Source organism: Arthrobacter gengyunqii, assembly GCF_023022985.1.
GTDB lineage: Bacteria > Actinomycetota > Actinomycetes > Actinomycetales > Micrococcaceae > Arthrobacter_B > Arthrobacter_B gengyunqii.
In genome coordinates, this window is the sequence record NZ_CP095461.1 from 1824232 (window position 1) to 1881550 (window position 57319).

At 64.4% G+C, this 57319-nt stretch carries 49 protein-coding genes (1 of these 49 cut by a window edge); 24 read left to right on the top strand and 25 right to left on the bottom strand.

Going from position 1 to position 57319, the window contains the following annotated elements; all coding sequences use genetic code 11:
- Positions 1 to 349 precede the first annotated feature (349 nt).
- From MUG94_RS08350 to MUG94_RS08365, 4 genes are all read left to right on the top strand, one after another.
- Entirely contained in the window at positions 350 to 1138 is a 789-nt protein-coding gene (locus MUG94_RS08350) for an electron transfer flavoprotein subunit beta/FixA family protein (protein WP_227907867.1), read from the top strand.
- A complete protein-coding gene (locus tag MUG94_RS08355) occupies positions 1135 to 2130 on the top strand; it encodes an electron transfer flavoprotein subunit alpha/FixB family protein (RefSeq protein ID WP_227907866.1) in 996 nt (331 codons plus the stop codon). The genes MUG94_RS08350 and MUG94_RS08355 overlap by 4 nt, the downstream gene beginning before the upstream one ends.
- Positions 2131 to 2501: 371 nt before the next feature.
- Positions 2502 to 3560, top strand: coding sequence for a cytochrome b/b6 domain-containing protein (locus tag MUG94_RS08360; RefSeq protein WP_227907865.1), 1059 nt, complete (start codon positions 2502 to 2504; stop codon positions 3558 to 3560).
- A gap of 502 nt (positions 3561 to 4062) precedes the next feature.
- Positions 4063 to 5697: a ribonuclease J gene (locus MUG94_RS08365; protein WP_227889780.1), complete on the top strand. Its 1635-nt coding sequence runs from the start codon at positions 4063 to 4065 to the stop codon at positions 5695 to 5697.
- Between the two features lie 151 nt (positions 5698 to 5848).
- On the opposite strand, the gene MUG94_RS08370 is transcribed toward MUG94_RS08365, so the two are convergent.
- Positions 5849 to 7063 (bottom strand): lantibiotic dehydratase C-terminal domain-containing protein, encoded by a 1215-nt coding sequence (locus tag MUG94_RS08370; protein WP_349292300.1) that lies wholly within the window; start codon positions 7061 to 7063, stop codon positions 5849 to 5851.
- 194 nt (positions 7064 to 7257) lie between these two features.
- Between MUG94_RS08370 and MUG94_RS08375 the strand changes: the two genes are divergently transcribed.
- The 7 genes from MUG94_RS08375 (at position 7258) to MUG94_RS08405 (ending at position 15879) form a co-directional block, all read left to right on the top strand.
- Positions 7258 to 7764, top strand: coding sequence for a hypothetical protein (locus tag MUG94_RS08375; protein ID WP_227907863.1), 507 nt, complete (start codon positions 7258 to 7260; stop codon positions 7762 to 7764).
- Positions 7765 to 7994: 230 nt separating this feature from the next.
- Positions 7995 to 8084 carry a potassium-transporting ATPase subunit F gene (locus tag MUG94_RS08380; protein ID WP_227907862.1) on the top strand — a complete coding sequence of 30 codons (90 nt, stop codon included), beginning with the start codon at positions 7995 to 7997 and terminating at the stop codon, positions 8082 to 8084.
- A complete protein-coding gene (gene kdpA, locus MUG94_RS08385) occupies positions 8084 to 9745 on the top strand; it encodes a potassium-transporting ATPase subunit KdpA (protein WP_227907861.1) in 1662 nt (553 codons plus the stop codon). The genes MUG94_RS08380 and kdpA overlap by 1 nt, the downstream gene beginning before the upstream one ends.
- A 2-nt stretch (positions 9746 to 9747) precedes the next feature.
- Positions 9748 to 11949 carry a potassium-transporting ATPase subunit KdpB gene (kdpB, locus tag MUG94_RS08390; RefSeq protein WP_227907860.1) on the top strand — a complete coding sequence of 734 codons (2202 nt, stop codon included), beginning with the start codon at positions 9748 to 9750 and terminating at the stop codon, positions 11947 to 11949.
- Between the two features lie 55 nt (positions 11950 to 12004).
- Positions 12005 to 12613 carry a potassium-transporting ATPase subunit KdpC gene (gene kdpC, locus MUG94_RS08395; protein ID WP_227907859.1) on the top strand — a complete coding sequence of 203 codons (609 nt, stop codon included), beginning with the start codon at positions 12005 to 12007 and terminating at the stop codon, positions 12611 to 12613.
- A 3-nt stretch (positions 12614 to 12616) separates the two neighbouring features.
- Positions 12617 to 15202, top strand: a complete 2586-nt coding sequence (locus MUG94_RS08400) for a DUF4118 domain-containing protein (RefSeq protein ID WP_227907858.1) — start codon at positions 12617 to 12619, stop codon at positions 15200 to 15202.
- Positions 15199 to 15879, top strand: a complete 681-nt coding sequence (locus tag MUG94_RS08405; protein WP_227907857.1) for a response regulator transcription factor — start codon at positions 15199 to 15201, stop codon at positions 15877 to 15879. Before MUG94_RS08400 ends, MUG94_RS08405 begins: the two co-directional genes overlap by 4 nt.
- 9 nt (positions 15880 to 15888) lie before the next feature.
- Here MUG94_RS08405 and MUG94_RS08410 read toward each other — a convergent pair whose 3' ends face one another.
- Together MUG94_RS08410 and MUG94_RS08415 are read right to left on the bottom strand one after the other, a co-directional pair.
- Positions 15889 to 17520, bottom strand: coding sequence for a bifunctional aspartate transaminase/aspartate 4-decarboxylase (locus MUG94_RS08410; RefSeq protein ID WP_227907856.1), 1632 nt, complete (start codon positions 17518 to 17520; stop codon positions 15889 to 15891).
- Between the two features lie 32 nt (positions 17521 to 17552).
- Positions 17553 to 19883 carry an alkaline phosphatase gene (locus tag MUG94_RS08415; RefSeq protein WP_227907855.1) on the bottom strand — a complete coding sequence of 777 codons (2331 nt, stop codon included), beginning with the start codon at positions 19881 to 19883 and terminating at the stop codon, positions 17553 to 17555.
- 125 nt (positions 19884 to 20008) lie between these two features.
- On the opposite strand from MUG94_RS08415, the gene MUG94_RS08420 reads away from it, so the two are divergent.
- Positions 20009 to 20173, top strand: a complete 165-nt coding sequence (locus tag MUG94_RS08420) for a hypothetical protein (RefSeq protein WP_227907854.1) — start codon at positions 20009 to 20011, stop codon at positions 20171 to 20173.
- 61 nt (positions 20174 to 20234) lie between these two features.
- Here MUG94_RS08420 and MUG94_RS08425 read toward each other — a convergent pair whose 3' ends face one another.
- The 6 genes from MUG94_RS08425 to MUG94_RS08450 all read right to left on the bottom strand — a co-directional run bounded on the left by MUG94_RS08425 (position 20235) and on the right by MUG94_RS08450 (position 25546).
- Positions 20235 to 20510 carry a hypothetical protein gene (locus MUG94_RS08425; protein ID WP_227907853.1) on the bottom strand — a complete coding sequence of 92 codons (276 nt, stop codon included), beginning with the start codon at positions 20508 to 20510 and terminating at the stop codon, positions 20235 to 20237.
- 273 nt (positions 20511 to 20783) lie between these two features.
- Positions 20784 to 21518, bottom strand: a complete 735-nt coding sequence (locus MUG94_RS08430; protein WP_227907852.1) for a DUF72 domain-containing protein — start codon at positions 21516 to 21518, stop codon at positions 20784 to 20786.
- Positions 21519 to 21553: 35 nt separating this feature from the next.
- Positions 21554 to 22174, bottom strand: a complete 621-nt coding sequence (locus MUG94_RS08435; protein WP_227907851.1) for an L-threonylcarbamoyladenylate synthase — start codon at positions 22172 to 22174, stop codon at positions 21554 to 21556.
- A 44-nt stretch (positions 22175 to 22218) separates the two neighbouring features.
- On the bottom strand, positions 22219 to 23850 hold the full coding sequence (locus MUG94_RS08440; RefSeq protein WP_227907850.1) for an HNH endonuclease signature motif containing protein: 1632 nt from the start codon (positions 23848 to 23850) through the stop codon (positions 22219 to 22221).
- A gap of 230 nt (positions 23851 to 24080) precedes the next feature.
- Entirely contained in the window at positions 24081 to 24830 is a 750-nt protein-coding gene (locus MUG94_RS08445; RefSeq protein WP_227907849.1) for an SDR family NAD(P)-dependent oxidoreductase, read from the bottom strand.
- Positions 24827 to 25546, bottom strand: coding sequence for a TetR/AcrR family transcriptional regulator (locus MUG94_RS08450; protein WP_227907848.1), 720 nt, complete (start codon positions 25544 to 25546; stop codon positions 24827 to 24829). Before MUG94_RS08450 ends, MUG94_RS08445 begins: the two co-directional genes overlap by 4 nt.
- A gap of 201 nt (positions 25547 to 25747) precedes the next feature.
- On the opposite strand from MUG94_RS08450, the gene MUG94_RS08455 reads away from it, so the two are divergent.
- The 3 genes from MUG94_RS08455 (at position 25748) to MUG94_RS08465 (ending at position 28913) form a co-directional block, all read left to right on the top strand.
- Positions 25748 to 28093 (top strand): transglycosylase domain-containing protein, encoded by a 2346-nt coding sequence (locus tag MUG94_RS08455; RefSeq protein ID WP_227889731.1) that lies wholly within the window; start codon positions 25748 to 25750, stop codon positions 28091 to 28093.
- Positions 28094 to 28319: 226 nt separating this feature from the next.
- On the top strand, positions 28320 to 28511 hold the full coding sequence (locus tag MUG94_RS08460; protein WP_227907847.1) for a hypothetical protein: 192 nt from the start codon (positions 28320 to 28322) through the stop codon (positions 28509 to 28511).
- A 135-nt stretch (positions 28512 to 28646) separates the two neighbouring features.
- Positions 28647 to 28913: a GlsB/YeaQ/YmgE family stress response membrane protein gene (locus MUG94_RS08465; protein WP_227907846.1), complete on the top strand. Its 267-nt coding sequence runs from the start codon at positions 28647 to 28649 to the stop codon at positions 28911 to 28913.
- 3 nt (positions 28914 to 28916) lie between these two features.
- Here the strand turns inward: MUG94_RS08465 and MUG94_RS08470 are convergent, their stop codons facing one another.
- The 8 genes from MUG94_RS08470 to MUG94_RS08505 all read right to left on the bottom strand — a co-directional run bounded on the left by MUG94_RS08470 (position 28917) and on the right by MUG94_RS08505 (position 38254).
- A complete protein-coding gene (locus MUG94_RS08470) occupies positions 28917 to 30197 on the bottom strand; it encodes an FAD-binding protein (RefSeq protein ID WP_227907845.1) in 1281 nt (426 codons plus the stop codon).
- Positions 30198 to 30251: 54 nt separating this feature from the next.
- Positions 30252 to 31763 carry an L-arabinose isomerase gene (gene araA / locus MUG94_RS08475; protein ID WP_231704989.1) on the bottom strand — a complete coding sequence of 504 codons (1512 nt, stop codon included), beginning with the start codon at positions 31761 to 31763 and terminating at the stop codon, positions 30252 to 30254.
- Positions 31764 to 31799: 36 nt separating this feature from the next.
- Complete coding sequence (locus MUG94_RS08480; protein WP_227889735.1) at positions 31800 to 32477, bottom strand: L-ribulose-5-phosphate 4-epimerase; 678 nt, start codon at positions 32475 to 32477, stop codon at positions 31800 to 31802.
- Positions 32474 to 34186, bottom strand: coding sequence for a ribulokinase (gene araB / locus MUG94_RS08485; RefSeq protein ID WP_227907844.1), 1713 nt, complete (start codon positions 34184 to 34186; stop codon positions 32474 to 32476). Before araB ends, MUG94_RS08480 begins: the two co-directional genes overlap by 4 nt.
- Before the next feature lie 118 nt (positions 34187 to 34304).
- On the bottom strand, positions 34305 to 35288 hold the full coding sequence (locus MUG94_RS08490) for a LacI family DNA-binding transcriptional regulator (protein WP_247098853.1): 984 nt from the start codon (positions 35286 to 35288) through the stop codon (positions 34305 to 34307).
- A gap of 120 nt (positions 35289 to 35408) precedes the next feature.
- A complete protein-coding gene (locus MUG94_RS08495) occupies positions 35409 to 36320 on the bottom strand; it encodes an aldose-1-epimerase (RefSeq protein WP_227907843.1) in 912 nt (303 codons plus the stop codon).
- Positions 36321 to 36413: 93 nt separating this feature from the next.
- Positions 36414 to 37124 (bottom strand): ABC transporter ATP-binding protein, encoded by a 711-nt coding sequence (locus tag MUG94_RS08500; RefSeq protein WP_227889739.1) that lies wholly within the window; start codon positions 37122 to 37124, stop codon positions 36414 to 36416.
- 41 nt (positions 37125 to 37165) lie between these two features.
- Positions 37166 to 38254: an FtsX-like permease family protein gene (locus tag MUG94_RS08505; RefSeq protein ID WP_227907842.1), complete on the bottom strand. Its 1089-nt coding sequence runs from the start codon at positions 38252 to 38254 to the stop codon at positions 37166 to 37168.
- Positions 38255 to 38434: 180 nt separating this feature from the next.
- On the opposite strand from MUG94_RS08505, the gene MUG94_RS08510 reads away from it, so the two are divergent.
- Both MUG94_RS08510 and MUG94_RS08515 read left to right on the top strand, forming a co-directional pair.
- Positions 38435 to 39727 (top strand): sensor histidine kinase, encoded by a 1293-nt coding sequence (locus tag MUG94_RS08510; RefSeq protein ID WP_227907841.1) that lies wholly within the window; start codon positions 38435 to 38437, stop codon positions 39725 to 39727.
- Positions 39724 to 40365 (top strand): response regulator, encoded by a 642-nt coding sequence (locus MUG94_RS08515; protein WP_227907840.1) that lies wholly within the window; start codon positions 39724 to 39726, stop codon positions 40363 to 40365. Before MUG94_RS08510 ends, MUG94_RS08515 begins: the two co-directional genes overlap by 4 nt.
- A gap of 12 nt (positions 40366 to 40377) precedes the next feature.
- Here the strand turns inward: MUG94_RS08515 and MUG94_RS08520 are convergent, their stop codons facing one another.
- Positions 40378 to 42093: an alpha-glucosidase gene (locus MUG94_RS08520; RefSeq protein ID WP_227907839.1), complete on the bottom strand. Its 1716-nt coding sequence runs from the start codon at positions 42091 to 42093 to the stop codon at positions 40378 to 40380.
- Positions 42094 to 42389: 296 nt separating this feature from the next.
- Between MUG94_RS08520 and MUG94_RS08525 the strand changes: the two genes are divergently transcribed.
- From MUG94_RS08525 to MUG94_RS08540, 4 genes are all read left to right on the top strand, one after another.
- Positions 42390 to 43613 (top strand): MFS transporter, encoded by a 1224-nt coding sequence (locus MUG94_RS08525; RefSeq protein ID WP_227907838.1) that lies wholly within the window; start codon positions 42390 to 42392, stop codon positions 43611 to 43613.
- Positions 43614 to 43658: 45 nt separating this feature from the next.
- On the top strand, positions 43659 to 44681 hold the full coding sequence (gene ligD / locus MUG94_RS08530) for a non-homologous end-joining DNA ligase (protein WP_227907837.1): 1023 nt from the start codon (positions 43659 to 43661) through the stop codon (positions 44679 to 44681).
- A 124-nt stretch (positions 44682 to 44805) separates the two neighbouring features.
- Positions 44806 to 46179 carry a Na+/H+ antiporter NhaA gene (gene nhaA / locus MUG94_RS08535; RefSeq protein WP_227907836.1) on the top strand — a complete coding sequence of 458 codons (1374 nt, stop codon included), beginning with the start codon at positions 44806 to 44808 and terminating at the stop codon, positions 46177 to 46179.
- A 92-nt stretch (positions 46180 to 46271) separates the two neighbouring features.
- Positions 46272 to 47033 carry a glycosyltransferase family 2 protein gene (locus tag MUG94_RS08540; RefSeq protein WP_227907835.1) on the top strand — a complete coding sequence of 254 codons (762 nt, stop codon included), beginning with the start codon at positions 46272 to 46274 and terminating at the stop codon, positions 47031 to 47033.
- Here MUG94_RS08540 and MUG94_RS08545 read toward each other — a convergent pair.
- Positions 47015 to 47959, bottom strand: a complete 945-nt coding sequence (locus MUG94_RS08545; protein ID WP_227907834.1) for an alpha/beta fold hydrolase — start codon at positions 47957 to 47959, stop codon at positions 47015 to 47017. The genes MUG94_RS08540 and MUG94_RS08545 overlap by 19 nt on opposite strands.
- Positions 47960 to 48097: 138 nt before the next feature.
- Here MUG94_RS08545 and MUG94_RS08550 point away from each other — a divergent pair, with 138 nt between their 5' ends.
- On the top strand, positions 48098 to 48913 hold the full coding sequence (locus MUG94_RS08550) for a lysophospholipid acyltransferase family protein (protein ID WP_423724344.1): 816 nt from the start codon (positions 48098 to 48100) through the stop codon (positions 48911 to 48913).
- 24 nt (positions 48914 to 48937) lie between these two features.
- Here MUG94_RS08550 and MUG94_RS08555 read toward each other — a convergent pair whose 3' ends face one another.
- On the bottom strand, positions 48938 to 49780 hold the full coding sequence (locus tag MUG94_RS08555) for an alpha/beta fold hydrolase (protein WP_227907832.1): 843 nt from the start codon (positions 49778 to 49780) through the stop codon (positions 48938 to 48940).
- Positions 49781 to 49828: 48 nt separating this feature from the next.
- Complete coding sequence (locus tag MUG94_RS08560; protein ID WP_227907831.1) at positions 49829 to 51457, bottom strand: SLC13 family permease; 1629 nt, start codon at positions 51455 to 51457, stop codon at positions 49829 to 49831.
- Positions 51458 to 51610: 153 nt separating this feature from the next.
- Between MUG94_RS08560 and MUG94_RS08565 the strand changes: the two genes are divergently transcribed.
- Positions 51611 to 52561, top strand: coding sequence for a LysR family transcriptional regulator (locus MUG94_RS08565; RefSeq protein WP_227907830.1), 951 nt, complete (start codon positions 51611 to 51613; stop codon positions 52559 to 52561).
- A gap of 126 nt (positions 52562 to 52687) precedes the next feature.
- Entirely contained in the window at positions 52688 to 53821 is a 1134-nt protein-coding gene (locus MUG94_RS08570; RefSeq protein ID WP_227907829.1) for a tartrate dehydrogenase, read from the top strand.
- On the opposite strand, the gene MUG94_RS08575 is transcribed toward MUG94_RS08570, so the two are convergent.
- The 4 genes from MUG94_RS08575 to MUG94_RS08590 form a co-directional block, all read right to left on the bottom strand.
- Positions 53818 to 54882 (bottom strand): tartrate dehydrogenase, encoded by a 1065-nt coding sequence (locus tag MUG94_RS08575; protein ID WP_227907828.1) that lies wholly within the window; start codon positions 54880 to 54882, stop codon positions 53818 to 53820. The two genes, MUG94_RS08570 and MUG94_RS08575, sit on opposite strands and share 4 nt — an antisense overlap.
- 76 nt (positions 54883 to 54958) lie before the next feature.
- Positions 54959 to 55693, bottom strand: a complete 735-nt coding sequence (locus tag MUG94_RS08580; RefSeq protein WP_227907827.1) for an AAA family ATPase — start codon at positions 55691 to 55693, stop codon at positions 54959 to 54961.
- Between the two features lie 33 nt (positions 55694 to 55726).
- On the bottom strand, positions 55727 to 56314 hold the full coding sequence (locus MUG94_RS08585; protein WP_227907826.1) for a hypothetical protein: 588 nt from the start codon (positions 56312 to 56314) through the stop codon (positions 55727 to 55729).
- Between the two features lie 13 nt (positions 56315 to 56327).
- Positions 56328 to 57319, bottom strand: the 3' portion of a protein-coding gene (locus tag MUG94_RS08590) for a zinc-dependent alcohol dehydrogenase (protein WP_227907825.1). 157 nt of this gene lie beyond the right edge of the window; only the last 992 of its 1149 coding nucleotides appear in the window; its start codon lies beyond the right edge, outside the window — the gene reads right to left on this strand; its stop codon occupies positions 56328 to 56330.

The window sequence follows — 57319 nt, forward strand, 5'->3', positions numbered from 1 at the left end:
GCCCGACACCCCTCACCCCTCAGCCCTGCCGGCCCCGTCGCCGGCAGGGCTTTTGTCATGCCCTCAGACTGACCTGACGCCGCCGTACCTTACGCCGGCGAGCGCCCGGTGACAGTTATTACGCGGATTTCCGGGCCGGGCACCACACGCCTTCCGCCGAAACATCACGGCTCCCGGTATCGCGGCGGCCGCCACCTGGAGTGTTCGCTGCGCCGGAGGGGAGCATATGGCGTGGATCACAACGAATCCGCTCGTCTGCGATACGATCGCGGCAACGTCTGCCGAACGGTGACTGAGGTCTCAAAGGCCTTCAACACGGAGTCGTTGACGACGATGCGAGAGGGAAAAGATGAGAATTATCGTGCTGATGAAAGAGGTTCCGGATACTTGGGGGAACCGCACCCTCAATCTGGAGACCGGTCTCCTGGACCGGGCAGGCAGTGAACTGGTGCTCGACGAAATAAACGAGCGTGCGCTCGAGGTTGCGCTGACGCACAGCGACAGCAGCAAGGATGCCGAGGTGGTCCTGCTCGCGGTGGGGCCGGCAACGGTGCCGGCCAGCCTGCGCAAGGGATTGGCGATGGGCGCCGACCGTGCCGTGCACGTGCACGATGATGCACTGCTGGGCGCGGACATGACGCTGACGGCCGAGGTGCTCGCTGCGGCCATCAGGCACATCGGATTCGATCTGGTCATCGCCGGCAACATTTCCACCGACGGCGGCGGCGGTGCCCTTCCGTCAATGATCGCGGAACTGCTGGGCGTTGCCGGAGTGACCTCCCTCAGTTCGGTCGAGATCACCGATGCCGGTGTGGCCGGGCGCAGGAACATCGAATCAGGGACCTTCGAGGTGCAGGCCGCCCTTCCCGCGCTGATCTCGATTACCGAAGCACTGCCCGACGCCCGCTTCTCGAACTTCAAGGGGATCATGGCGGCGAAGAAGAAGCCGTTCGACACCCTTTCCCTGGCGGACCTCGGCCTCACTGCGGACGAGTCGGCCAACCGGTCCATCGTTGTTGCCGTGACGGAGCGTCCGGCGCGCGCGGCCGGCATCAAGATTGAAGACGACGGCGACGCCGGCCAGCAGATCGCCGATTTCCTCACCCAGAACCAGCTCATCAAAGGACGCGCAGAATGACCGGCTACCCCACTGACTCCGTTCTCGTGCTCGTCGATGTTACGCCGTCGGGGAAGCTCCGTTCCAGCGCAGCCGAAGTAATCGGCGCCGCCTCAACGATCGGCACCCCCGTTGTGCTCGCCGTCGCAGCCCCCGGCAGCGCTGACCTGCTGGGCACGGAGTTGGCTGCCCTTGGCGCGGCGCATGTTCTGATCGCTGAATCCGACGAACTTGCCACCGCCATGGTTTCTCCGCAGGTAGACGCGTTGAGCGCGGCTGCCGCGGCGGTCAGCCCGGAGGCAGTACTGGTCTCCAATTCCATCCAGTCCCGGGACGTTGCCGCACGCTTTGCTGCGCGTTCCGGTTCCGCGCTGGCAGCGGATGCCGTAGGGGTGTCCCGTGACGAGGAGGGCATCGTTGCCCATCACTCGGTCTACGGGGGAGCCTATTCGGTCGATTCCGCAGCAACGGCCGGAACCCTCGTCATCACTCTCCGCCAGGGCTCCTCCAGCGTCCGTGCCGAGGCGAAAGACGCCGGCATTGAGCTGCTCGCCGTGCGGTCATCCGGTGTGCCCGACGGCGTCATAACCAGTTACGAGGAGACATCCGTCGTTTCGGCGCGGCCGGAGCTCCGCGGCGCAGAGGTTGTTGTTTCCGGCGGCCGCGGCCTGGGATCAATCGAGAACTTCGCCCTCGTCGAGGATCTGGCCGACGCCCTCGGCGGAGCCATCGGAGCCTCCCGTGCGGCCGTGGACGCCGGCTACGTGCCGCAGACATCCCAGGTGGGACAGACCGGAGTGACTGTTGCTCCGCAGCTTTACATCGCGCTTGGCATCTCCGGAGCCATCCAGCACCGCGCCGGCATGCAGACCGCCAAAACCATTGTCGCGATCAACAAGGACGCCGATGCCCCCATCTTTGAAATTGCCGACTTCGGCGTGGTGGGCGATCTGTTCACAGTTGTGCCGCAGCTCGTGAAGGCGATCGAAGCGAAACGGGGAGCTACTTGGTAAGGCAGGGGCTGCCGCGGGTTCCCGGTGCAGGTGCAGGTGCTGGTGCAGGTCCGGGGGCGGCGGCTAAGCCGGCGTCTTCGCCGGACGAATCGGTCTCGAATCAAGCTGCGCCGGATGAAGCTGCATCGACTCAAGCTGCGTCCTCAGGGGCAGTAGCCAACGTCGACGCTCAGGCATCCGCACCTGCTTCCGGGCCGGCTCCCGCGCCTGCGCCCAAGCCCGCCGGCCGTCGGCAGGGACTGCCGCGCCCTGGCGCGACTGCTTCGGCAGCCGATCCTGCTGCTGGCCGGCCGGCATCAGCGGCAGCGTCGACACCCCCTGCGGGTAACCCGCCGGCACCTGCCGCGGCAGCTCCGTCCAGACGTCAAGGCATGCCGCGTCCTGCAGCCGTTGCGCCCTCGACTGCACCCGCGGCCAAAGCAACAGTCGCTGCCGCAGGCGGCCAGCACGACACCACTACGCGAGCCACTCCCGTCGCAATAGCCACACCCGCCAAACCAGCCACACCAGCCACACCCGCGGCACCGCCGTCGGACACTAACCCCGGACGCAGCCGAATCGTCCGGGCCGGGCTGGGAGCCCTTGCCCTGCTTGTGCTGCTTGCCGCCGCCGTGCTCTTGGCCCGGTGGCTGGTCACCCAGGAATCCGTACAGGGATTCCTGAACCGGTATCCGGGGGAGAGCCATCTGCCTGCGGGCGCACCCGTGGGGCTGCCCGCCTGGCTGGGCTGGCAGCATTTCTTCAATGTTTTCCTCATGGTCCTGATCATCCGGTCTGGATGGCAGGTGCGCACCCAGCGCCGTCCGCCGGCGTCATGGACTCCGCGCTGGGGCAGGAATCCGAAGAAGATCAGCATCACCTTGTGGTTCCACCAGTCTCTGGATCTGCTGTGGCTGGTCAACGGGGGCATTTTCGTGGTGCTCCTGGCGGTCACCGGCCAGTGGATGCGGGTGGTGCCGACAAGCTGGGACGTGTTCCCGAACGCCCTCTCGGCGGGCCTTCAGTATCTCTCGCTGGACTGGCCCACGGAAAACGGCTGGGTCAATTACAACAGCCTGCAGGTTCTGGCCTACTTCGTCACCATCTTCATCGCGGCTCCACTGGCTGCGCTGAGCGGGTACCGTATGTCGGACCTGTGGCCGGCTAAGGCCAAGCGGCTGAGCAAGGTGTATCCCGTTGAGGTGGCCCGGGCGATTCACTTCCCCGTGATGCTGTACTTCGTGGGCTTCATTATTGTTCACGTGGCCCTGGTGCTGTCCACCGGTGCGCTGCGGAATCTGAACCATATGTACGGCGGCCAGGATGCGGTCAACTGGTTCGGGTTCTGGATGTTCTTTGCGTCGCTTCTGGTGATAGCCGGGGGCTGGTTCGCAGCCCGCCCGCTGGTTCTGGCACCCATCGCCTCCCTCTTCGGGAAGGTCGGGCGCTAGTTGCACTCCGCACCAAAACCGTAAAAGACCCCCGGTTAGCCGCCATCCAGCCGCTAACCGGGGGTCTTTTGGTCATATGCCTTCCGTTGCAGCGGACCCCGAGAGGTGCCCCGTCCAGGGAAATGCGGCCCGGGAACAGGGTGCATGCAGTCCAGGAGAAGGGGGCCAAGCTCCGCCGCGGAGTACCCGGAGCTCGGCCACAGGGAGGCAAATGCGGCAATGGCGCACAAAAATGAGATGATAAGAGATGTCCGTAGGTTTTGGACGACTCCGCCCGCCAGGGCCCCTGCCCGTTTTGTGAAAACGGCGGCGGCCTGAGGCCCGGGATGCGCAGGGTTGCGCGGGCCCGGAGGAGTCGGCCCTGAAACGGACCCTAGACCTTTTGGTGTCGCAGCTCAGTGCTGCAGCACCCCCGTAAAACCCGTACCCGACGAAAGAAACACCATCCGTGAATAGAACACCTGCCGCATTGAAAGCCCCCCGGGAACTCGCCAATGGAACCATGCGTATTGTCGCGCTGGGTGGTATCGGTGAAATCGGCAGAAACATGACCGTCTTTGAGTATGACGGCAAACTGCTGATTGTTGACTGCGGCGTGCTTTTCCCTGAGGAAATCCACCCCGGCGTCAACCTGATCCTGCCTGACTTCTCCTACATCCGGGACCGCCTGGATGACGTCGTGGGTGTCGTCCTGACCCACGGCCATGAAGACCACATTGGCGGCGTCCCCTACCTGCTGCGCGAACGCGCGGACATTCCCCTGATCGGCTCCAAGCTGACCCTGGCGTTTGTTGAAGCCAAGCTCAAGGAACACCGCATCACCCCGAAGCTGATCCAGGTCAAGGAAGGCGACCGCCGGACCATGGGCGGCTTCGACCTGGAATTCGTGGCCGTTAACCACTCCATTCCCGATAGCCTGGCCGTTGCCATCCGCACCCCTGCCGGCATGGTCCTGCACACCGGTGACTTCAAGATGGACCAGTTCCCGCTGGACCGCCGCATCACCGACCTGGCCGGTTTCGCCCGGCTTGGCGCCGAAGGCGTGGACCTTTTCCTCACCGACTCCACCAACGCCGATGTTCCCGGCTTCATGGCATCGGAGAAGGAACTGGCTCCCGCCATCGACACGGTGTTCCGCACCGCGCCGCGCCGGATCATCGTGTCCAGCTTCGCCAGCCACATCCACCGCATCCAGCAGGTTATCGACGCTGCCGACCGCTACAAGCGCAAGGTGGCCTTCGTGGGCCGCTCGATGGTCCGCAACATGACCATCGCGGAGGAACTGGGCTACCTGAACATCCCCAAGGGCCTCCTGGTGGACTTCAAGCAGCTGCAGCGTTCCGATGACCACAAGGTGGTGCTGATCTGCACCGGTTCGCAGGGCGAGCCGCTGGCTGCGCTGTCCCGCATGGCCAACAAGGACCACGCGATCCGCATCCATGAGGGCGACACCGTCCTGCTGGCCAGCTCGCTGATCCCGGGCAACGAGAACGCCATTTACGGCGTCATCAACTCCCTGACCAAGCTGGGCGCCAACGTGGTGCACAAGGGCAACGCCAAGGTCCACGTTTCCGGACACGCCAGTGCCGGTGAACTGGCCTACTGCTACAACATCGTCAAGCCGCGCAACGTCATGCCGGTCCACGGCGAATGGCGCCACCTGAAGGCCAACGCAGCCATCGCCGTTGCCACCGGCATGGACCCGCGCGACGTCGTTATTGCCGAAGACGGCGTCACCGTGGACCTGCGCCGCGGCCGTGCCACGGTCTCAGGCAAGATCCCCGTGGGCCTGGTCTTCGTGGACGGCGACAGCGTCGGCCACACCACCGAGGACGACCTCAAGGAACGCATGCAGCTCTCCGAGCAGGGTTCCGTCACGGTACTGGCCCTCATCGATCCGGACACCAACACGGTTGCCGAGCCGCCGGAGCTCTTCATCAAGGGGTTCGCCTGCAGCCCGGGCGACGTCAAGAAGGCTGAAGCCGCCATCGAGAAGGCCATCAACGACGCCGCCGGCCGCGGCCGCGGCGGGCGCGGCGAAGAGCCGGAAGCCATCATTGAGCGGTCCACCGCCAACTGGATGCGCCGCTTCTACAACCGCACGCCGGCCATCACGGCCATTGTCGTGGATGCCTAAAGCAGCAGCTGTTCGGGGACATTAGTCCCGGAGCGCAGCGGAGGAGGGGCCGGCGTCGTTATTACGACGCCGGCCCCTCCTTTTTGTGCCTCCGTCTATTGGTCCTCCGAGCCGGTCCTGTCTGAGTCGCCGGCACCGCCACGGGCGGGCGCTACGGATGAGCCTGGAGCAGGTCGGCCTCCCGGGCTTTGCTCCAGGAGCGGGCATAGAGGCCAAGGGTGGCCTCGTCCCGTACCGCAAGGCCAAGCCGGTTGAGCAGCTCATTGCTCTGATACATGGTCAGTTGCTGGGCACTTCGGCTGACTCGTTCCTTGTCCGCGCGGTACAAGTATGCATCGATGGCCTGGGACCACTTTCTCCGCCAGTTTTCCACCGCCGGTTCCGAAGCGGTTGCCGCCATCAGACGGTGGGCAGAAACGATCCGGGGAGCCATTCGGGTGACAAGGGCTTCGCGCCTTTGTGCAGCCTGCGGGCCGAAGTGCCCGGTACTGCTGCGCAGGTGGCTGTCCCAGTAGTAGTCCCAGGAAATACTTCTGCGGTCAGGCCAAACGGACGAATGCGGACCGGACATCATTGCGTGGCAGGTATCGAAGAGCAGCAGCGACGCCAGAGTGGCACGGCTGTTTACAGTGGGAAAGCGGGACAGCGCCCAGGCGGCAAGGGCCGAGGACACCTCGCAGACTTCCGCTGCCAGGTGAAGGCCCTCCACTCCGCCGTATTTGGCCAGCGCAGCCTCAAAACCAGGTGTGACGGTCGTCTTTCCCCAGCGGGTGGAAGGGGGAGCAGCCGTATAGTCGGAAATGACCATCGCGCCCATCTCCCCATGGGACTGGTCGACCAGTGCCTGGCTGAATGACCGCAGGCGGTCAAAAGCGGCCCGCGGAGCAAGGGCTCCGAAATGTACAGATGGCGCAGCCGGGTTCAAGGAGCGCGTATACGCCCACCGTTCGGCGCCCCAGACCCGGGCCTGCGCAGCGAGCGGCGTCACAATACGACAAACCACCGCGTCACAAATTTCCTCCGTTTCAGGCTGAATAGTCAGCAACCACCACACGGTTTCGTTGTTTAGCCGCCTGGAACCGGTGCCGGCAATCAATTGACTCATCTTTCTCCCAATTTCCTGTCGAATCGGTCGCTGACTTTGCCGGCGATGGCTAACCTTTCCACCGTGATAAGCGTTACACACATTCGACAGACCCGGCTGATTCACGACTGCAATCACATTAAGATTGGGAAACAAATTCCCAAAGTAATCCACCACCGCTTCCCCGGCTTCCCCGTGGATGGGCGGGAAGGTCAAGGACCACCAAGCCCTTGCCGCCTTGTTATATGCTCCGAATGGATGCGTCGCAGCCGGATGCACCATGTCCCCACATATTTAGTCTCGAGGCGGCTGCATACACAAACACCTGCATCTCAGAATTTCCACACCTTCAGCGCGACACCAGCTTTCCCGGCGGAAATAACTCGAAGATCGAGAAACCAATTGTCCAAACCAAGCACGTATAATCACACGCGAACCAGGCCGCCGTCGACTCAGGTTGGATCGGTGAAAACCGGATGACAGCAGGCTCATGGGTTCCGGACGCCGCTGCATTTCTCAGCAGCGACCTCAGCAGTTCTTTCGGCGGGGTTGAGTTTCAGATTGCGGCGTCGCAGGTTTTTGCGAGCTCCGGCATTGCCGTGTCCTGGACCGACGGACCGCCGCTCTATGCCGTCGAAATCGTCGTGGCCCGGTCGGCCTGCCGGTTCGAGTTGGTTCAATGGGGCGCCCAGACTAGTCAGGTCGCGGGCATCGTGACCAAGAGGCGCACTATGAGCCCGCATGCCGAGGCAAAGATCCTGAGTTTGCTGGCGGATGCCCTGGGAACGCATGAACTGGATGCCGAGCACGTCCATCCAACCCCGCCGCTCCTGACCGAGCCGGGAGACCGCGTCGAAATGGGAACGGTCCCGGAATTCCTGGATCTCCTCTTTGAGCGAATGACCTTTTGCCGGGAATGCCCCGCTCCCACCTCAGGCGGAAATGTGCTGTGTCCCTGCATCAAACTCCGCTCCCAGCGCTGAGTTTCCGTTATGGTCCGGCCCGGGGCCGTTAGGAAACCGTGAGGAAAAGCTAATGCCCCCTTTCCAGGGGATCTACTCGTAAAGGCGCATCCGCGCCCCTGCCGGCTGTTGCAGCCGGCAGAGGAAACGATTTGATCCCTGGGGGTCCCCTTGCTTGACGTTCTAATTGTGCTGGGCATCGCGGCATTTTTTGCCGCCCTGTTCCTGAGCATCCGGGCGGTGGAGAAGCTGTGATCTTCTTCGACTTCCTCGCGCTGGCCCTGGCGGCAGCCGCAGCATTTTATCTGCTCGCGGCACTGATCCGGCCGGAGCGTTTCTGATGGGCGTTTGGCCGGCCGTGGCATCCTTCCTGGCGGTCGCACTGCTGCTGGCGGCTCTTTACCGTCCGCTGGGCGATTACATGGCCCGGTTGTACTCCACGGACAAAAACCTGGCGGTGGAACGCGGGTTCTACCGCGTGATCGGCGTGGATCCCGGATCCCGTCAATCGTGGCAGTCCTACCTGCGCAGCATCCTGGCCTTCTCCGCCGTCGGACTCCTGCTCGGGTACGTGCTGCAGCGTACCCAGCAGCTGCTGCCCGGGTCGCTGGGTCTGCCTGCCGTACCTGAAGGCCTCGCCTTCAATACGGCGGCGTCATTTGTCGCCAACACCAACTGGCAGTCCTATTCACCCGAAGTGACGGTGGGTTACATGGTCCAGATGGCAGGACTGGCTGTCCAGAACTTCCTTTCGGCAGCTGTTGGCCTGGCTGTAGCCGTTGCCCTGGTCCGGGCTTTTGCGTCCCGGAAGGAAGCGACGATCGGCAACTTCTGGACGGATATGACTCGGTCAGTGGTGCGGCTGCTGCTGCCCATCGCCTTTGTCAGTGCGCTGCTGCTGCTTCTGGGCGGCGTCGTCCAGAACTTCAACGGCTTCACCTCCGTAACCGGCCTCGCCGGCGGCACCTCTACGATTCCCGGCGGTCCGGTAGCGTCCCAGGAAGCCATCAAGCTCCTGGGAACCAACGGCGGCGGATTCTTCAATGCAAACTCCTCCCACCCGTTCGAGAACCCGTCCGCCTGGACCAACCTGCTGCAGGTGGTGCTGATGCTGGTCATTCCGTTCAGCCTGCCGCGCACCTTTGGAACTCTGATCGGAGACCGCAAGCAGGGATACGCGATCCTGGCGGCCATGGCCACTATCTTTACCGTTTCCCTCGCGGCCATGACAGCCCTCGAATTCTCTGCTTCATCGGCCCTGGCCGGTTCCATGGAAGGCAAGGAGCAGCGGTTCGGCATAGCCGGATCCACCCTGTTCGGAACCACCAGCACGGCCACCTCCACCGGCGCCGTGAACTCGATGCATGACAGCTTCAGTCCGCTGGGCGGCATGATGGCCATGCTGAACATGATGCTCGGCGAAGTGGCTCCGGGCGGGGTGGGATCAGGCCTCTACGGCATGCTGGTCCTCGCCCTGGTGGCCTCCTTCATCGCCGGTCTCCTGGTGGGGCGCACGCCCGAATATCTGGGCAAGAAGATCGGCCCCCGCGAGATCAAGCTGGCCAGCCTTTACCTGCTGACCATGCCCACCCTCGTCCTGGCCGGCACGGCACTGAGCTTCGCCGTTCCGGGCATCCGCGAGGACGTTCAGGGCACGTCCATCTACAATCCCGGACTGCACGGTTTCAGCGAAGTGCTGTACGCCTTTACCTCGGCGGCCAACAACAACGGATCGGCATTTGCCGGCTTGACGGCGAACACACCGTGGCTGAACACGGCACTGGGCCTGGCCATGCTGCTGGGGCGGTTCCTGCCGATGATCTTTGTATTGGCGCTGGCCGGCTCGCTGGCCGCACAGGACCGGGTCCCGGTGACCGCGGGAACGCTTCCCACGCACCGCCCCCAGGCAGTGCTCATGCTCTGCGGCGTCACCGTCATTGTGACTGCCCTGACCTTCTTTCCCGTACTCGCGCTGGGTCCCCTGGCGGAAGGGTTGCTCTGACCATGTCCACAGTGACAAGCAAAACCGACAAGTCCCAGCTGGATCCGGGCTCACATCAATCCGGAGCACCCGCCGGCCGGGATACGGGCTCAACAGACCCGGCACCGGCCCGCGGCGGGTTCTCCGCCGCACAATTGGGTGCCGCTTTCCCCGGAGCCCTGCGCAAGCTCGATCCGCGCATCATGTGGCACACCCCCGTCATGTTCATTGTGGAGGTGGGCGCCGCGCTGATTACCGTCATTGCAGTGGCGGAGTCCATCTCCGGCGGCGCGGGAACCTCGGGCGGCAGCACGGTACCGGGCGCGTTCACCTGGCTGATTGCGGCATGGCTCTGGCTGACCGTCATCTTCGCCAACCTGGCGGAATCCGTTGCTGAGGGTCGCGGCAAGGCCCAGGCGGCGTCGCTGCGGGCGACCCGGACGACCACTGAGGCCCAGCGGGTGTCCGGCTACGATTCCACCGGCGATCCGTCAGCCTCCCGCACCCCGGTTGAACAGGTTGCCTCAGCCGATTTGGTGCTCGACGACGTCGTGGTGGTCACCGCCGGCGGGATCATCCCCGGCGACGGCGACATCATCGACGGCATTGCCTCCGTGGATGAATCAGCCATCACCGGCGAATCGGCCCCCGTGGTCCGCGAATCCGGCGGCGACCGGTCTGCGGTCACCGGCGGAACCCGGGTACTCTCGGACCGCATTGTGGTGCGGATAACCAGCAAGCCCGGTGAGACGTTCGTGGACCGGATGATCCGCTTGGTGGAAGGGGCAGCCCGGCAAAAAACGCCGAACGAGATCGCCCTGGACATCCTGTTGGCCACCCTGTCCCTGATCTTCCTGGTTGTGGTGGTGACGCTGAATCCGCTGGCCGGATACGCCGGCGCAGCGGTCAGCATTCCGGTGCTGGTGGCGCTGCTGGTCTGCCTTATCCCCACGACAATCGGTGCACTGCTCTCGGCCATCGGCATTGCTGGCATGGACCGGCTGGTCCAGCACAACGTGCTGGCGATGTCCGGCCGCGCCGTTGAAGCCGCCGGTGATGTCACCACCCTGCTGCTGGATAAGACCGGCACCATCACCTACGGCAACCGTCAGGCCGCAGCCTTCATCCCCGTGGCCGCAGCGGACCGGGACGAACTGATCCGTGCCGCCGTCCTGTCCTCGGCGGAGGACCCGACCCCCGAGGGCAAGTCCATTGTGGACCTGGCCGCCGGCATGGGCATTACACCGGTGAAGGATGTCGGCGCCGTCAGCGTTCCGTTTACCGCCCAGACGCGGATGAGCGGATTGGACTATCCCAACGGAACACAGATCCGGAAGGGTGCCGGCTCGGCCGTCATGGACTGGGTCTCGGAATCCGGCGGAATCGGCGTCGATGTACTGTCCGACCTGACCTACCAGGTGGACAAGATCTCTGCCGGCGGCGGCACGCCTCTGGTGGTGGCCATTCGGGAGGCCGACGGCGGCAGCCGGGTACTCGGCGTCGTGCACCTGAAGGACGTGGTCAAGGACGGGCTGAAGGACCGCTTCGCCGAGCTGCGGCGGATGGGTATCCGCACCGTCATGATCACGGGAGACAATCCGCGCACCGCCAAGGCGATTGCCGCGGAAGCCGGTGTGGATGACTTCTTGGCCGAAGCCACTCCGGAGGACAAGATGGCTCTGATCCGCAGGGAACAGGCCAGCGGCCAGCTGGTGGCAATGACGGGGGACGGCACCAACGATGCCCCCGCCCTGGCCCAAGCCGATGTGGGCGTGGCCATGAACACCGGAACGTCGGCAGCGAAGGAAGCCGGCAACATGGTGGACCTGGACTCGGACCCCACCAAGCTGATCGATATTGTCCGGATCGGCAAGCAGCTGCTGATCACCCGCGGGGCACTGACCACGTTCTCGATCGCCAATGACGTGGCCAAATACTTCGCGATTATTCCTGCCATGTTCATGGGTGTTTTTCCGGGACTGGCCGTCCTGAACGTCATGGGCCTGCATTCTCCGGCGTCGGCAATCCTCTCCGCGGTCATCTTCAATGCCCTGGTGATCATTGCCCTGATTCCGCTGGCGCTGCGCGGCGTGAAGTACCGGGCCGCCGGCGCTTCAGCGGTGCTGACCCGGAACCTGCTGGTCTTCGGTGTGGGCGGGGTAGTGGCACCGTTCGTCGGGATCAAGCTCATCGACCTGGCCGTGACCCTGGTCCCGGGGTTCTGATGAGCGGCTCAGTGTTTTTGCACAACATCTCCAAAGACAACGAACAGGAAGCATCATGAGTACTGCACGAACATCGTCCCGTCAGCTGGGAGTGGCCGTCAGGGCCGTTGGGGTCCTGACCCTGGCCCTGGGCCTCGTCTATCCGCTGGCCGTCACGGGTTTTGGCCAGGTGGTGGCGAATCATCAGGCCAATGGCTCGGAGGTCACCGTGAACGGGCAGACGGTGGGATCTGCCCTGATTGGCCAGTCCTTCACCGATGAAAACGGCGCTGCCCTGCCACAGTGGTTCCAATCCCGGCCTTCTGCCGCCGGTGACGGATACGACGGCGGTGCCTCCAGCGGCTCGAACCTTGGGCCCACAAACCCGGATCTGGCCGCCGCAATCGATGAACGCCTCACGGCCGCTGCAGAATTGGAGGGTGTGGACCCGGAGCAGGTGCCCGCGGACGCGCTGACGGCGTCGTCGTCGGGCCTGGATCCCCACATCAGCCCGGAATATGCCCTGCTTCAGGTGGACCGGGTGGCGGCCGAGCGCGAACTGGACCCGGTCGATGTCCGGGCGCTGGTGGAGTCCGCTGTGGAAGGGCGGCGAGGGGGAGTGCTCGGAGAACCGACGGTCAACGTGTTGCAGCTCAATATTGCTCTCTTGGAGTTGGACACTTAGAGGATGACACGAGGACAACTCCGGGTTTTCCTGGGCGCTGCGCCCGGAGTCGGCAAGACGTACACCATGCTCGAAGAGGGGCGTCGACTGAGGGACGAGGGCAGGGACGTGGCGGTGGCGGTGGTGGAAACCCACGGCCGCGCCGCCACGGCCGCCATGGCCGAGGGCCTGGAAACGGTTCCTCCGGTACAGGTAAATCACCGCGGGCTGCTGCTGTCCGAGCTTGACCTGGCCGGGGTGCTGGCCCGCCGTCCGGAGTATGCGCTGGTGGATGAACTGGCCCACACCAACGCCCCGGGACTGGCCCATGCCAAGCGCTGGCAGGATGTCCAGGCACTCCTGGACGCCGGCATCAACGTCCTGTCCACCGTCAATATTCAGCACATTGAATCCCTGAACGACGTGATTGAACAAATCACCGGCACCGTCCAGCGCGAAACGGTTCCGGATTCTGTGCTGCGGTCTGCGGACCAGGTGGAGTTGGTGGACATTGCGCCGCAGCTGCTGCGAGGGCGGCTTTCACAGGGCATCATCTACCCTGCCGGGCGGGTGGACGCCGCGCTGTCCAACTACTTCCGGCTGGGGAACCTCACCGCGCTGCGCGAACTGGCGCTGCTGTGGCTGGCAGATGAAGTGGACAGCGCATTGAACCGGTACCGCGCCGAGAACGGGATCCGGAACAAATGGGAAGCCCGGGAGCGGGTGGTTGTGGCCCTGACCGGCGGCCCGGAAGGGCAGACCCTGCTGCGCCGCGGCGCCCGGATTGCCGCCAGATCAGCCGGCGGGCACCTCCTGGCCGTCCATGTGACCACCCCTGACGGGCTGCGGGACGGGCATCCGGGTGAACTCGCCGCTCAGCGGGCACTGGTGGAGAAACTGGGCGGAACCTTCCACCAGGTGGTTGGAAGCGACATTCCGCATGCCCTGGTGGACTTTGCCCGGGGAGTGAACGCCACCCAACTGGTCATCGGTGTCAGCCGCCGTCCGCGGCTCCAAGCGCTGCTTACCGGTCCGGGGATCGGCGCCACGGTGGTGCGCGAGTCCGGGGACATCGACGTCCATATCGTGAACCATTCGGCAGCGGGCAGGCGCCCCGCCCTGCCCAGGCTCGGCGGTGCGCTCACGGCCCGCCGCCGCCTGTGGGGGCTGGCGCTGGCCCTGGCGGGCGGTCCGCTCCTGACCTGGGTGCTGGTCACGATGAGTACACCGGAGTCCATCACCGGCGATGTGCTCAGCTATCAGCTGCTGGTGATCGTGGTCGCGCTGGCCGGCGGAATCTGGCCGGCAATGTTTGCTGCGCTCCTGTCCGGAATAACCCTGGACTATTTCTTCATCCAGCCCCTCTACACCGTCACTGTCGCCACCCCTGCCCACGCCCTGGCCCTGGTGCTGTACATCGTCAACGCCGTGCTGGTCAGTTATGTGGTGGACCGGGCCGCGCGGCGCTCCCGCACTGCCCGGCGTGCCGCCGCCGAGTCCGAATTGTTGGCATCTGTGGCGGGAAACGTGCTGCGCGGGGAGGATGCTCTGGCGGCACTGGTGGGCCGTACCCGCGAGGCCTTCAGCCTGGAGTCAGTGCGTTTGACGGCCGACGGCGGAGTACTCGCCGCCGCGGGTCCGGTGCCGGGCACGTCCCGAACGCCAGCCACGTCCCGAACGCCGGACCGTGGGGCCGCGGAAGCGGGCCCATCCCTGACCCTGCCGGTGGGGGAGCGGGCGGTGCTGGAATTGTATGGCCGGGACCTGGAAGCGGCCGACCGCCGGCTCCTGGCCGTGATCACCGCCCAGCTGGAGGCGGCGCTGGAATACGGCGACCTCACCGAGACCGCTGAAGGGCTGGGTTCCCTCGCTGCCGCGGACAAGGTCCGCACGGCGCTGCTGGCCGCCGTCGGACACGATCTTCGCCGGCCGCTCACGGCAGCCACCGCTGCGGTGACCGGGCTGCGCGCGCCCGATGTGAACTGGACGGAACAGGACCGCGCCGAGCTGCTGGCGACCGCCGAGGAATCCCTGGCCACTCTGTCGGGGCTGGTGACGAGCCTGCTTGATGTCAGCCGGCTGCAGGCCGGAGTCCTGGGTGTTTCGCTGGCGCCGCTGGATACTGCCGAAGCGGTGCTGCCGGCGCTGGAGGAACTGGGCTTGGGGCCCGCGGAAGTGGAACTGGAGATCCCTCCGGGCCTGCCGCCGGTCATGGCTGACGCTGTGCTGCTGCAGCGGGTGCTGGTGAACCTGCTGGCGAACGCCGTCCGTTTCTCTCCGGCCGATGCCAGGGTGGTGCTGGCGGCGAGCGCCTTCGCGGGCCGGGTGGAAGTCCGGGTCATAGACTGTGGGCCGGGGATTTCCCCGGAACGGCTGGAAGATGTGTTCCTGCCGTTCCAGCGTCTGGGAGACACCGACAATCTGACCGGGCTGGGTTTGGGGCTGGCCCTGGCCAAGGGCTTCATGGAAGGAATGATGGGAACGCTGGAAACCGAGGACACTCCCGGAGGCGGACTGACCATGGTGCTGTCCCTGCCGGCGGCTGCCGCTGCCGGGGAAACCGGGGCCCACGCCCGGGCCGCCGCCACAAACGAATCCGGTGCGGCATGAAAATCCTCGTGGCGGACGACGACGTCCAGATCCTCCGCGCCTTGCGCATCACCCTGTCGGCCTATGGCTACGAGGTGGTCACGGCCGCCGACGGGGCTGCTGCTGTCCGCAAAGCCGTTGAGGAGCATCCGGAGCTCATCGTGTTGGACCTGGGCATGCCCCGGCTCAGCGGCATGGAGGTCATTGAAGCGGTGCGGGGATGGAGCCGGGCGCCGATCCTGGTCATCTCAGGGCGCACGGATTCATCGGACAAGGTCCGCGCCCTGGACCTCGGGGCTGACGACTACGTCACCAAGCCCTTTTCCACCGAAGAGCTGATGGCGCGCATCCGGGCCCTGACCCGCCGGCACCCGGCCGTCCCGGAACAATCCGAAGTGGTGTTCGGCGATGTCCGCGTGGACCTGGCCGCAAAAGCCGTGGTGCGGCTTTCGGATGGATCCGCCATCCGTCTGACCCCCACCGAGTGGCGGCTGCTCGAAGCGCTGGTCCAGCACCCGGGCCGCCTGGTCAGCCAGTCCACCCTGCTGACGGAGGTGTGGGGTCCCGGAACCACGGACACCGGATATCTGCGCCTGTACATGGGACAGCTGAGGCGCAAGCTGGAGGCGGACCCCGCGTCTCCGGTGCATCTGGTCACCGAGCACGGACTGGGCTGTCGGTTCGTTCCGGCGAGTTGAGCGAGGCCCTTAGTTCCCGGCAAGGAACGTCCGGTGATAGTCCTCCAGGATGTGCCGGGTTGCGGCACCGATCGCGCGGTACTCGAAGTCGGTGAGATTCGCCAGGGACACCCTGGCGGAGGGCGCGACGACGTCGAACCCCTCCCCGGGCAGCAGCACCACTCCCGTTTCCGTGGCCAGGCGCAGCAGGAAGCGCAGCCCAAGGTCCGGGCGGGCGGTGAGCCAGTCCCTGAAAGCGGATCCGTAGAGCAGGCCACCCACTTTCTGCAGGTCGATCAGGCTGTAGTAGCCGACGTCGTCGGGGTTGGGGTCGGGGGTCAAGCCCATGCTTCGGTACAGAGTGGCGTAGCGGCCGCGGACCAGCGCCTTCGCGGCATCCTGGTAGCGGTCCAGCCGGTCCATGAGCCCGTGCAGGGCAAATAACACCATCTGCAGCTGCTGCGGACCGGACAGACCGGCGGTGTGGTTCAGGGCCACGGACCGGCTGTCCGCCACCAGACGATCGATGAATTTCAGTCCGGGGACATCCGTGGTGAGTGAGGAGTAGCGGGCTGCCAACCGCTCCTTGTCGGTCCGGGGCAGGGATTGAAGCAGTTCATCTATGACGTTCTCCTGCTGCAGTGCGATGGTTCCCAGCCGCCAGCCCGTGGCACCGAAGTACTTGGAGAAGGAATACACACACAGGGTGTTCCGCGGGCAGGCGGCGAAGACCGAGACAAAGTCATCGGCGAAGGTGGCATAAACATCGTCAGTGATGATGATCAGATCCGGCCGCTCCTTCTCCACCAGCCGTGACAGCCGGTCCAGGACCGCCTGCGGCTGCTTGGAGGAGGGAGGGTTGCTGGGGTTGACCAGACAGAAAACCTTGACGGCCGGATCCAGCAGTTTTTCCAGCTCGGCTTCCGGCAGCTGCCAGTCCTGCGATTCATCCATGGCCAGCTGAACCACTTCCAGCCCGTAATCGGGCAACCGCGGGATTTCCAGATATGGCGAGAAGATGGGTGTGGCAAGGGCGATTCGGTCACCGGGAACCAGGAGTCCGTTGACCGCAAGGCTCGAGAAGACGTAGCTCATGGCCGCGGTTCCGCCTTCGGTGGGGAAGACGTCGAACGTTCCCGCCGGGGCACTGCCGCCCAGAAGCTCCTGCTCCAGATAGGCCCGCAGCACCTCCTGTGTCTGTGGCAGCACCCGCGGCGGGGTCGGATAAATACACCCGAGGAATGCGGACACCATCTCCTCGAGGAACACCTCGCGGTTCAGGCCCAACCGATCATGGACGTAGCTCACTGCAGAGCGAAGGAACGGCAGGCCCACCCGCTGCGGATCGTTCACCACAAACGCGTTGAACCGCCCCAGCATCCCTTGCTGTTCTGGCAGCCCGCCAAACCCGCTGTCCAGGTACGAGTACGAACGTTCGGATTCAGATACGGCAAAGTCACCAAGGGCCAGGAAGGCGCGGCGCGGAAGGGTGGCCAGAAAATTTGGATTGCCGCGGCCTGCGTTCAGCATCAGCCGTTCGGTGTCCGAGGACGCAAGAGCGATCAGCCGGTCCTTGAGCTCAAAGGGGCTCAGGGCGGCCAGCGCGGTCAAGTCCTGCTCCCGGTTAAAGCTCTGGTCCTGGTCGGCAGGTTTCTTTTCCATCGTGCTCCTGTGGTTCGCTCAAGCGGTACCGGTCAAGAGAGGTTGTAGGCCCGGGGCAGCTTCATGCCCCGCTCTTCCATCACCGAACGCAGCAGGGTGGGATAGTCGGTGATGATGCCGTCAACGCCCGCGTCAATCAAGGCATTCATGTCCGCAGCGGAGTTGACGGTCCAGGGGATGACCGGAAGACCGGCCTCATGGGCGTCCCGGATCATCTCAGCGGTTACGGTGGTGGCGATGGGGGACAGGACGTCATATCCGGCGGCAGCCGCTGCCCGGGCCACCGAACCGTCGTAATCGTCTATGTCGATGCCGCCCAGCTGGGGCGCAGCTCCCGGCTGGCCCACGCCGAGTTCCGCGTTATCGCCGGCCAGGGCAACGAGCGTCAGCCGCGGTGCGATTTCTTTCACCAGATTCAGGGAGGACCAGTCAAAGGACTGGATGGTGGTGTGGCGCGCACGTCCGGAGGCTTCAACTTCGGCAACCACTGCACGGGTCAGGGCTTCCATTCCCGGGCCGCCCGCCTGGCCGTCCTCAACCTTGGTTTCCACGTTGAACCGGATTTTCCGTGCGTCGTAGGCGTCGGCCAGTTCGTAGACATCGCGGAGCTCGGCCATGCGGTTGCCCTGGACCACTTCCTGCTCCGGGAAGCCGGGGAGCTGCTGGAAACCGCAGTCCAGGGTCTTGAGCTGGGCGAGGGTCAGGTCCGCCACGCGGGCACCAACGTACGGGAACTGCGGATCGCCCGGCTGCGCCGGCGCAGTGTCCCGGCACTTCTCGGGCGCAATGGTGTCATCGTGCCACACCACCACTTTCCCGTCTTTGCTGAGATGGAGGTCCAGTTCCAAGGTACTGACGCCCAGCTCCAGAGCCTGCGCAAACCCGGTCAGGGACTCTTCGGTATATTCGCCGCGGCCACCTCGATGTGCCTGCAGGTCAAAGCGGGCCCTGCCGTTGTTCCAGTCCGGCGGGGTGCTCCCGCCGCCCTGGCCGTTGTCATCCCCGGGTTCATCTCCTGCACGCATCATCTGGACCATGATGTCAAAGATGCGGGTGTTCTCATAGACCCCGGTCAGCAGCTCGGATCCCGGCCCCGCGGCGGTTAGCGGAACGTCCAGGGCGGTGTGGCCGCCGGTACTCCAGTCCACCATGAACTGCTGCTCCGAGTTCGCCACGGGCAACGGTCCGTCCTCGGCCGAAGGACCGTCTCCGGACTCGTCGGGTTCCTCTCCGGGTTCCGGCACGTCCACGGATTCGATGGTCATGCCTCCGGTCTGATGATCGCCCACCACGATCAGCAGGGTGTCTCCGTCCTGTTCCGCAAAATCCTTGGCGAGGGCTACGGAACGGTCAAACTCGATTCCAGCCTCGATGGTGAGCTCGGCGTTGTTGACGTGGCTGAATGCGTCGATTCCCTCTTCCTCGACCATCAGGAAGAAGCCTTCATCCGCTGGGGACAGAACTTCCAGGGCCTTTGCCGTCATGTCCGTGAGGGGAACTGTGGGCTGGTACCGAGCGTCGACGTCGTCGCCGTACTGGAACATCTCCTCATTGGCGAAGAGGCCCAGCAGCATGGAGGACTCCGATTCCTGCAGACCGGCCAGATCCCACACGTATTCGTAACCGATTTCCTGGGCCAGTTCGACCAGATTACCTTCGGTGCCGGCGCTTTCCTCCGACGGATCTTCTGCGGGATTGTCCGGATGCCGGCCCGGATCTCCGGCGGGATACCAGTAATCCTCGCCGCCGCCCAGAATTACTTCCGGCTGGCTACTCTCCAGGAATTGACGGGCGATGAAGCTTTGTTCATCGCGGTCCAGCACGTGGGATCCGAAGGCCGCGGGTGTTGCGTCCGTGACATTGCTGGTGGTGACCAGCCCCGTGGATTTGCCCAGTTCCTCCGCCACCTCAAGCGCTGTGGTGACCGGCTGCTGATCGAGGTCGACGCCGATGGCGCCGTTGTAGGTCTTCACTCCGGTGGACATGGCCGTGGCGGCTGCGGCGGAGTCAGTGACGAACGTTTCCGGGTCCGCTGAGTGGGTGTGCACCCGGCCGGCTGCCGGCATGGAATCCATCTCCAGCTCTCCGGTCAGGCCCACCAGACCGAGCCGGATGGCTTCGCGCTGCCCCGGACCCATACCGTCTCCGACCATGAGGATGACGTTGCGGGCCAACGGCGATTCCTCGTCCGGTCCGCCGTGCCCTCCGCCCTTGCCGTGGTCCTTCCCATCAACCGTCGTTGCTGCAGGTTGGTGGTCCGGCAGCTGAAGTCCGGTTACCGGCCCGGTTCCGGTCAGGACGAGCGCGGCAATTGCCGCCGTCGTCACCGCCCACGTGCTCTTTCCCGCGTTTGCGTACCTCACAGCGACAACCTCCCAGAGTGCGACGGCGGCCGGCAGTGTACCGGCCGTTGGGCGCCCCCGATGCCCTGTGGCGTCAAGAGTCTGTATGCGGAGCGGAGGTGTCAAGAGAAAAGGAACATATTGCCATGCGTGACTGTTTCGGCAGGGACGAGCGTTCCATGAGGGATCGGATGCTGGCAGGCAACCGCAATTTTCGGAAACTGCTGGGCGGTTTGGGGGAGGGCGCCAAAATCCGTGCGCCCCTCTACGCGGTTCACGGCACTGGAGCAGTCGTCACCCAGCGCGGGTAATCAAACGGTTATAGACCGGGCGCCAATACCGGAGAGCATGTCATGCCCGGGTGGGCCGACCTTATGCATGCACCAGATGCGTGGGAATCGGGACTTCCGTGGCCGACCGTGTGTCCGGTGCGGAAACGGAACCCGTCATGTTCTCCCGTCGGTCGAGCTCCTCCGCGACGAACTCGAGCCGGAACCTGGTTTCAAGCTCGGTCGCTCCGTCTTGCTGATATTCGAAGCCGGCCTGCCGGTGGAGCTTGCTGTTGAGGATTTCCAGGGCGTCTGTCGTCAGCTCTTCGAGCTGCTCGGGAAACGAGTCTTGGGGGGTGAGTCTGCTGGAGAAAGTCATGGGTACCAATCAAGGTTGGACGAGCCGGCATAGTGCGGCAGGCGTCGATGAAGAGGAGTCCGGAGATTGCGTCCGCGGCCGCCGTGGCAGCCACAGACGGGGAAGCCTTGAGTAATGAGAGTTGTGGTCCGCAGTGTTCTCAACGGTCACTCTTCACTGTCGAGGATACCCGTAGCCGACGCCGTCACCTACGAGTTCCCGAATCGATCTTCGTGTCCCTCAGCCTGCCCTGCTTCACCGGCCGTTGTGTGGCTGTGGTGTGCGGCTGTGGTGTCAGACTTCCGGAGCCAGCATCGAGCGCAGCGTCCTGGCGTTGCGGACGGCGTGGCCCTCGCCGTCGTTGTTGAAATAGACGTACACGTCCTTATCCGTTAGCTGCCATTCGCGGATCCGGCCCGCCCACCACTGCAAATCACCGTCGCTGTAGGAGCCGGCATAAAGATACTCATGATCCGGGCCGTGCATCCGCAGATAGACGAACGACGCCGTCGCACGCAGGTTACACGGCAGGTGGGCTCCGCTCATGACGGTATACGCGGCGTCGTGCCGCTCAAGAAGGCCGTAGACATCGTCGGTTTCCCAACTCGGATGGCGGAATTCAACTGCGGTTCTTATCCCGCCGGGAAGGGAGGACAAGAAGTAGTCCAAGCGTGCGTCGTCGCGCTCCATGTTGGGCGGCAACTGAACAACCAGGACTCCGGCTTTATGACCCAGTTCCTTCCAGCAACGGCTGATCCTGCCGATCCACTCCTCGGGTTCGCGGAGCTTTCGCGCATGGGTCAGGCCTCTCGGTGCCTTGACCGAGAATTGGTAGTTCTCCGGCAGCCGGTCCCGATAGGCCGCAAAGGCCGGCTCACGCGGCCACCGGTAGAAACTCCCGTTGAACTCAACCGTGTCGAATTCTGCGGCATAAGTCTCCAGCCAGAGACGGTTCGGCACGCCGGACGGATACAGGACGTTCCGCCAATCGCTGTAACTCCAGCCGGAAGTGCCGATGTGCAGAGCCATGCCCCTAGCCTGCCTTGCCGTCTACTTGAACCTGCTTACTCGAACCGTGTGGGGTCGCCGGTGCCGTAGCGCACGATGTCAGGTTCGCCGCTCGAAAAGTCGATGACCGTGGTGAGGTCCGGAGGGCAGAATCCCGCATCCAGAACAGCTTCCACCTGGTGGTCCAGCCGTTCCTTGATTTCCCAGCCCTCGGTCAGGGGATCTTCTTCACCGGGCAGCAGCAGGGTGCTCGAGATCAATGGTTCGCCCAGCTCTTCCAGCAGGGCCAAAACGACCTTATTGTCTGGGATGCGGACGCCCACCGTTTTTTTCTTGGGCTGTGACAGCCAACGCGGTACTTCTTTCACGGCCGGCAGGATGAAGGTGTAACTGCCCGGAGTGACCGCTTTGATGCTGCGGAAAATATCATTGTCCATCTTCACGAATTGCCCGAGCTGCGCGAAGTCCCGGCACATCAGCGTGAAGTGGTGCTTGTCATTCAGGTGGCGGATGGACCGGATGCGGTCCAGTGCGTCCTTGTTGCTCAGCTGAGCACCGAGCGCATAACAGGAATCTGTGGGATAGGCGATCAGACCGCCGGAGCGCAGAATCGCGGCCACTTGGCCGATGGTGCGCTGCTGCGGATTCTCAGGATGAATGTCGAAATATCGTGCCATGTCTTGAGCTTACCGCTGGCCGGTTACGACGGTGGGAACGGTGATCAGAACGGCGGTGGATCGTCGCCGTAGTCAGCGGGACTTTCGTCTGTACCTCCCCGGCAGGAAGCATCGGGCCGAACGGGCTGCGCTGCGGCAACGCCAGTGTCGGGTCCTTTCGCCAGCGTGAGATGCGGGTCGGTGTGGTAGGCCCTTCCGCCGGGCGAGGTCCACTCGATGATTCCGGGTGAGTGTTGTCGGGCTTTCCAGAAGCCGCGGGTTTTGAACATGTGGTGCCGCCGGCAGAGGTGTTCGAGGTTGTCGTGGTCGGTGGTGCCGCCGTGGGACCAGGGCTTGGTGTGGTCAATCTCGGAAATGACGGCGTTGGTCCTGCATCCCGGGAATCGGCAGGTGCCGTCGCGGGCACGGAGCCACCGTTGCAGTCCGGCAGGGACTTTCCGTCGCCGGCCGACCCGCAAAATCTCATCGGTGCCCGGGTGACGTTCCACCGCTGTCCAGTGGGCTGCCTGCCGGGCAAGCCTGCGGGCGGTTTCAGGGCTGATGGGCCCGTACCCGTGAAGTTCAGCGGGCTGTTCATCGGCGCCGAAGAGGGTTTCCGCATTGATCAGGACCAGGATTTCGGTGCGGGCCCTGGCCCGGGCTCGGGCCTTGGCGTCCCTGGCGTCCTTGGTGCCGCCGTTGTCCCGGGTATCCATGATCGGGTGGTTGTCCGGACGATCATCAGCGCGGTTATCGTGGACGTCCCCACCTGCATCCCCACCTTCATCCCCAACCGCATCCTCGCCCTCGCCCTCGCCCTCGAGGAGGTCAGCCAGGATGTCCGCCCGCAGCGCATCCACAAGCCGCGGGTCCCCGGCAGCCTGTTCACCCCGCGCAGCAGTGGTCAACTGCGTGTAAATCAACTGGGCCCGGGCAGCCGGCAACAACGCCGACAACCACGACATCCCGTCCTCGTCCGGTGCCAAACAGACCCGGCGCCGCTCAAACGCCGTCTTGTGCCGGACGCTAATGGTCTCCGGATACGCCTTTTCCCGCATCCGGCGGGCCTTCACCCGAAACTGCGACGACGTCTGACCCGCGGCAGCCATTTCCAGCAGATCATTTTCAAAGCCAGCCAGCGCGGCCTCGGGGACATTCTGGGACTGGTCCAGCACGGTTTGCACATGCCCGTAACTGAGGGTGCCCGCTTCCAAACCAGCCAGCGTTGCCGTGTGGGTGGAACACAGCCGTCCGGCATCGCTCATGAGCATCTTCGCGGTGTTGGTAGGCAGATGCAGGATCGCGGCGGATTCCTCCGCAGCAAGACTGAACGTCAGCCCCGGATCCTCCCTACCGATGTCTTGGAGCAAGTCGTCGCGGAATACGGTCTCCATCCGGTGCAGCACTTTCGCTTGCTGAGCTTGAGCCCAGCGCATCAGGGAATCCAACCGTGACAGCACAGCCCCGGCTTCGTCCTGGCTCAGGGACTCTGCAGCCTGCAGAGCGAGGGATCCGGTGAACCCCTCACGGTAGGTGGGGCCGGGGTGGGAGACCTGCGCGGGATCGTACTGGGCAGGAGGGCTCCCGGCGGTACCTGGCTCAGCCTCGTAAACCGACAGGCTCGCGCCAGCAGCCTGTCCGGCACCGGTGGGTTCACCAGTGTCGCCGCGCCGCCGAGAAGATCCGTTCTGATCCATGTGTTCAGGCTTTCACCCGGCACTGACATTTCCGTCCCGAAAACAGCCCAAAAAGACCCAAAACAGGAGCTTTTCGGGGCCTTGAAATACCCGTCTTTTTTCTGCAACTACCTAGTTCCCGGCGGGACAAGACACGGGACAGGACACAGGACAAGACGGACGGGCCTCTCGCCCTTCCGATCCGAGAGAAAACGCGATGGAAAACCCGGACCGGAAGGGAAGGGATCTTCTCAGTAGAGCTTGATGGTGCCGCCGTCGGCCATCAGGGTCTGGCCGGTCAGGTAGCGCGACTCGTCGCTGGCCAGGAATGCCACGATCGGAGCGATGTCCTTCTCCGGATCGCCCAAACGCCCCAGCGGAACACCGTTCACAACCTCCTGGTACGCCTCGGGGTAAGCCTTGCTCCACTGGATAATGCCCGGGGTCAGAGCCACAGGGCTAACAACGTTGGCACGGATGCCGTCCGCTGCCCATTCGTTGGCAGCAGTCCGGGTGATGGCACGGATAGCTTCCTTGGCTGCGGCATAGGCAACCTGGTTGGGGAGGCCCTTGATGCCGGCCCCGGAACCAAAGTTCACGATGCTGCCTTGCGTCTTCTTCAGCTCGGGATGGGCTGCCTGCATCAGGTACAGGGTGGCCATGGTTCCGGTGCCGAAGGAAAGGTTCCAGATTTCCGGAGTGGTTTCCAGAATGGGGGCCTGCTTGGAGGCATGCGCGTTGTTGACGAGAATGTCCAGCTTGCCAAACCGCTCCACGGTTTCAGCCACAATCTCTGCGGAGCTTTCGGGCAGCGAGATGTCCTTGCAGATAAAGATGGCCTCACCCAGATCTGCCAGGTCCGCCACCAGCTTGTCGCCCTGTTCCTGATTGATGTCGACGATCGCCACTTTGGCACCTTCGGAAAGGAAGTGGCGGACAATACCCTGACCGATTCCGCCGGCGCCGCCGGTGACGATGGCCGTTTTGTTGCTGAGTTTCACTGTTGCTCCTTCTTAGCGGCGGACGGCGATGTTTGCACTGTCCGCAGATTTATCAAGATGCGGGCGGAAATACCGCGCAGGAAGCTGTCCACGGCAAAGTCCAGGGACCTGCGGGAAGCGTCATAGGTGATGCCGCGCCCCCGAAAAGCGGCGGCCAGGCTGTCGTCACCCGGGCCGTCGTCGTTATTCAGGCGTACGACGGCGTTGGGCCGGGACGGGCGGTGCACACCGGGTCCGGGGTTGGCGGCGAGGGCCAGTGTCGACGTCCCGATCACGATGGCGGAAATTCCCACCACGCAGTCGAAGCACTCCTCCGGAGCCAGCCCGGCGTCCTGCAACGCGCGAAGCAGATGCTCCAGCTCAGCGGTGGGTGCCAAGTCCAGCAGACGGCCGGGGCCCAGAACAATCTGCAGCAGCCAGGGATGCTGTACAAAGTTCTCCCACAGCGACGCCGCCAGATGACGGAGCATCTCCTGCCAAGAAGCCGGCGGCGGCGGGATAAGGCCGGAGTGCCGGGCAGTCTGGCCCGCCATCGCAAGCAGCAGGGAATCCCGGTTGTCAATGTGCCGGTACAGGGCCATCGCGGACACACCGAGAGTATCGGCAATTCGCCGCATCGAGACGGACTCCAGTCCTTCTCCATCCGCCAGGGTCACGCCGCACGCCGCTATGGCCTGCGCTGACAGCTCGGGGCGGCGATGCTCGGATGTCGACATGTATACAGCGTATACCTGAAACGTCTCGTTGTGCATCAGGGGCGGCTCGGCGATGTGATCTTCTTCTCAGGGCCGTGTCGCTGCCGGACGGGCGAGGACCGGTGAAATGCGCGCGGGCCAGCGAAAGGAGGGCGAGGTTGTACATCCGTAACACTGCTGCCGTCAAGACCGATCCACAGAAAGCCGTTGTATCTTGGGCGGATGCGACAAAACAACTCCTCCATGCTGGGCAGACTCGGCACCTCCGGCCGGCTGGTGTTGTTCCTGGTGGTCAGTGCCTTTTGCGGGGCGCTGGTGGCAGGAATCTTCATTCCCACTGCGGCTGTCGGAGCCTCCGGCGCAAACATCGTCCTGGACGCCATGGAAGACCTTCCCGACGAGTTCCAGACCGGACCTCTGGACGAGGGGTCCAAGATCTACTCGGCCGACGGCGTTCTGCTTGCCTCGTTCTACGCGCAGAACCGGATCCCGGTGACGCTGGACTCGATTTCGCCGCACATGCAGGACGCGATTGTCGCCATTGAGGACAACCGGTTCTATGAGCACGGGGGAGTGGATGCCAAGGGCGTTGCACGCGCTCTGGCCTCCAACCTGACCAAGGACAGCACGCAGGGTGCCTCCACCCTGACCATGCAGTACGTGAACAACGTGCTTATCGACCAGGGCGTGGCTGAAGGCAAGAGCGGCGACGACCTCACCATCAGCGGAACCAAGAATTTCACCGACAAAATCCGTGAAGCAAAGCTCTCCCTCGCCGTCGAGAAGGAGTACTCCAAGGACGAGATCCTGGAGGGCTACCTGAACATCGTGCTGTTCAGCGGCCGCACGTACGGCATTGAAGCGGCGGCCCAGAACTTCTTCGGCATTCCCGCTGCCAACCTGAACGTTGCGCAGTCGGCCATGCTTGCCGGCATGGTGCAGTCGCCGAACAACTTCAATCCCTTCACCAACCCGGAGGGCACCCGGGAACGCCGTGACGTCGTCCTCGCAGCGATGCTGCGCTACGACAAGATCACACAGCAGCAGTACGACGACGCCGTCGCCTCCGATCTGCAGCTGAACCCCCAGCCCGCTGCGCACTCGGGTTGCGTGGGAGCCGAAATGGCCGACTACTTCTGCAGCTACGTGGAGCAGGTCATCCTGTCTTCGGATGAGTTTGGCGTGGATGAAACAGCTCGTGCCAAGCTGCTGGCCCGCGGCGGCCTGACCATCACCACCACGCTTGATTCACGACTCCAGGAGCAGGCCCAGACCCAGATAGAAGCACAGGTGCCCGTAGGGGACGCCTCCGGAGCGGGATCCGCCATGGTGTCGGTGGAACCAGGAACCGGAAAAATCCTGGCCATGGCCCAGAACACTGATTACACGCCCGAAGAGGGCCCCGGAAACACCCAGCTGAACTTCAACGTCGACAAGAATATGGGCGGCACCTCCAATGGTTTCCAGCCCGGATCCACGATGAAGCCGTTCACCACTGTTGCTTACCTCGAGGCCGGTGGAAGCATCGACGACGTGATTGATGCCTCCCGCACCACATACCCGGCCGGTTACGACTGGACCGCCAGCTGCCTGCCGGAAGATGCATACTTCGAGGAATGGAAGTTCAAGAACGCCCAGGACGGCTACGAACGCCGCATGACCGTGGGTGACGGGCTGACTTGGTCCGCCAACACGGCCACCGTCGCCCAGGCCTCGCAGCTGGACTTGTGCGACATCCGTGACGCCGCCGCCCGCATGGGCGTGCACCGCGCCGTCGACGGGGAACCCCTGGAAGTGAATAATCCCTCCTTCGTCCTGGGCAGTCAGGAAGTAACGCCGCTGACCATGGCGGCTGCTTACGCGACCTTCGCCAGCGGCGGCGAGTACTGCGAACCCATCGCCCTCACCCAGGTCAGCGATTCCCGGGGCAATGCCTACAAAGTCCCCGAGGAACAGTGCGAGCGTGCCATTTCCGAGGAGATTGCCAAGGAAGTGTCCGAACCACTGCAGAATCTGGTGAACAGCGGCCCCGGCGCCCTGGAGCCCCTTGGTGTTCCCGCGGCTGCTAAGACCGGCACTACCGACGTCTCCGAGCAGACCTGGACCGTGGGTTACACCGAGGGCATCTCAACTGCCTCATGGGTGGGCAACTGGACGTCCTATTCATCGCTGAACGACCTGCCCATCAACGGCGTTGCCCGCAGCTATGTGGACGGATCCACCATTGCGGGCGCGCAGTGGACCGAGTACATGCGGGCCGTGGCACCGCTCTATGCCACCGGCGAGCTGACAGACCCCAACCGGGTTCCCGCTCCGGCCCCGGAACCGGAGGAACCGGAAGAGAAGCCCGAGGAAACTCCGACCCCGACACCGACCCCGGAGGCTCCCGCGGAAACCGGAGCCAACCCGGCTCCGACCAGTGAGCCTGCACCGCCGGCCGCCCCGGAGGCACCGGCACCTGAGCCGTCCGTACCGGCCCAGCCTGCTCCAGCACCGGCGCCGGCACCGGACCCCGTTGTGCCTCCGGTCGAGCCCGCACCCGCAGCAACGCCCCCTGCCGGCGCCTGACCGGTATTGACTGGTACCTAGCACTGCAAAATGCTCCGCACCCCCGACGGGATGCGGAGCATTTTGCTCTGCCTGATTACACGCCTGCAAAGCTCCTGCCCTTGTGCCGCAGAGGAACTGCCCGCACTCTGGACTCATGAAAATGCACTCCGGACTTTCTAGAGACACGCATTCCCACAGCGCATCCAACAGCATGTCACGCCACCGCGTGCTCGCGCTGCCTGCAATGAGCGCCAGGACACTGGCGGTCGGAGCCTTTTCGCTGGGAGCCGTTGCCATGGGAGCTGTGGCGGTGGGAGCCCTGGCCATCGGCAAAGCCAGCGTTGGCCGGGCCGACATCAAGGAGCTGTACGTTGGCCGGCTCCAAGTGGATGAACTCGTGGTGGCGGAATCCACCAGACCTGAGCTCGGACTTTGACAACCGCGGCGTGAGGTTCTGAAGCCTGGCCGCATTCGTGGCCAAATCCCTCGGGCACCTAAGATGGCAAGGTCACTTAGCACCTTCCGGAGTTCCCCAGCCGGAGCCGGATCTTTTCAAAGAAGGAAATACACCATGATCGGTTTCATCGTTGCAGGACTCGTTATCGGCGCTCTCGCGCGCCTGATCAAGCCGGGAAAGCAGAACCTGAGCCTGCTGGCCACGCTGCTGCTCGGTCTCGCCGGTTCCGTGATCGGCGGCGTCATTGCCAATCTGATCGGTACCGGAGATATCTTCGAGCTGAACATCTTCGGCTTCATTGTTGCCGTGATTGCTTCCATCCTGCTGATCGGCGTGGCTGAAGGCATGTCCGGCCGCGGCAAGGGACAGGTTCGCCGCTAGTCCTTAGCCGAGAACGTTCCGTTTCAGGAACGGGTTTACAAACGTGCCCTGCGGATCCATGCGCCGGGCCAAATCGGAGAAGTCCCCGAACCGCGGATAGAGTTCCTGCAGCTGCGGCCGCTCGAGGGTAAACAGTTTCCCCCAGTGCGGCCGCGGCCTCAGCGGCGCAAGAGCGGCCTCGATGCGGGACAGCAGGGCTTCCACCTCTGCCTGCCGGGGTTTCCAGGTGAAGTGCAGGCCCACGCTCTCCCGGCCGTAACTCGAGCTCAACCACAGGTCATCCCGTGCAATGGTCCGGATTTCGCAGATCTGAAGCAGGGGCGCGATCTCCGCGGACATTTCACGCAGGATTCGGATCGCCGCAACTGCGGAACTCCGCTCCACAAGGTATTCAGTCTGCAGCTCGTCCCCGTTGCTGGGCGTAAAGGCGAGCCGGAAGTGCGAGAGCCGGTCCGACCAGGACCCCGGAATGCCCATCTGCTCCGAACAGCTGACGGCGCTGATCCCCGGCAGCGGATGCAGCGGTTCCACGGCTGCGGTCCCACCGAAAAACCCGGCTTTTCCGGCATACGGCAAATCCGCATCGGTGCGGCTTTTCAGCCACACCTGGGACGCCTCCGGGCCGGCCAGCGAACTGAAGATGCTCACGCTGTAGGCAGCGGACGTAATGGCGTCGAAGTTCTCTTCCACTGAGCTCCAGGGCACGCCGGTAAACACGTCTTGGCGCACCTCGTAATCCGCTTCAATCTCCAGCGTGATCCGGGTGAAAATCCCCACCGCGCCCAGAGAGACCACCATGCCGTTGAAATCGGGGGAGGACCGGTCCACCCGCAGCACATCGCCGTCGGCCGTCACGAGTTCCAGCGCCGCAACCGCAGTGGCGAGATTGCCGTTGCGGTCGCCGGAACCGTGCGTGGCAGTGGCAACCGCCCCCGCCACCGAAATGTGCGGAAGCGAGGCCAGATTGTGAAGCGCGTATCCGTGCTCCGCCAGGAAACCGGCCAGCTCCCCGTACCGCATTCCTGCGTCCACCGTGACTGTCAGCGCAGCCTCGTCCAGCACCGGCGCACTGCTCAGTTTTTCGAGGCTCACCATGAGCGCCGAAGAATCGGCTATGTCATTGAATGAATGCCTCGTACCCACGGCGCGAACAGACGGTGCGGCAGCCACCAGTGCGCGCAGTTCCTCCAGACTGGAAGGATGGGCGATTTCCGCTGCTGAATAGCGCAGGTTGCCCGCCCAGTTGTACTCCGCCTTGTCCTCCGCCAGAACATCCTCAAGCACGGTGTTGCCCCTCAATCTGTTGGAACCGCTAACGGCGGAAACCGGCTGGATGAATCAGAATCCCTGTGCCAGCCGATAGTACGCCTGGTTCATCTTCAGCTCGTTGACGAACGATGCCGTGGTGGTGGCGTCGTCGATCATTGCCAGTTCCACGTCCGCAATCTGCGCGAAGTCCTCCCACACGTCCCGCCCCAGGGCAGTGGACATAACCGTGTGGTGGGCTCCGCCGGCTGACAGCCAGCACTCGGCGGAGGTCTCCAGGTCCGGAGCCGGCTTCCACACCGCGCGGGCCACGGGCAGGTTGGGCAGGTCCTGCTCGGGCACCACGTTTTCCACCAGGTTGGCGGTGAGCCTGAACCGCTCGCGCATATCCGCCAGAGAGACGACGACGGCGGGGCCGGGGTCAGCGGTGAAGACCAGACGAACCGGGTCGTCCTTGCCCCCGATGCCCAGCGGGTGGATTTCCAGTGCCGGCTTGGAGGTGGTCAGGGACGGGCAGATTTCCAGCATGTGCGCACCGAGGATGACCTCGTTCCCGGGGACCAGATTGTACGTGTAATCCTCCATCAGGGACGCTCCGCCGGGCAGGCCCTCGCCCATGACCTTGGCGATGCGGACCAGGACGGCGGTCTTCCAGTCACCTTCGGCGCCGAATCCGTAACCGTCGGCCATCAGACGCTGCACGGCCAGGCCGGGAAGCTGCTGCAGGGCGCCCAGATCCTCGAAGTTGGTGGTGAAGGCGCCAAAGTTGCCGCCGTCCAGGAAGGAGCGCAGTCCCAGTTCCTGACGTGCGCCGTAGCGCAGGGACTTGTGGCGGCCGCCGTCGCGCCGAAGCTCCGGAACGACGTCGTACAGTTCTTCGTACTCGGCAACCAGCGCGTCAATGGCCTCTTCGGTGACGGCGTCCATGGCCTCGGCCAGTTCGTTGACGGACCAGGTGTTTACGGAGACGCCGAACTTCACCTCGGCCTCGGTCTTGTCACCCTCGGTCACGGCGACGTTGCGCATGTTGTCGCCGAAGCGTGCCAGTTTCAGGTTGCGGATTTCGTGCCAGCCGGCGGCGGCACGCGCCCAGGAATCGATCTTGGCCTGGACACGGGGGCTGGAGACGTGCCCGACGACGGTCTTGCGGCTGATGCCCAGGCGGGAGGCCATGTAGGCAAATTCCCGGTCGCCGTGCGCGGCCTGGTTCAGGTTCATGAAGTCCATGTCGATGTCCGCCCACGGCAGCTCGACGTTGTGCTGGGTGTGCAGGTGCAGCAGCGGGCGCTGCAGCTTCGTCAGTCCGCGGATCCACATCTTGGCCGGAGAGAAGGTGTGCATCCAGGCGATGAGCCCAATGCAGGATTCGGAGGAGTTGGCGGCCAGGATGGTCTCCTGGATGGCGTCGGAATCCTTGAGGACGGGCTTGAACACAATCCGGTAGGGGACGGCGTCGGCGTCATCCAGCTGCCGGGCAATGTCGCTTGCCTGTTCGCGGACCTGGGCCAGGGTGTCTTCTCCGTAGAGTCCCTGGCTGCCGGTGAGGAACCAGATTTCGCGGGCGGGGGCGGTGCTAATGGTCATGATGGTGTCTTTCGTGAGCGTGACGGAGGGAGGGCGCTATTTTTGGCCGTAAACGTTCTGGTAGCGCTGGTACAGATGGTCGATGTCTGCCTGCGGGATCGGCAGCAGCTCGCCGAGCTGGCGGCTGATGTGAACGGTGCGGGCCACCTCTTCGCACAAGACTGCTGACTTCACGGCGGACCTGGCGTCCTTGCCGATCGTGAACACGCCGTGGTTCTGCATGAGGATGGCGGTGGAGCGGTGACCGTCAAGGACCTCGACGATGCCGCGGCCAATGGAGTCATCACCGATCAGGGCAAACGGGCCAACGGGGATTTCCCCGCCGAATTCGTCCGCCATCATGGTCAGCACGCAGGGAATGGCTTCTCCGCGGGCGGCCCAGGCGGTGGCATAGGTGGAATGGGTGTGGACGACGCCGTGGACGGCCGGCATGTTCCGATAGACGTAGGCGTGGGCATCAGTGTCCGACGACGGCGAGCCGCCGCCGTCGACCGCTGTGCCGTAAAGATCGGTGAGGACCATGTTCTCGGCAGTGAGGTCGTCATAGGAAACACCGGAAGGCTTGATAACCATCAAATCCTGGTCCGGCACGCGGGCTGAGATGTTGCCCGCGGTCCACACCACCAGTTCGTTGCGGGTCAGTTCGGCGTGCAGGTCGCTGACCTGGCGGCGCAGCCGGTCGACGGTGCCGAGAACATCGGAGGTGGCCGTCACAGCGCGGGCTCCAAATCCTGTGCAGCCGTTCCGGCGCGGTGCGCCGAAGCGGTCCGCTGGATGGCCTTGAGCCGGTGCATGACCTCGTTGGCGCCGCGGCCAAAGTAGTCATGAAGGGTGGTGTATTCGGCGAAGAGTTCGTCATAGGCACGAACATTCTCCGGAATGGGGCGGTACACGCCCCGCTTTACCCGCCCCATGGCGGCCGCGGCGGTCCGGACGTCCGGGTAGGCTCCGGCGGCCACTGCTGCATGGATGGCCGACCCCAGGGCGGGTCCCTGCTCGGAATCGATCACCGACAGGGGCAGGTTGATGACGTCCGCATAGATCTGCATCAGCAGCGGGTTCTTCAGCAGGCCGCCGGCCACCACAAATTCCGTGACCGGAACACCGCTGGCGTTGAACGCGTCAATGATGGTTCGGGTGCCGAAAGCCGTGGCCTCCAGCAGTGCCCGGTACATGTCCTCGGGCCGGGTGGCCAGGGTTTGACCCACGAAGACGCCGGACAGCTCGTGGTCCACGAGGACCGAACGATTGCCGCTGTGCCAGTCCAGGGCCACCAGGCCGTGCTGGCCGATGGCCTGGCCGGAAGCAAGTTCGGTCAGGTATTCGTGGACTCCGATGCCTTTAGCGGCCGCCGCGCTGACATACCGGGGCGGCACGCAGTTGTTCACGAACCAACCGAAAATGTCTCCCACCCCGCTTTGTCCTGCTTCGTAGCCCCAGAGTCCTTCCACGATGCCGCCCTCTACGGCTCCGCACATGCCGGGGACTTCGGCGAGTTCCTCGGCATTCATCACATGGCAGGTGGAGGTACCCATGATGGCGACCATCTGTCCGGGCTGCACTGCGTTGGCTGCGGGGGCCGTGACATGCGCATCCACGTTTCCGACGGCGACGGCGATGCCCTCGGGGAGCCCCGTCCAGGCGGCGGCGCGGGCGGACAGCGTGCCGGCTGCGGAGCCGAGCTGGCCGATGGCGTGGTCCAGCTTCTCCCGGACGAATCCGGCAAAGCCGGGGTTGAGGGCGGCAAGGTAGTCTTCGGACGGGTACCGGCCGTCCTGGTAGATGCCCTTGTAACCGGCGGTGCATGCGTTGCGGACGTAGGTATCCGTCAGCTGCCAGACAATCCAGTCCGCGGCCTCCACCCAGTGGTCCATGGCGGCGTACACTTCGGGGTCTTCTTCAAGGATCTGCAGGCCCTTGGCGAATTCCCATTCCGAAGAGATCAGGCCGCCGTAGCGTCCCAGCCAGGACTCGCCGCGCTCGGCCGCGAGGGTGCTGATCCGCACGGCCTGGCCCTGGGCGGCGTGATGGCGCCAGAGTTTCACGAACGCATGCGGCCGTGAGGCAAATTCGGGGAGCTCATTCAAGGGCGTTCCGTCTTCGAGGACGGGAACCATGGTGCAGGCGGTGAAGTCGGTGGCGATGCCGATGACATCTGCGGCATCGACGCCGGCGCTGCGAAGGGCCGCCGGAACGGCGTTCTGCAGCACTTCAACGTAGTCCTGCGGAACCTGGAGGGCCCAGTCCGGAGGCAGCCGGACGTCTGAGCCGGGAAGGGTCTCAGTGACGACGGCGTGCGGGTACTCGTGGACGGCGGAGCCAAGTTCCGTTCCGTCTGAGACCCGCACCACCACGGCACGTCCTGACAAGGTGCCGTAGTCGACCCCCATCACGTACTGCTCATGCGGTTGGGGGTTGCTCATGGTGCCTCCTGCCGCGGTGTCCGCGGAAATCGTCATTGATCGTGTTAGCAAAGTTGTTAGCGCTAACAATTAGACGTGTGCACCGTCACGATGTCAAGAGAGCGTCGTCCGGCGCCTCCTACGTGACAGGGGGAGCAGTACTGGCGCGGATGACAAGTTCCGGCAGGGGAATGCCGGCGGGATGCTGGTCCGGCGTGCCTGCATCAGCACCCCCGGCGATCTCTTCGAGCAGCAAATCAAAGCAGTAGCTGCCCATGCGGCGGTAGTCCTGGCGGATGGTCGTCAGCGGCGGCAGGAAATGTGCTGCCTCCGGCTGGTCGTCGAATCCCACCACGCTGATGTCTCCAGGCACGCTGATGCCGCGCTCATGCAGGGCACGCATGAACCCCAGGGCCATCTGGTCGTTCGCCACGAACACTGCAGTGTGCGCCGCCGCATCAAAGTCGAGACCAATGCGGTAACCGGACTCGGCGCCCCAGTCACCCGCGATCGGGGCGGCGGCGGAAAGTCCCCGTTCCTCCAGTTCTTCCCGCCACCCGACGACCCGCCGCTGAGCGTCCATCCACAGCTCGGGTCCCGCCAAATGGGCAATCGAGCGGTGCCCGAGATCCGCAAGATGCGCCACGGCCATCCGTGCTGCGTGTTCCTGGCTTCCCTCGGGTGCCAGTCCGCTGGCGACAATTTCCAGTGGAATGTTCAGTTCAAGGTTCCGGAACAGATCCACGCCGGCCTGAACCGGAGCCACAACGACAATTCCGTCCGGAGCCTGGTTCAGCAGGTGGTTGACCGATTCCAGCATGGAGGCGCGGGTCATCTCGCGCAGGCCCGCCACACTGACAAAGTAGCCGTTTCGAAAGGCGGCCTCCTGCAGTCCCAGCAGGGTGCTCGCCGGACCGTACTGCTCGAGTTCGGTGATGATCACACCGATGACTTTGGAGGAGCGGGTGACCAGCGATCTGGCTGCGGCGTTGCGCCGGTATCCCAATTCACCGATAGCGGCGGAGACCCGTTCCTTGGTGTCCGGGCTGACATTGGGGTGGTCGTTCAGCACCCGGGAAACCGTCTGGTGGGACACTCCGGCTACCCGTGCCACGTCCTCCATGGTGGGAACTGATCGGGACGGCCTGCGGCGGGACGGTGGCATTGGTTTCTTCCATTCGGCACAGCAGGGTCCAGCTCGCGGCCGGCCTGCTGCGGATTGCGGTGGCTGTCGGTGGTGAGATTATCCGGCGCTGATTGAATACGAAAAACGATGTTCATCGCCCGGTTCCAGCACGATCAGATCCGTACCGGTGTTGAAAGCGTCCGGCGGGCACGTCATGGGCTCAACTGCCATGCCCCGCCGGCCGAGCTCTTCACCGGAATAGACCTGCAGCCAGGCAGACCCTTCGGGGCCGGCCGGAGTTGAGAGAACCGTCGCCGCGCCGGTGGCGGGGTCGCGCAGGCGAACCTGCCATCCGTCGTCGGACAATCCTGTAAACGCGTGGTCCAGGCTCATCCCGCCCAGTACCCGGGGTTGGGAAAAATCAAACTCCGAACCCGCGGTTTCCTTCAGCTCCAGCGGCAGCAGCCGGTCATCGGTCATGAGGACCTGTGCTGCCGTGAAGCTGACCTCGCACTCGTCCACGGCTTTGTCTCCTGCGGCAAGATACGGATGCGAGGAGACTCCGTAGGGGGCGGCGGTGCGGCCCACGTTGGCGGCTTGGATCGTTACGGTGAGGCCGCTGTCCGCATCAAGCGAGAACTCCGCCCAAAGGTGCAGCTGGTGCGGATAACCGGGCTGCCCGTGCAGCATATTTGCCAGGATCACTGAACCGGCTGACTCCTCGGCGACCTGCCACTCGTCCCACACCACCAGGCCGTGGAGTGCGGTGCCTGTGGATGCCTCGTTGACGGGGACCTCGTAGGTCCGGCCCCGGAAAACATACTTGCCGCCGCCAATCCGGTTGGGCCACGGAGCCAGCGTCTTTCCGGCATAGGCATGCGGCACTTTGTCGGGGTCAAAGGGCAGCACCAAGGAATGCCGGCCGTGGGACAGGCTTTGAATTCCCGCACCGACCGCAGCGATTCCAGCCGTGTAATCGCCGGCTCGGAGTGAAATGATCCGGCCGTTGGGGCTGGTTGGACGATTCATGGCAGTTCCTGTCGGGCGTTTGAAGGTGCTGGAATTTTGAAGGTGCTGGATGGGGTAGACAGTCAGGCACCTTGGAGTTTACCTGTGGAGACCCTACTCCTGCGCCGCGGCGGACGTCATCACAGCGGAGCTGAGGCGGCCGTCGCGCATGCCGGCCACAGCATCGGTCAGCGGCACGAAGTCCATGTCATGGGTGACCATGACCGTGCCGAAGCCAAACTCCCGGGTCAGGTGAACCAGCAGCTTCACGATGCTCTCGGAGCGTTCATGGTCCAGTGCCGCTGTGGGCTCATCCACCAGCATCAGCGCCGGGCTTCCCATGAGGGCACGGGCGATGTTGACCCGCTGCCGCTGGCCGCCGGAAAGTTGGTGCGGGCGCTTGTTCGCCGCGGAGGTCAGGCCCACCAGATCCAACAGGTCCAGTGCCCGCGGTCCGGATGCTGAAGTGCGTTGTCCGCGCAACCGATCAGTGATGATCAGCTGCTCCACCGCTGTGAGCGAGGGCAGCAGATTGGGTTGCTGGAAAATCAGTCCCACCCGGCCGCGGCGCAGGGTGGTGCGGCCGGCGTCGTCCAGCGTTGAAGTATCCACGCCGGCCACTTCGACCCGGCCGGCTGTGGGACGGATCAGGGTAGCGGCCACGGCCAGGAGGGAGGACTTGCCGGAGCCCGAGGGGCCCACCAGTGACAGCACTTCCCCCGCGGGCAAGCTCATGCTCACGTTGTCCAGGGCTTTGAGTGTCCCCTCACCGTCCGGGTATTCAAGGGTGACGCCGGTCAGCGACAGGGCAGCGGATACGGACATTGATTGGTCCTTTCGAGAGGGGTTTGCCGGGATGGCCGTCATCAGTTCCCGCCCAGGGCGGTGAGCGGGTCCACCTTGGTCACGCTGCGGACGGCGAGCGCAGCTCCGGCCAGGCCAAGCAGGACAATTCCCAGAACGGGCAGGACCGTGGTGGCGGCGCTGACACTGAATGGCGCCAGCTGCGCCGCAACTGCGCCAATCCCCACTCCGGCCAGACCGCCCAGGAGGGCGCCGCCGGCCAGAACGATCGCCGCCTGGGCCAGCGCATCCCGCAGCAGGTAGGACGAGGAACCGCCCAAAGCCTTCAGCACTGCAATGTCCCGGGTTCGCTGCACGGTCCAGACGGTCAGGAACGCGACAATCACCAGCGCGGAGATGCCGTATAGGAAGGCCTGCATCAGGAGCAGCGATCCGTTTTCGGAACGGTAGGATCCCAGGGCACTGTAGGAACCGCGGACGTCGGTGGAGACGGTCCGGGCCGAGGCGTTGGCGGCCGCTGCGGCATCGGGTGTGGCGGTGGAGACGATGACGGTGGCTACGGGGGCGTCCGGCAGGGACGCGTCATCGGTGTGGGCCACCTGCTGCCAGGTCTCAAGGGAGGCCCACGCCACCGGGGTGTGGCTGTACCAGGAGTCTTCGGAAACGGCACTTACGGTCAGGCTGCGGCCGCCCAGGGCTACGGTTCCGCCCACGTCCACACCCAGATCTTCTGCCGTGGAGGCACCGAGGATGACTCCGCCGTCGTCCACGCTTTGGGGAGCCAGTGCGGAACCGGGCTCGACGCCGAAGACGGCCACGTTCGCGGTGGATTGGGCCACCGCCCGGGTCTGGGTAATCCCGAGGGGCTCAGCTCCCTGAACCCCCTCGGTGTTCCGCCATTCCCGCAGTTGTTCTGCGGTGACCACAGACTCGGTGTAGGAGGCCTTGGCTCCGGTGTTGCCGGGTGCACCAAACGCAACGGAGTTGATCCCGTGGTCCTTGAATGCGGCCACCGCACCGGTGTTTTGGTTGCCCAGCCCGGCAGTCAGCCCGGAAAGCAAAACCAACAGCAGCGAAATCAGCGCCACGACGCTTCCCATCAGGGCGAAACGCCCCTTGGCGAAGCGGATGTCACGAAGTGCGAGATACACGGCAGTTCCTTCCAGATCGTCGGCCGGTATGTCCGGCCTGTTGTCCTTGTCTTCCACCGTCCCGCGTAACCGGCACCGTTCCATCGGACGGGCGGTCGATCCGCACCGATTGTTGGGCTGAGCCTACGCTCCACCAAACGGTTGATGTGCCCGGGATTGGGGGAGCCTAGGCTGGACCATATGAGTGCTGCCTACCCACGGACCGACGGCGCTTCCCCCGGCGACGTGGTGCTGCGGGCACTGCGCATCGCCCTGCACACCGCATTTGCCGGTCTGCTCCTGCTGGCCGTGATCCAGATGGGCATGACTGCCCAGGCCTGGCCGGTGCGCGCGTGCGCCTATGCGGGAAGTGCGCTGCTGGCCGCGGTGTACGTCGCAGGCACCGTAATTGAGAGCCGGCACGCTTCCACCGGCAGGGGACCCGATCCCCGCCGCTACGGCGCAGCCTGGCTCGCTGTGGTGACCGTGCTGTGGCTGTGCCTGCTGGTCATCAGCCCGGAGTTCTCCTGGTTGGCCTTCCCGCTGTTCTTCCTGGACCTTCAGCTGTTGCGAACCGTCCCGGCGCTCGCCGCCGTTCTGGTCACCACTGCCGCCGTGATTCTGGCGCAGTGGGCGCGCAGCGGCCAGCCGAGTGCAGCCGCCTTCCTCGGCCCGGTGATCGGTGCACTGTTCGCGGTCGTCATGGGCAGCGCGTACTCATCCCTCCACCGTGAAAGCGTCAACCAGCGCCTTGCGCTCGCGGAGCTGCACCGCACGCGCGGCGAGCTGGCCGCGTCCCAGCACTATGCCGGAGTGCTGACCGAGCGCGAACGATTGGCCCGGGAAATCCACGACACCCTGGCTCAGGGTCTTTCCAGCATCGTCCTGCTCTCCCGTGCGGCCGGAAGCGCCCTTGATGCAGGCGACCCGGCACTGGCCAAAGAACGAATCGGGCTGGTCCAGAGCACCGCCGCGGAGAACCTGGCCGAGGCCCGGAGGTTTGTCCGCGGCCTCGCTGCGGCGCCGCTGGAGCGGGGTTCCCTCGACACGCGTCTCGCTGCATTGTGTTCGGATACTGCGCGGCGGGCCGCTGCCGGCGTCGGGTCGCTGCGGTGCATGTTCCGGGTGGACGGGACCCCGGTTCCCCTGCATCCTGCTTATGAGGCCACTCTGCTGCGGGCAGCTCAGTCGCTGCTGGCCAATATTGAGGCCCACGCCGGCGCGTCCAACGCGGTGGTTACCCTGGAATACTCACCGGACTCCGTGGCGCTGGATGTGTTCGACGACGGCGGTGGCTTTGATCCGGAGGCGCTCCCCACCGGCCCCCGGGCCGACGGCTCGGGCTTTGGCCTGCTCTCTCTGCGCGAGCGGATAGCCGACCTGCACGGTTCCCTGAGCGTGGAGTCGGCGCCCGGCGAGGGAACTGTGGTGGCCTTGCGGCTGCCGCTGGATGCAGCCACGGACTCCGCCGCGATTCCCGGGGCTAACGCATGACCGGCCTCCGCGTCCTGCTGGTGGATGACCACCCGGTGGTCCGGGCCGGGCTGAGGGCCATGCTCGGTGATTTCGACGGGCTGGAGATAGCGGCCGAAGCGGCCGACGGAGCTGCAGCCATCGCAGAAGTGGCCCGTCAGGAAGCCCTGGGTACGCCGTTTGATGTGGTGCTGATGGATCTGCAGATGGGATCCGGCCCGGACGGGGCGGAGGCGACGCGGCGGATCAGGGCAGCGGGCGGTCCGCCGGTCCTTATTCTCACCACGTATGACAGCGATGCAGACATTCTTGCCGCCGTCGACGCCGGCGCCGCCGGTTACATGCTGAAGGACGCGGCGCCGGAAGAGATCCGTGCTGCTGTTGCAGCAGCTGCGCAGGGACGGACGGCGCTTGCTCCCCAGGTGGCCGGACGCCTGCTCGGTCAGTTGCGCAGTCCGGAAGCTACGCTGAGTCCGCGTGAACTGGAACTGCTTCAGCTGCTGGCCGATGGAATGGCCAACCGCGCGATCGCCCGGCAACTCTTCATTTCCGAGGCCACCGTCAAAACGCATCTGGTGCACATCTACGAGAAACTGGGCGTCGACAACCGTACGGCGGCCGTGAACGAAGCCCGGAAGCGGCGGATCATCCGTCGCTAGGGGCAGCTGCGGCTAAGCCCAGGTGGTGGCGACTCCGGCCAGGCGGTGCACTCTGGCTTCCCATGGCCGCAGCACGTTGGGGTCGCCGGGTTCCCCGTAGTTACCCAGCACCAGTTCCCGACCGTGCAGATAGGCGGGCACGGGAAGCAAACCGGCGGAGACGTTGCACATGATGGTCAGCTCCTCGTTGCCCAAGCTGCGCCGGAAGGCAAAAAGCTGCGGGTCGTTGGGTTCCAGCATTTCAAAGTCCCCCAGGGATACCACCAAGGATTCGTGACGCAGCTGGATCAGCCGCTGATAGTAACGAAAAATTGACTTTTCGGCGGTCCTGTCCGCCGCGGCGTTAACGGACCGGTAATTGGGATTGACGTCTATCCAAGGTTTGCCTGCACTAAAACCCGCATTGGGGGAGTCATCCCACTGCATGGGAGTTCGGGCGTTGTCACGGCTGACCTTTCCCAGTGTGTCCAGCACATGTTCCTCGTTTATGCCCCTGGTGACCGCGTAGTCATAGTAGGCGAGCGATTCCACATCCCGGTACTGGTCCAGTGACGTGAAGCCGGCATTGGTCATTCCGATTTCGTCGCCCTGGTAAATGAACGGCGTGCCGCGCTGCAGATGGATCACCGTTGCCCACAGGGTGGCTGATTCATATCGGTACTCGGCGTCATCGCCGAAACGCGACACTGACCGGGGCTGGTCGTGGTTTCCCAGGTAAAGGCTGTTCCAGCCGCGGTCTGCCAGCGAGCGCTGCCACCGGTTCGCGATCGTCTTGAAGTCGCGCAGCTTCATGGGCAGGTGGTCCCACTTGCCGCCCGGCCCGTGATCCAGGCGCATGTGCTCGAACTGGAAGACCATGTCCAGCTCCCCGCGAAGGGAGTCGGTGAACAGTACCGCCTCCTCCACCGTCACGCCGTCGGTCTCTCCCACCACCAAATACTCACTGGTCCGGTAATCGAAGACCGCCCGCATCATCTCCTGGATGAACTCGTGCACCCGGGGACCGGAGACGTAGAAAGGAGCCCCGTTCGCGTACATTCCGCCGCTTCCCACCGGGCTGTCCGGCAGGGCGGGCCGTTTGGAAATGAAGTTGATGGCGTCCATGCGGAACCCGTCAATGCCCCGGTCCAGCCACCAGTTCATCATTTCGTAGACACGGGTACGGACGCGGGTGCTTTCCCAGTTCAGGTCCGGCTGGTGGGGACTGAACAGGTGCAGGTAGTACTGCTCCGTTCGGGGGTCATATTCCCATGCGCTGCCGCCAAAGATGGATCCCCAGTTGTTCGGTTCGGCGCCCGGGTTATCGGGAGAAAAACCCCTCCGTGGATCCCGCCAATAGTAGGAGTCCCGCGACACGTTGCTGCGGGATGACGATGAGACCACAAAGGCCGAGTGCTCATCGGAAGTGTGGTTCACCACCAGGTCCATGATCAGTTTCATGCCGCGCCGGTGCACTTCGGCCAGCAGACGGTCGAACTCCTCTTCGGTGCCGTACAGGTGGTCGATGCGCCGGTAGTTGGAGATGTCATAACCGTTGTCATGCTGGGGAGACTGGTGGACGGGGGAGAGCCAGATGACGTCCACGCCCAGCTCGCTGAGGTAGTCCAGACGCTCAATGACACCCGTGATATCGCCGATGCCGTCCCCCGTGCTGTCCGCGAAACTCCGGGTATAGATCTGGTAGACGACGGCGCTGGTCCACCATGCCGGCCGATACGGGTTCCTCATGGGGCGAAGGTCCTTTCGCAGGCCATCCCAGCGGCAGCGGGGCCCGCCGCGGTTCGTTCTGCCGCCTGCGAGGAAAGTCTATGGCCGGGTGCACGCCGTCCAACAGGGACCGCGGCAAGCAGCGGCCCGCACCGGCGTAAACGGACGCGGGGCGTCCCGCCGGTGAGAGAAGGAGCACATGCACCGTTCTGGATTTCACTCTCATTTTCAGCGGGCGTAGCGTTGATTGGCCGGTTCAGCCAGCTTGTTCCGGCCTCGGTTCCCCCGATAAAAGAACAAAGCAACAGGAGTATGCGGTGACACGCGGCGGTAAGACCCCCGACCAGAAACTATGGACCAAGGGATTCGTCCTTGCCATCATCACCAACTTTTTCCTCTCCCTGGTGTTCTACCTTTTGATGACCACCATGGCGCTGTACGCCGTTGAGCAGTTCTCCGCCTCGGACAGCGCCTCCGGTTTCGCCTCAGGCTCCTTCGTCATCGGAGCGCTCGCGGCCCGGGTCTTCAGCGGCAAGTTCCTGGACTTTATCGGCCGCCGCCGGCTGCTGCTGGGCGGACTCGTGGTCTTCACCATTGCGGCGCTGCTTTACCCGCTCGCGGACAGCCTTGCCGCGCTGCTGGCCATCCGGCTGCTTCACGGAGCCGCGTTCGGTGCGGCCAGCACTTCCATTTCCGCATCGGTCATGGGTCTGATTCCGGTCCGCCGCCGCGGAGAAGGCACCGGATACTTCGGCATTTCCACTACGCTGGCCACTGCGGTGGGCCCCTTCCTGGCCGTGCTGATCGTGGACACCATGACCTACGATGTCCTCTTCCTGACCAGCGCCGCCTGTGCGGCCCTGGCCCTGGTTGTTGCCCTGATGCTTCGGCTGCCCGAGCGGACGCCGACCCCTGCGGAACAGGCCCGCAAATGGCACCTCCGCTTTACGGACATCCTGGATCCGGCGGCCCTGGCGATTGCCTCCATCATGTTTGTTGCCGGCGCCTCGTATGCCGGAATCCTCACCTTCATGAATTCCTATGCGCAGGAGGAGAACCTGGTGGCTGCCGCCAGCTCGTTCTTCCTGGTCTACGCCGCAGTAGTGCTGATTTCCCGCCTGTTCATGGGCCGCCTGCACGACGTCTACGGCGACAATGCCGTCATCTATCCCACGCTGGTCTCCTTCGCCGTCGGCCTGGCCATGCTGGCGTGGGCACCCAACGGCCTGGTACTGGCAGCTGCGGGAGTGTTCGTGGGCATCGGCTTCGGCGCCCTGGTTCCCACCGCCCAGGCCATTGCCGTCACCATGGCGCCGCCGCACCGCGTCGGGCTGGCCACCTCCACGTACTTCATCATGATGGACGCGGGAGTAGGCCTGGGCCCGCTGGCACTGGGCGCCCTCGTCTCCGTGACCGGGTTCCACGGCATGTATTGGCTGCTGGCCGGGTGCATCCTGGCCACCACGGTGCTGTACCACTTCGTCCACGGCCACAAGCACTACCGCCGCAGCACGGAAATCCCGGCGGACACCGCAGCCTGAATCTCCGCCGGTCCCCGGAACCGTTCGGTGCTGTAGGTTATGGCCATGGCCGGCAAAGCAACCACCCTGACTGTCCCTGGTCCGAACGGCGAGCGCGAAATGCGCATCTCCAGTCCGGACCGTGTCCTGTGGCCCGAGCTGGGGCTGACCAAGCTCGACCTCGCGCAGTACACGGCGGAGGTCGGCAGTGCGTTCATCGCCGCCAACGGCGACCGCCCGGTGTCACTGCAGCGGTTTCCGGACGGGATCGACGGCGAACAGTTCTTCTCGAAGAATCCGCCCAAAGGCGCACCGGACTTCATCCGCGCCGTCACCGTGACCTATCCCAGCGCCCGCGCGCATCCGCAGCTGGTCCTCGATGAGCCTGCGGCTGCGGTGTGGGCCGTCCAGATGAACACGGTGGTGTTCCATCCCTGGCCGTCCCGGGCCGAAAACACCGACAATCCGGACCAGCTGCGCATAGACCTGGACCCCCAGCCCGGCACTGACTTCGACGATGCCGTTCCCGCCGCCTTTGAACTGCGCAGCGTCCTGGCCGAGGCCGGCCTGGACGCCTTCATCAAAACGTCCGGAAACCGCGGCCTTCATGTGTATGCCCCCATCACTCCGGACCATGAGTTCCTCGACGTCCGGCATGCCGTGATTGCCGCAGCGCGCGAACTTGAACGCCGCATGCCGGAACACGTCACCACCGCCTGGTGGAAGGAAGAGCGCGGGCAGAAGATCTTTGTGGACTTCAACCAAGCCAACCGGGACCGCACCATTGCCGGTGCATACAGCCCGCGGGCGCTGCCGCATGCACCGGTGTCCACTCCGCTCCGGTGGGACGAACTGGAGAAAGCTGACCCCCGGGAGTTCACCGTCCTCACGGTTCCGGAGCGGCTGCGCACGGTAGGGGACCCGTGGGCGGACATGGGCTCGAACCCCGGCAGCATTGACGTGCTGCTGCAGTGGTGGCAGCGGGATCTGGACAACGGTCTGGGAGAAATGCCGTTCCCGCCGGATTACCCCAAGATGCCCGGCGAACCGATGCGGGTCCAGCCCAGCCGTGCACGCAAAACGAACTAGGCGTGCATGCAACAAGTCTTAGCCGTGCACGAAAGCAGCCTTGGTTTCCCGTAAAGTAGAGCGAAGGTGCGCCGGGAAGTCTGGTCGGCAATAACATTGTCGACCGCTTTTTAAGGAGCTATCCATGCCGTCCAACACCACGCCGGAGCCGCAGTCGCCCGGAGCAAAGAACCCTGCTGACGGCCCCCGCGTCCTGAGCCGCGGCAGCTACAGCGAAAAACTCCGCATCGGTGAGATCCTGCGCAAGGAAACCGTCGGCGGCATGCTGCTGGTCGTGGCCGCGCTGATCGCCATCGTGTGGGCCAACTCGCCGCTTTCCGACAGCTACTTCGCACTGCGCGACTTTGAAATAGGCTACGAGCCCTGGCATCTGCAACTGAGCCTGGGGGCCTGGGCCGCGGACGGACTCCTGGCGGTCTTCTTCTTCCTCGTGGGGCTGGAACTCAAGCGGGAATTCGTCGCAGGCGACCTGCGGAACGTCAGCAAGGCGATCGTGCCGGTAGCAGCTGCCGTGGGTGGAGTGGCGGTCCCCGCCGCGATTTACGCCGCCATCAACCTGGGCCACCCTGAGAGCCTCAATGGGTGGGCCATTCCCACCGCCACTGACATTGCTTTTGCCGTTGCCGTGCTTGCCATCATCGGCTCTCATCTGCCGTCCGCCCTGCGGATTTTCCTGCTGACCCTCGCCGTGGTTGACGATCTGCTCGCCATCACCATCATTGCCGTCTTCTACACCGAAGACCTCGAGATCACGCCGCTGCTCCTCGCCGTCGCCGGTCTTGCCCTCTACACCTTCCTGGCGCAAAAGTACCGCCGTTTCTTCGGGCTGAAAGCCTCCGCCGCGTGGTTCATCCTGCTGCCGATCGGCGTCGTCGTCTGGGCGCTGGTGCATGCCTCCGGCATCCACGCCACGGTGGCCGGGGTGCTGCTGGGGTTCGCGGTACCCGTGATCCGCAGCCAGGCCAGCGGCGGCCCGGACGCCGGGCCCGGCCTCTCGGAGATCTTCGAGCACCGCTTCCGCCCGCTCTCTGCCGGATTTGCGGTACCGGTTTTCGCGTTCTTCTCCGCCGGCGTAGCGGTTGGCGGCTGGGACGGCTTCATGTCCTCACTGACCGATCCCATCTCGCTGGGCATCATTGCCGGCCTCGTGCTGGGCAAGCCCATCGGGATCCTGGGAACCACCTGGCTGATCACCAAACTCACCCGGGCCAAGCTGGATGCGTCCTTCAACTGGGTCGATCTGTTCGGCGTGGCAGTACTGGCCGGCATCGGTTTCACCGTCTCGCTGCTGGTTGCGGACCTGAGCTTTGGCCACGGCACCATCCCCAATGACCACGCCAAGGTGGGCATCTTGGCGGCATCGATCGTGGCCGCACTGCTGGCTTCCCTGGTTCTGACGCCGCGCAACCGCCACTACCGCACTGTCGAGGCGGAGGAAAATGTCGACGCCGACGCCGACGGAGTCCCCGACGTGTACCAGCAGCGGCCGAAGGCCTAACACCCCGCGCCGCAGGAAAATTGCGGCTGCCGCCGCATCGAACGGGCAGGGGCATATCCGCCCGGGACGGACACCGCTACAGTCGGAGCACCATGCCGACAATCTCAGTGGTTATCCCGTCCCGCAACGATGCGCCCCTGCTCGCCGACTGTCTGGCCGCGCTGCAGCGGCAGACGCGGCCCCCGGACGAGGTGGTGGTGGTGGACAACGGCAGCACCGATGACACGGCAGCCGTCTGTGCCGCCGCCGGAGTTCGGCGGCTGTTCCTCTCCGTTCCCGGGATCGCCGGCGCAACGGCAGCGGGGTTCGACGCAGCGTCCGGGGATCTGCTGGCCCGGCTGGATGCCGACTCGGTTCCGCCGCCCGATTGGGTGGAACGCGTGGAGAGGATCCTCGTTGCCCAGGGGCCAATGACCGCGGTGACCGGTCCCGGCGACTTTTACGGCGGAAACCGGCTCACGCGCTGGATCGGCGAGAACATCTACATTGCGGGCTACATCCATGTGGTGGGGGCATTCCTCGGCCACCCGCCCCTCTTCGGGTCCAACTTTGGCATGTCCGCTTCTATGTGGACGCAGCTGCGTCCGCTGGTGCACCGGGACCTGCACCAGGTCCATGACGACTTGGACCTGAGCTACCAGATCCGCCCGTGGATGTCCGTGCTGTACGACCCGACCCTGAGGGTGGGGGTTTCAGCGCGGCCCTTCGACAACTGGAGCGGGTTGAAGCGCCGGTTGGTCATGGCCTGGCAAACCTTTGACCTGGATTTCCGCGGCGAATCGCCCCGTGCACGACGTCGTGCCCGCCTGCAGGCCCGGAGAATCGCTCCGCCGGATCAACCAGCCGAAGCGTAGAGGGCCAAAAGATCACGGCTGAGCTGGTGTGGCGCATCCTCGCAGGGCCCGTGTCCGGCGCCGTAGGCCGCGAACCGGGCGCCAATGGCTTCTGCGAACGAGTAATGCAGATACTGCGGCCACACGTCAGCACGGCCAACAGCCACGAGCTTGGGCTGCGGAGCAGCCTTGAGGGCGGCACGCAGGTCCGGTGATTGCTTCATCAATCCCACGATGTCCCGGAGTGAGTCATTCCGCGTGTAGTCGAAGCGGTGACGGATGAAGTCCATGCGGGCTGCCGGGACCCCGACAAAGTTCTTGCGGATGCCCCAGACGATGAGTCCGGCGTGCATCTTGTCGTTGACCAGGGGACTGAACCTGCCCACTCGGCTTACGGCTCGGAAACTCTGGCCCGGCACCGGCGGACAGCTCAGCAGGCACAGGGAGCGGAACAGATCAGGACGGCGTGTGAGGGCAATCTGGGAAACTATTCCGGCAAAGGAGTAACCCAACACGTGCGCCGGCCCGGTGAGGGAATCCAGGACTGCGAGAAGGTCATTCACGAACAGGTCATATTCGTAGTGGGTCCGCGGCGGCGTCAAATTCTCCGGTCCTGCGCCGGCCGACTCATACTGCCCGGCCAGGTCAAAGCTGATGACGTAGTATCCGGCTGCTGCCAGCACCGGCATCATGAGGGAAAAGTCTTCCTTGGATCCCATGGCTCCGGGCACCAGGACAACGGGCGGATCGGTCTGCTCGCCCATGGTCCGCATGGCAAGTGTTCCGCTGGGCGCGGAAAACGCGCGGTCAACGGATCCTTCCGGAGGGGTTGCCCAGTTGATCTCTCCCAGTTGGGCGTCGAGCCGCTGGGCGTCGTCGAGGAGGACCGGATGCGCTTTCAGGGCGCCCCGGCCTCCGCGCACCCGTGCCAGGTTTCGCCATGCCATACGCCACAGTAACCGCGGAGCATGGCCAGGGGGCAGGGAGGACGGCCAAAAGCCGGCTGTGACCGCCGGTACTTCCGTGCGGGAGTGCGGCACCGAAGCAGATAGAATCATTGTCCTGCCCGGATAATCCACGAGGAGATGACGTTGAAGTTTCCCCCCAACAAGTACGTCTACCGCAGCATCGTTTTGACCGGGATCGCCTCGACCAAGGTCTTCCGGATACCCGTCCTGCCCTCCGGCCTCGAAAACCTTCCCCGCGACGAAGATATCCGCGGGCTGACCCGGACAGCCGTTCCCGGCAAGGGTGCGGTCGTGGCCATCACTCACTTCGGCTACCTGGATTTTGTTTTCGCCGAGTATCTGGTGTGGAAAAAGCTCAGGGCACACATGCGTTTTTTGGTCACCAAGAAGGCGGCCCGGAAACCCTTTGTCAAAGCCATCTGCGACATGTGTGAGCACATCATCGTGGACCGGTCCAACGGTGCCGCCGCTTACACCGAGTCGGTGGAAGCCCTGCGCCGGGGCGAGTACCTGGCCGTGCTGCCCGAGGCCGGCGTGAGCCGCAGCTTCAGCGTCCGCAAGCTCAAGACCGGTGCCGTCCGGATGGCAGCCGAAGCCGGCGTACCCATCATCCCGGTCTCGGTCTGGGGCAGCCACCGCATGCTCACCCGCGGCGGACACGGACTGAGCCTGAAATCCGTGTGGAAGAACCCGGTGCGGATCCATGTCAGCCCGATGATGCGGGTTGCCCCTGATGCGTCTGTAACCGAAGCAACCGAGCTGCTGCAGAAAACCCTGCAGGCCGGCATGGACCACTGCATCGACACGTACCCGGTGACGCCTGAACCGGGCGCCTGGTGGATGCCCGTCAGCCGCGGCGGCAGCGCCATGACCGTGGAAGAACAGATCATCCTGGATGAACAGGACCGCGAAAAATACAAGATCACCGGCTAACGGGACCGGGGAGCCGTTAGCAGTTCAGCTGTTCAGAAAGTCCAGCAGTTCGGCGTTGACTTCGTCGGCGTGCGTCCAGAGCAGACCGTGCGGGGCGCCCTCAATCTCCACGTAACGGGCGTCCGGAAGTGCCTCGGAGAACGGCCGTCCGGTTGCGTCGATGGGCAGGATGTTGTCGGCGGTTCCGTGCAGGATGAGCACCGGGAGCCCTGATTCCCGGACTTTGGCGATGTCGTCCCGGAAATCCGTAAGCCAGGTCGGCACCACGGCGTAGGCGGCCCGGGGTCCGCTTCCTGCGGCCACGTTCCAGCTGCCGCGGACGGCCTCTTCGCTGATGCGGGTTCCCAGGTTTTCCGGGAGGTTGTAGAAGTCGGAGAAGAAGCTGTTGAACCACGCAAAACGGTCCGTTTGCGCGGCCGTAGCGATTCCCTCAAAGACCTCGGCTGGTACGCCGGTTGGATTGTCGTCCGTCTGCAGCAGGAATGGTTCCAGCGACGCCAGGAAAGCCAGTCCGCTGATCCGGTCGGTGCCGTGCCGGCCAACGTAGCGGGCCAGTTCCCCGGTGCCCATGGAGAAGCCCGCCAGCACCACGTCCCGCAGGTCCAGTTCGTTAATGAGGGTGGACAGGTCATCGGCGAAAGTGTCGTAGTCGTAGCCGGAGTTTGGCTGGCTTGACCGCCCGAAGCCGCGCCGGTCGTAGGTGATGACCCGGTAGCCGCCGCCCAGCAGTGCCCGGGTCTGCCGCTCCCAGGAGTCGCCGTCCAGCGGATAGCCGTGAATCAGCAGGACGGGCTGGCCCGACCCCTGGTCCTGGTAATAGAGATTGATGTCTCCGGTGTTTTCGGTCCCTACAGTGACATGGGGCATGACGGTTCCTTTCGGTGCTGACGGGTAGAGGTGGAGCGCGCTTCGGAGCTACCCTCCAATGCCTACGACGGCGATCATCACCGGCACGATCGTGATGATCAGGATGGCTCCCAGGATGTCGAAGAACAGGCCGGTGCGGATCATCCGGGTGATGGGTACGGCGCCGGTCCCGTAGACGATGGCATTTTGCGGTGTGGACACCGGCAGCATGAACCCAAAGGACGCGGCAAAGGTGGCCGCCAGCGCCGGCACAAACGGATCGACGCCGATGGCCTGGCAGAGTGGGATCACGATCGGCACGATCACCGCGGCGGAAGCGGTGTTGGACGTGGTTTCCGAGATCAGGATGGCCAGGATCGCGGAGAAGGCCGTGATGGCCACGATGTTGGTGATGTTCAGGTTGTCCGAGGCGCCTTGGCCGATGGTTTCGGCCAGACCCGTGGAGGCAAGCAGTGCACCGAAGATAATGCCGGTTCCGAAGAGCAGGATGGTGCCCCAGTCGATCTTGGCCGCGTCGGACCACGTCAGCGTGGCCTGCCGTTGCTTCCAGTTCACGGGCAGGATGAACAGCAGGGAGGCGCCGAGCACGGCTACGATTCCCTCGTCCAGCCGGTCGTCCAGGAAGATGTATGCCTCGGACTCCGTGCCCCCGATCAGGCTCGCGACCGCGGGGGCCAGCCACAGGGTGACGGTCACTCCGAAGGCGATCAGCGTGTTGACTTCCGCCCGTGACATTTTTCCCTGGGCCTCCCGCTGCTCCCGGACGTATTCCTCCACGCCTTCGAGGCGGCGGATCTCCGGTTTGTTCAGCAGCAGCATGACCAGGGCCAGCACCACGAACATTGCCAGGCACACGGGTGCGGCGATGGCCATCCACTGGGCGAAGGAAATGCGCACTCCTGTCGCTTCCTCGATCAGTCCGCGGCCAATGAGGTTGGGCGGAGAACCGACGGGGGTCAGCAGTCCACCCACGCTGGCACCGTAGGCCAGCATCAGGAGCAGGGCGGCGCCCACGCGCATCCGCAGCGGATCAAAATCCGCTTTGACGATGCCGCGGTCCTGCATCAGTTTGGCGATGACCACCAGCACGCCCAGCGCGGTGGGCATCAGCATGGCAACGGTGGCGGTGTTGGAGACGAAGGCCGAGAGCAGGCAGGTAATCACACCGAAGGCGATCACCACCCGGTATGTCGATTTCCCCACCCCGGGGGCAGAGAGCACGGCAAAGGCCAGCCGCTGCGCTATGCCGTGCTTAAGCATGGCCTGCGCCAGGATGAAGGCACCGATGAAGGTGAAGATGGTGGTCGATCCGAAGGGAGCCAGGACGGCACTGGCCGGAGCCACCCCCAGGACCACGATGGCCGCAACGCCGATGAGCCCGCCGATTGGGATGGGCACGGGCTCACAGATCCACAGGACAATGACGCCCAGCAGGATGGCCGCCAGCATGTGCTGCTGCAGGTCCAGGTTCAGGGGGAGCAGGGCAAAAACAACGGCGACGACGGGGGCCAGGAACAGGCCGATGGTCTGACGGGTGCGTTCGAACTTCTCTTCCCGGGGAGAGAGCGTCTGTTCGCTGAGGCTGCGGAACGTGGTTCCGCCCAAAAGGGCTGCGCGGACATCTGTGCGTTGCGGGGCGCCCGAATCCTCGGTTGGAGCCGGCTGTTGTGTGTACACAATCGGGGTCCTTCCTCGTTGAATGCGTTCACTATGGACCAGTGTCTTGTGCCGCGTCCAGAACCTGTTGTCTACTCACCCATAGGTGAAACCAATGCTTCGCCGCTGAGGGGTTCTGCGAAGGATCCGTCGTCCGAATGCAAGGGAGCTTTCATGGACGTCAGGCACCTGAAATACTTTCTGGCCGTTGTGGACCACCAGGGGTTTACCCGCGCCGCCGAGCGGCTGCTCATTGCCCAGCCGTCCCTCTCGCAGACGATCAAGAGCCTGGAACGTGATTTGGGGGTTCCGCTCTTTCACCGGGTCGGCCGGAATGTGGTGCTGAGCGAGGCCGGGAGGGAACTGGTGGGGCCGGCGCGCGTCGTCGTCCGCGATCTGGAAGCGGCACGCTCCGCGATCGACGAACTCAAGGGCATGCGCCGGGGGCGGCTGGATGTCATCGCCATGCCCTCGCCCGCCATTGAGCCGCTGACCTCCATCATTGCCGCCTACGCGCGGACCCATCCCACGGTGACGGTTAATGTCGAGGCAGCCTTCACGAGCGACGACGTTGTGGCCGCCGTTCGTGACGGGAGTTCCGAGATCGGGTTGCTGGGTGCGGACCGTCCGTTCCGGGCAGCGGACATCGACGTCCTGCCGTTGGGCAAGCAACCGCTGATGCTGGTGCTCAATCCCTGCTCGGACCTCTTTCCGCCCGCTGAGAGGAACGAGGACGACTTCGCCTGCGGGCTTACGCTGCGGTGGGAAGACCTCGCAGGCCAGCGGATGGTGGTTTCCCAGCGCGGTTCCCTGATGCGCTGGGCTGTGGACGAGGCCCTGGCCAACGGCGTGGACCTTGAGATTGCCGTTGAAGTGGCGCACCGGACATCCGTCCTGCCGCTGGTCCTGGCAGGGCTGGGGCATGCGGTCCTGCCGTCGTCGTGGTCTCTCCTGGCGCGGCAGTCGGGCCTGCGGACCGCACGTCTCGACCCCGAGGTCCTGCTGCACGTCTGTGCCCTGAGCCGGGCGGCCGAGCTGACCCCGGCGGCCCGGGCCTTCCTTGGCGTCGCCGCGGGACAGCAGCCGGATATGACCTCCATCGGCGAGGCATCGCCCGTCGGATAGCGAACACCTATTGGTCGGATGCGGAATCCGTCTTAGACGCTGCGCCCCGGGTGGGATGTAGTGGGGACGGGATGCAGTGGGCGGGATGGAGTGGGTCCGGCACCGCGTACGAAAAGGGAGCAGGATATGCCTGAGCGAAGGATCCATCGGATAGCCGCAATTCCGGCCGACGGGGTGGGGAAGGAAGTCATAGCCGCAGGGCGGCAGGTCCTGGACGCTCTGGCAGAACAGTCCGGGGGAAGTCCGGACGGGAGCGCGGCGGGTTCGTTTGGCTTTGAGTGGCAGGAATTCCCGTGGGGATCCGAGTACTACGCCGAGCACGGCCGCATGATGGACCCGGACGGGCTTGACGTGCTGCGCGGCTTCGACGCCATTTACTTCGGGGCCGTGGGGTGGGAGAACGTTCCGGACCATGTGAGCCTGTGGGGGCTTCGGCTAAACATCACGCAGAACTTTGACCAGTGGGCCAACGTGCGCCCGGTGACATTCCTGCCGGGTGTCGAGTCCCCGCTGCGCAAGGCCGACCGGATGCCGCTGGACTGGGTGGTGGTCCGGGAGAACAGCGAAGGCGAATACGCGGGACTGGGAGGGCGGAATCTCTCCGGCCGGGGACCGGGCAACGAAGTGGCAGTACAGACTGCTCTGTTCACGGAGAAGGGGTGCGAGCGCATCATCCGCTTTGCCTTTGACGTCGCCCGCACCCGTCCGGTGCGGAAGGTTTCAAGTGTCACCAAGTCCAATGCACAGCAGTACGGCTCGGTGCTCTGGGACGACGTGTTCAAGCGCGTGGCGCCCGACTATCCGGACGTGAGAACCGAGAGCGTGCTGGTGGATGCGATGAGCGCCAAGTTTGTCCTGCATCCGGAGGACCTGTCAGTGGTGGTGGCATCCAACCTGTTCGCCGACATCCTCTCGGACCTTGGCTCGGCGCTCGCGGGCAGCCTGGGCCTGGCGGCCAGCGCAAACCTCAATCCGGAGCGCAGGTTCCCGTCAATGTTTGAGCCGGTGCACGGGTCTGCTCCGGATATTGCCGGCCGCGGAATCAGCAACCCCGTGGGTGCCATATTGAGTGCCGCACTGATGCTGGACCATCTGGGCCTGCCCTCGACTGCCCGGCGACTGGAGGCGGCCGTGGCTGCCGTTACGGCAGCCGGCATCCGTACCCTCGACGTCGGGGGATCCGCGGGTACGGAAGAGGTGGCAGCTGCGGTAATTGAGGAGCTGAGACGCCCTCAGCCGCCCGATACCGTCTTGAACTAACCGATGCGGGCCAGGATTTCCCGGGTGAACTCCTCGGTCCCGGCGGTGCCGCCCAGGTCCCGGGTCCGCACCGGCGAATCCGCGAGCACACCGAACACCGCTTCGAGCACCTCGGCTCCCGCCTCCGGATGCCCCAGATGGTCCAGCATCATGGACGCGGACCAGATGGCGCCCAGCGGGTTGGCCACGCCCTGTCCGTAGATATCCGGGGCCGAGCCGTGCACGGGCTCGAACATGGAGGGGTACTCCCGCTCGGGGTTGAGGTTGGCGGAGGGAGCAATGCCAATGCTGCCGGCTATGGCGGCCGCCAGGTCGCTGAGGATGTCGCCGAACAGGTTGGAGCCCACAATGACATCAAAGTGGGACGGGTTCAGCACCACCTTCGCGGCCAGGGCGTCAATGTGTTCGGAGTTCCACTTCACTTTGGGGTAGTCCGCCGCGCGTTCCTGCAGCAGCTCGTCCCAGAACGGCATGGTGTGGATAATGCCGTTGGATTTGGTGGCGGAGGTCAGCACACCGCGGCGCTGGCCGGCCAGATCAAAGGCATAGTCCAAAATCCTGGTGACGCCGGCGCGGGTGAAGACCGATTCCTGGATTGCCATCTCGGAAGGAAGGCCGCGGTTCAGGCGGCCGCCGATCTCCGAGTACTCGCCCTCGCTGTTTTCACGCACCACCACAAAGTCGACGCCGGGGTCCGTCAGTTCGCGGCGCAGGGGACTGGGAACACCGTCCAGGACCCGGATGGGACGAAGGTTCACGTACTGCCGGAACTCGCGGCGGATGGGGATCAGCAGCCCCCACAGGCTCACGTGGTCCGGCACGCTGGGCCAGCCGACCGCGCCGAGCAGAATCGAGTCGTGCCCGCGGATCTGGTCCAGTCCGTCCGAGGGCATCATGGCGCCCTGCTCCAAATAGCGCTGGCAGGACCAGTCAAATTCGTCATAGGTGAGGTCAATGCCGTGGCGGCGGGCGACGGCGTCGAGCACCGCCCGGGCAGGCGGCAGCACCTCGTGGCCAATGCCGTCGCCGGGAATGAGTGCAATGCGGTAGCGGTCAGTCATGAGCCCCATCACATCGGGAACGTACCCGTAATGTCAAAGTCCGCAGTGGATAAGGCGCGGCCCGCGGGTTGCTCCGTCAGCGGGCCAGGATGTGCCGCAGGTAGCGGCGGGGTTCGTTCAGATAGGACTTCCAGTTCGAAACCAGGTCCAGGTCCTCCCAGTTCCGCCGGGCAATTCCATGCTCGCCGGTTTCGTAGATGGTGGCACCCGGCAGTGAAGCCAGTACGGGGGAGTGTGTTGCACACAGGATCTGGGAGCCGTTGGCCGCCAGATCATCCAGCACGCCGATCATCGCCAAGGTGGAGCTGAAGGACAACGCTGCCTCCGGCTCGTCGAGGCAGTAGAAGCCGGGGGAATCCAAGTACGTCTCGGCTACGGCGAGAAAGGACTCTCCGTGGCTCATGGTGTGGAAATCGTGGCCGCCCTCGAGCTGGTCCTGAAAGGTATAGAAGCCGTGCATGGTCTCGGCCCGCAGGAAGAACCCCCACTTAGCTGCGCCCGCCTGCCGGACCAGTGAAATCCAGCTGCTCAGCGGTGATTCGGTTCCGTGCGTCGAGTGGGCCGAATGGACACTGCCGCCCTCGGGTCCAAGACCGTAGGCTGCCGCCACCGCCTCCACCAGGGTGGATTTTCCGCTCCCGTTCTCGCCCACCAGGAACGTTACGCCCGGGGGCAGTTCGAGTCCGGAGTCCAGGACGGCAGCGACGGCGGGAATGTTTGCCGGCCACTGGTCCCGCGGAATATCCGCGTCTTTCCGAACACGTACTTCGCGGACGAGCCGCGCATCATCAAACCCCCGGGATTCTCGCATGCCTCCAGTCTGGCAGGTTGGCCCTTCCGAACCTCAGCTTCTGACGGTGCGGACAAGCGCACGAATACCGGCGAAGGCCGCTGCACCGCCCAGGATCCAGGGTCCCGCGGCAATAAGGGGAACCACTGCCTGTTCCTTCAAGTCGGCCCGGTTCCTGCCAAACCTGGAGGAGAATCCGTGCCGCGTAAATTCACTGAGCACCCCCGACTCGGTGACCGGGTTGTCCGGATGCAGGGTGAGGAAGGAACGCAGATGGCTCCCGCCTGCGTCCACGCGGTCGGCGGCGATCAGGATAAGCCAGTGGGCTGCCCGGGCTTCGCCGTACCTGTAGGCATACCGTCTCATCACGCCGGAAACTCCCTTGAGCGGCACGGCGGTCCCAAACACGGGAGTTACGAACTCGTGTTCGATGGAGCGTTCCCTCGGCTGCTTCTCCGGCTGCCGCTCAGGAAAGTCCCAGTGCGCACCGGTCACCAGATCGGTGCGTTCCTTGGGCCCCGACGGACGGTCGGCCGGGTCCAAATCCGCACCCCAGCCCGGAATGCGTGCCCGGAGCTCCTCGTTGGAGAATTTCCGTTTCGGCGCCCCGGCGATATAGGGGGTGCTTGGCTTTTCCGGCATGGTTTCCTCTCCTTCAGGACGCGCTGGGGATGATAAGGGGTTTGATGCAGTCATCGAGCTTGGCCGAGAACATGTGGTATCCCTCGGCTATGTGTTCCAGGGGTATGCGGTGCGTGATGATGTCGCTGGGTTTGAGGTAGCCGTTGCGGATGTGCTCGAACAAACGCGGCCACTGCCGCTTGGCCGGACACTGGTTCATCCGGAGCGTGAGCCCCTTGTTGAGGGCGTCGCCGAACTTTACGGCACTGAAGATGGGACCGTAGGCTCCGACCACGGACACGGTCCCGGCCTTGCGCACGGAATCAATGGCCCAGTTCAGTGCCACTGGAGAGCCGCCCTGCAGTTTGAGCTGCGAAGCGGTGACGTTCTGGAGAAAGCTCCCGTCCGCCTCCGCGCCGGCAGCATCGATCACCACATCTGCGCCAAGGTAGTCGGTGGTCTTCTTCATCTCCACCACGATGTCGTCGTACTCGGCGAAGTTGTATGTTTCGGCGTGCGCAAACGTTCGGGCCTTGGCGAGCCGGTATTCCAGATGGTCGACGACGATGACGCGTCCGGCGCCCATCAGCCAGGAGGACTGGGCCGCGAACAGCCCCACCGGCCCGGCACCGAATACGATGACGGTGTCACCTTCCCGGATGTCCCCCAGCTGCGCACCGAAATATCCGGTGGCCAGGGCATCGGTCAGCAGCAGGGCGTCTTCCTCATCCATCCACTGGGGAATGATGCTGGGACCGACGTCGGCAAAGGGAACCCTGACAAACTCGGCCTGCCCGCCGTCGTACCCGCCGCAGGTGTGGGAGTAACCGTAGATGCCACCCACCGCCGTCGCGTTGGGATTCACGTTGTGGCAGTTGGAGTACAGGCCGCGCGTGCAGAAATAGCAGCTGCCGCAGTAGATGTTGAAGGGGACCATGACCCGGTCTCCCACGCTCAGGTTCTGTACTGAGGAACCCACCTCGTGAACCACGCCCACGAACTCGTGCCCAAAGGTGGTTCCTACCC

Excerpts from the sequence above, each read along its gene's own strand:
- MUG94_RS08520 (WP_227907839.1), bottom strand. The coding sequence starts at position 42,093 with ATGAGGAACCCGTATCGGCCGGCATGGTGGACCAGCGCCGTCGTCTAC.
- MUG94_RS08365 (WP_227889780.1), top strand. The coding sequence starts at position 4,063 with ATGCGTATTGTCGCGCTGGGTGGTATCGGTGAAATCGGCAGAAACATG.
- MUG94_RS08425 (WP_227907853.1), bottom strand. The coding sequence starts at position 20,510 with ATGACTTTCTCCAGCAGACTCACCCCCCAAGACTCGTTTCCCGAGCAG.
- MUG94_RS08515 (WP_227907840.1), top strand. The coding sequence starts at position 39,724 with ATGACCGGCCTCCGCGTCCTGCTGGTGGATGACCACCCGGTGGTCCGG.
- MUG94_RS08565 (WP_227907830.1), top strand. The coding sequence starts at position 51,611 with ATGGACGTCAGGCACCTGAAATACTTTCTGGCCGTTGTGGACCACCAG.
- nhaA (WP_227907836.1), top strand. The coding sequence starts at position 44,806 with ATGCCGTCCAACACCACGCCGGAGCCGCAGTCGCCCGGAGCAAAGAAC.
- MUG94_RS08550 (WP_423724344.1), top strand. The coding sequence starts at position 48,098 with ATGACGTTGAAGTTTCCCCCCAACAAGTACGTCTACCGCAGCATCGTT.
- MUG94_RS08405 (WP_227907857.1), top strand. The coding sequence starts at position 15,199 with ATGAAAATCCTCGTGGCGGACGACGACGTCCAGATCCTCCGCGCCTTG.
- MUG94_RS08360 (WP_227907865.1), top strand. The coding sequence starts at position 2,502 with ATGCCGCGTCCTGCAGCCGTTGCGCCCTCGACTGCACCCGCGGCCAAA.
- kdpA (WP_227907861.1), top strand. The coding sequence starts at position 8,084 with ATGGGCGTTTGGCCGGCCGTGGCATCCTTCCTGGCGGTCGCACTGCTG.
- MUG94_RS08555 (WP_227907832.1), bottom strand. The coding sequence starts at position 49,780 with ATGCCCCATGTCACTGTAGGGACCGAAAACACCGGAGACATCAATCTC.
- MUG94_RS08400 (WP_227907858.1), top strand. The coding sequence starts at position 12,617 with ATGACACGAGGACAACTCCGGGTTTTCCTGGGCGCTGCGCCCGGAGTC.
- MUG94_RS08375 (WP_227907863.1), top strand. The coding sequence starts at position 7,258 with ATGACAGCAGGCTCATGGGTTCCGGACGCCGCTGCATTTCTCAGCAGC.
- MUG94_RS08420 (WP_227907854.1), top strand. The coding sequence starts at position 20,009 with ATGCGTGACTGTTTCGGCAGGGACGAGCGTTCCATGAGGGATCGGATG.
- MUG94_RS08500 (WP_227889739.1), bottom strand. The coding sequence starts at position 37,124 with ATGTCCGTATCCGCTGCCCTGTCGCTGACCGGCGTCACCCTTGAATAC.
- ligD (WP_227907837.1), top strand. The coding sequence starts at position 43,659 with ATGGCCGGCAAAGCAACCACCCTGACTGTCCCTGGTCCGAACGGCGAG.
- kdpC (WP_227907859.1), top strand. The coding sequence starts at position 12,005 with ATGAGTACTGCACGAACATCGTCCCGTCAGCTGGGAGTGGCCGTCAGG.
- MUG94_RS08440 (WP_227907850.1), bottom strand. The coding sequence starts at position 23,850 with ATGGATCAGAACGGATCTTCTCGGCGGCGCGGCGACACTGGTGAACCC.
- MUG94_RS08510 (WP_227907841.1), top strand. The coding sequence starts at position 38,435 with ATGAGTGCTGCCTACCCACGGACCGACGGCGCTTCCCCCGGCGACGTG.
- MUG94_RS08580 (WP_227907827.1), bottom strand. The coding sequence starts at position 55,693 with ATGCGAGAATCCCGGGGGTTTGATGATGCGCGGCTCGTCCGCGAAGTA.
- MUG94_RS08460 (WP_227907847.1), top strand. The coding sequence starts at position 28,320 with ATGAGCGCCAGGACACTGGCGGTCGGAGCCTTTTCGCTGGGAGCCGTT.
- MUG94_RS08435 (WP_227907851.1), bottom strand. The coding sequence starts at position 22,174 with ATGGCACGATATTTCGACATTCATCCTGAGAATCCGCAGCAGCGCACC.
- MUG94_RS08355 (WP_227907866.1), top strand. The coding sequence starts at position 1,135 with ATGACCGGCTACCCCACTGACTCCGTTCTCGTGCTCGTCGATGTTACG.
- MUG94_RS08490 (WP_247098853.1), bottom strand. The coding sequence starts at position 35,288 with ATGGAGGACGTGGCACGGGTAGCCGGAGTGTCCCACCAGACGGTTTCC.
- MUG94_RS08545 (WP_227907834.1), bottom strand. The coding sequence starts at position 47,959 with ATGGCATGGCGAAACCTGGCACGGGTGCGCGGAGGCCGGGGCGCCCTG.
- MUG94_RS08430 (WP_227907852.1), bottom strand. The coding sequence starts at position 21,518 with ATGGCTCTGCACATCGGCACTTCCGGCTGGAGTTACAGCGATTGGCGG.
- MUG94_RS08450 (WP_227907848.1), bottom strand. The coding sequence starts at position 25,546 with ATGTCGACATCCGAGCATCGCCGCCCCGAGCTGTCAGCGCAGGCCATA.
- MUG94_RS08585 (WP_227907826.1), bottom strand. The coding sequence starts at position 56,314 with ATGCCGGAAAAGCCAAGCACCCCCTATATCGCCGGGGCGCCGAAACGG.
- MUG94_RS08465 (WP_227907846.1), top strand. The coding sequence starts at position 28,647 with ATGATCGGTTTCATCGTTGCAGGACTCGTTATCGGCGCTCTCGCGCGC.
- MUG94_RS08540 (WP_227907835.1), top strand. The coding sequence starts at position 46,272 with ATGCCGACAATCTCAGTGGTTATCCCGTCCCGCAACGATGCGCCCCTG.
- kdpB (WP_227907860.1), top strand. The coding sequence starts at position 9,748 with ATGTCCACAGTGACAAGCAAAACCGACAAGTCCCAGCTGGATCCGGGC.
- MUG94_RS08570 (WP_227907829.1), top strand. The coding sequence starts at position 52,688 with ATGCCTGAGCGAAGGATCCATCGGATAGCCGCAATTCCGGCCGACGGG.
- araA (WP_231704989.1), bottom strand. The coding sequence starts at position 31,763 with ATGACCATTAGCACCGCCCCCGCCCGCGAAATCTGGTTCCTCACCGGC.
- araB (WP_227907844.1), bottom strand. The coding sequence starts at position 34,186 with ATGAGCAACCCCCAACCGCATGAGCAGTACGTGATGGGGGTCGACTAC.
- MUG94_RS08350 (WP_227907867.1), top strand. The coding sequence starts at position 350 with ATGAGAATTATCGTGCTGATGAAAGAGGTTCCGGATACTTGGGGGAAC.
- MUG94_RS08495 (WP_227907843.1), bottom strand. The coding sequence starts at position 36,320 with ATGAATCGTCCAACCAGCCCCAACGGCCGGATCATTTCACTCCGAGCC.
- MUG94_RS08455 (WP_227889731.1), top strand. The coding sequence starts at position 25,748 with ATGCGACAAAACAACTCCTCCATGCTGGGCAGACTCGGCACCTCCGGC.
- MUG94_RS08410 (WP_227907856.1), bottom strand. The coding sequence starts at position 17,520 with ATGGAAAAGAAACCTGCCGACCAGGACCAGAGCTTTAACCGGGAGCAG.
- MUG94_RS08575 (WP_227907828.1), bottom strand. The coding sequence starts at position 54,882 with ATGACTGACCGCTACCGCATTGCACTCATTCCCGGCGACGGCATTGGC.
- MUG94_RS08370 (WP_349292300.1), bottom strand. The coding sequence starts at position 7,063 with ATGGTGCATCCGGCTGCGACGCATCCATTCGGAGCATATAACAAGGCG.